General features: G+C 69.3%; 50 protein-coding genes and 2 tRNA genes (1 of these 52 only partly in view). 44 read left to right on the forward strand and 8 right to left on the reverse strand.

The window, feature by feature from the left end:
* Positions 1-130: 130 nt before the first annotated feature.
* The 9 genes from H0B54_RS05090 to H0B54_RS05130 all read left to right on the forward strand — a co-directional run bounded on the left by H0B54_RS05090 (position 131) and on the right by H0B54_RS05130 (position 9901).
* Positions 131-207 (forward strand) — tRNA-Met (locus tag H0B54_RS05090).
* A 447-nt stretch (positions 208-654) separates the two neighbouring features.
* The gene (locus H0B54_RS05095) at positions 655-2310 is read left to right on the forward strand and encodes an ABC transporter substrate-binding protein (RefSeq protein ID WP_246472344.1); all 1656 of its coding nucleotides are present in this window, start codon (positions 655-657) and stop codon (positions 2308-2310) included.
* Positions 2311-2316: 6 nt separating this feature from the next.
* Entirely contained in the window at positions 2317-3285 is a 969-nt protein-coding gene (locus H0B54_RS05100) for an ABC transporter permease (protein ID WP_094307401.1), read from the forward strand.
* A gap of 3 nt (positions 3286-3288) precedes the next feature.
* Entirely contained in the window at positions 3289-4170 is an 882-nt protein-coding gene (locus H0B54_RS05105; protein WP_188259493.1) for an ABC transporter permease, read from the forward strand.
* Positions 4167-5174, forward strand: a complete 1008-nt coding sequence (locus H0B54_RS05110) for an ABC transporter ATP-binding protein (RefSeq protein ID WP_188259494.1) — start codon at positions 4167-4169, stop codon at positions 5172-5174. Before H0B54_RS05105 ends, H0B54_RS05110 begins: the two co-directional genes overlap by 4 nt.
* The gene (locus tag H0B54_RS05115) at positions 5164-6189 is read left to right on the forward strand and encodes an ABC transporter ATP-binding protein (protein WP_188259495.1); all 1026 of its coding nucleotides are present in this window, start codon (positions 5164-5166) and stop codon (positions 6187-6189) included. The genes H0B54_RS05110 and H0B54_RS05115 overlap by 11 nt, the downstream gene beginning before the upstream one ends.
* A 165-nt stretch (positions 6190-6354) precedes the next feature.
* Positions 6355-7392, forward strand: coding sequence for an aliphatic amidase (locus H0B54_RS05120; protein ID WP_188259496.1), 1038 nt, complete (start codon positions 6355-6357; stop codon positions 7390-7392).
* Between the two features lie 37 nt (positions 7393-7429).
* Positions 7430-8227: a CbbQ/NirQ/NorQ/GpvN family protein gene (locus H0B54_RS05125; RefSeq protein WP_188259722.1), complete on the forward strand. Its 798-nt coding sequence runs from the start codon at positions 7430-7432 to the stop codon at positions 8225-8227.
* Between the two features lie 6 nt (positions 8228-8233).
* Positions 8234-9901 carry a nitric oxide reductase activation protein NorD gene (locus H0B54_RS05130; protein ID WP_188259497.1) on the forward strand — a complete coding sequence of 556 codons (1668 nt, stop codon included), beginning with the start codon at positions 8234-8236 and terminating at the stop codon, positions 9899-9901.
* Positions 9902-9914: 13 nt separating this feature from the next.
* Here the strand turns inward: H0B54_RS05130 and H0B54_RS05135 are convergent, their stop codons facing one another.
* A complete protein-coding gene (locus tag H0B54_RS05135; protein WP_188259498.1) occupies positions 9915-10853 on the reverse strand; it encodes a response regulator transcription factor in 939 nt (312 codons plus the stop codon).
* Positions 10822-14313: a hybrid sensor histidine kinase/response regulator gene (locus H0B54_RS05140; RefSeq protein ID WP_246472345.1), complete on the reverse strand. Its 3492-nt coding sequence runs from the start codon at positions 14311-14313 to the stop codon at positions 10822-10824. The genes H0B54_RS05135 and H0B54_RS05140 overlap by 32 nt, the downstream gene beginning before the upstream one ends.
* A 405-nt stretch (positions 14314-14718) precedes the next feature.
* Between H0B54_RS05140 and urtA (H0B54_RS05145) the strand changes: the two genes are divergently transcribed.
* From urtA (H0B54_RS05145) to leuD, 22 genes are all read left to right on the forward strand, one after another.
* Entirely contained in the window at positions 14719-15993 is a 1275-nt protein-coding gene (urtA, locus tag H0B54_RS05145; protein ID WP_188259499.1) for an urea ABC transporter substrate-binding protein, read from the forward strand.
* Between the two features lie 146 nt (positions 15994-16139).
* Positions 16140-17066 (forward strand): urea ABC transporter permease subunit UrtB, encoded by a 927-nt coding sequence (gene urtB, locus H0B54_RS05150; RefSeq protein WP_188259500.1) that lies wholly within the window; start codon positions 16140-16142, stop codon positions 17064-17066.
* Positions 17067-17079: 13 nt separating this feature from the next.
* The gene (urtC, locus tag H0B54_RS05155; RefSeq protein WP_188259501.1) at positions 17080-18234 is read left to right on the forward strand and encodes an urea ABC transporter permease subunit UrtC; all 1155 of its coding nucleotides are present in this window, start codon (positions 17080-17082) and stop codon (positions 18232-18234) included.
* 13 nt (positions 18235-18247) lie between these two features.
* Positions 18248-18994 carry an urea ABC transporter ATP-binding protein UrtD gene (urtD, locus tag H0B54_RS05160; RefSeq protein WP_137141180.1) on the forward strand — a complete coding sequence of 249 codons (747 nt, stop codon included), beginning with the start codon at positions 18248-18250 and terminating at the stop codon, positions 18992-18994.
* A 14-nt stretch (positions 18995-19008) separates the two neighbouring features.
* A complete protein-coding gene (gene urtE, locus H0B54_RS05165) occupies positions 19009-19698 on the forward strand; it encodes an urea ABC transporter ATP-binding subunit UrtE (protein WP_094307388.1) in 690 nt (229 codons plus the stop codon).
* A gap of 161 nt (positions 19699-19859) precedes the next feature.
* Positions 19860-22280 carry an urea ABC transporter substrate-binding protein gene (gene urtA / locus H0B54_RS30480; RefSeq protein ID WP_188259502.1) on the forward strand — a complete coding sequence of 807 codons (2421 nt, stop codon included), beginning with the start codon at positions 19860-19862 and terminating at the stop codon, positions 22278-22280.
* Positions 22281-22334: 54 nt separating this feature from the next.
* Positions 22335-23567: a formamidase gene (fmdA, locus tag H0B54_RS05175; protein WP_094302374.1), complete on the forward strand. Its 1233-nt coding sequence runs from the start codon at positions 22335-22337 to the stop codon at positions 23565-23567.
* 21 nt (positions 23568-23588) lie between these two features.
* Positions 23589-23939, forward strand: a complete 351-nt coding sequence (locus H0B54_RS05180) for an FmdB family zinc ribbon protein (RefSeq protein WP_094302375.1) — start codon at positions 23589-23591, stop codon at positions 23937-23939.
* 209 nt (positions 23940-24148) lie between these two features.
* Positions 24149-24943: a UTRA domain-containing protein gene (locus H0B54_RS05185; RefSeq protein WP_188259503.1), complete on the forward strand. Its 795-nt coding sequence runs from the start codon at positions 24149-24151 to the stop codon at positions 24941-24943.
* 92 nt (positions 24944-25035) lie between these two features.
* Complete coding sequence (locus tag H0B54_RS05190) at positions 25036-26280, forward strand: ABC transporter substrate-binding protein (protein ID WP_188259504.1); 1245 nt, start codon at positions 25036-25038, stop codon at positions 26278-26280.
* A 108-nt stretch (positions 26281-26388) separates the two neighbouring features.
* Positions 26389-27261: a branched-chain amino acid ABC transporter permease gene (locus H0B54_RS05195; protein ID WP_188259505.1), complete on the forward strand. Its 873-nt coding sequence runs from the start codon at positions 26389-26391 to the stop codon at positions 27259-27261.
* Positions 27258-28256 (forward strand): branched-chain amino acid ABC transporter permease, encoded by a 999-nt coding sequence (locus tag H0B54_RS05200; RefSeq protein WP_188259506.1) that lies wholly within the window; start codon positions 27258-27260, stop codon positions 28254-28256. Before H0B54_RS05195 ends, H0B54_RS05200 begins: the two co-directional genes overlap by 4 nt.
* A complete protein-coding gene (locus tag H0B54_RS05205) occupies positions 28243-28989 on the forward strand; it encodes an ABC transporter ATP-binding protein (RefSeq protein ID WP_188259507.1) in 747 nt (248 codons plus the stop codon). Before H0B54_RS05200 ends, H0B54_RS05205 begins: the two co-directional genes overlap by 14 nt.
* Positions 28982-29695 (forward strand): ABC transporter ATP-binding protein, encoded by a 714-nt coding sequence (locus H0B54_RS05210; protein WP_188259508.1) that lies wholly within the window; start codon positions 28982-28984, stop codon positions 29693-29695. Before H0B54_RS05205 ends, H0B54_RS05210 begins: the two co-directional genes overlap by 8 nt.
* Before the next feature lie 25 nt (positions 29696-29720).
* Positions 29721-31148: an MmgE/PrpD family protein gene (locus H0B54_RS05215; protein ID WP_188259509.1), complete on the forward strand. Its 1428-nt coding sequence runs from the start codon at positions 29721-29723 to the stop codon at positions 31146-31148.
* Position 31149: 1 nt separating this feature from the next.
* Positions 31150-32052: an isocitrate lyase/PEP mutase family protein gene (locus H0B54_RS05220; protein ID WP_188259510.1), complete on the forward strand. Its 903-nt coding sequence runs from the start codon at positions 31150-31152 to the stop codon at positions 32050-32052.
* On the forward strand, positions 32049-33794 hold the full coding sequence (locus H0B54_RS05225) for a hydantoinase B/oxoprolinase family protein (protein ID WP_188259511.1): 1746 nt from the start codon (positions 32049-32051) through the stop codon (positions 33792-33794). The genes H0B54_RS05220 and H0B54_RS05225 overlap by 4 nt, the downstream gene beginning before the upstream one ends.
* Positions 33795-33813: 19 nt before the next feature.
* The gene (locus H0B54_RS05230) at positions 33814-35898 is read left to right on the forward strand and encodes a hydantoinase/oxoprolinase family protein (RefSeq protein ID WP_188259512.1); all 2085 of its coding nucleotides are present in this window, start codon (positions 33814-33816) and stop codon (positions 35896-35898) included.
* Positions 35895-36509, forward strand: a complete 615-nt coding sequence (locus tag H0B54_RS05235) for a cysteine hydrolase family protein (protein WP_188259513.1) — start codon at positions 35895-35897, stop codon at positions 36507-36509. Before H0B54_RS05230 ends, H0B54_RS05235 begins: the two co-directional genes overlap by 4 nt.
* Positions 36506-37915 carry an FAD-dependent oxidoreductase gene (locus H0B54_RS05240; protein ID WP_188259514.1) on the forward strand — a complete coding sequence of 470 codons (1410 nt, stop codon included), beginning with the start codon at positions 36506-36508 and terminating at the stop codon, positions 37913-37915. Before H0B54_RS05235 ends, H0B54_RS05240 begins: the two co-directional genes overlap by 4 nt.
* The gene (leuC, locus tag H0B54_RS05245; protein WP_188259515.1) at positions 37912-39318 is read left to right on the forward strand and encodes a 3-isopropylmalate dehydratase large subunit; all 1407 of its coding nucleotides are present in this window, start codon (positions 37912-37914) and stop codon (positions 39316-39318) included. Before H0B54_RS05240 ends, leuC begins: the two co-directional genes overlap by 4 nt.
* Positions 39319-39320: 2 nt before the next feature.
* Positions 39321-39917 carry a 3-isopropylmalate dehydratase small subunit gene (leuD, locus tag H0B54_RS05250; RefSeq protein WP_188259516.1) on the forward strand — a complete coding sequence of 199 codons (597 nt, stop codon included), beginning with the start codon at positions 39321-39323 and terminating at the stop codon, positions 39915-39917.
* A gap of 26 nt (positions 39918-39943) precedes the next feature.
* Here leuD and H0B54_RS05255 read toward each other — a convergent pair whose 3' ends face one another.
* From H0B54_RS05255 to erpA, 5 genes are all read right to left on the reverse strand, one after another.
* On the reverse strand, positions 39944-40840 hold the full coding sequence (locus H0B54_RS05255) for a GGDEF domain-containing response regulator (RefSeq protein WP_188259517.1): 897 nt from the start codon (positions 40838-40840) through the stop codon (positions 39944-39946).
* A 201-nt stretch (positions 40841-41041) separates the two neighbouring features.
* Positions 41042-41131 (reverse strand) — tRNA-Ser (locus H0B54_RS05260).
* Between the two features lie 206 nt (positions 41132-41337).
* Positions 41338-41910 (reverse strand): hypothetical protein, encoded by a 573-nt coding sequence (locus H0B54_RS05265; RefSeq protein WP_188259518.1) that lies wholly within the window; start codon positions 41908-41910, stop codon positions 41338-41340.
* A gap of 73 nt (positions 41911-41983) precedes the next feature.
* The gene (locus H0B54_RS05270; protein ID WP_188259519.1) at positions 41984-42769 is read right to left on the reverse strand and encodes an exodeoxyribonuclease III; all 786 of its coding nucleotides are present in this window, start codon (positions 42767-42769) and stop codon (positions 41984-41986) included.
* A gap of 46 nt (positions 42770-42815) precedes the next feature.
* Positions 42816-43184: an iron-sulfur cluster insertion protein ErpA gene (erpA, locus tag H0B54_RS05275; protein ID WP_040134010.1), complete on the reverse strand. Its 369-nt coding sequence runs from the start codon at positions 43182-43184 to the stop codon at positions 42816-42818.
* A 192-nt stretch (positions 43185-43376) separates the two neighbouring features.
* Between erpA and H0B54_RS05280 the strand changes: the two genes are divergently transcribed.
* The 11 genes from H0B54_RS05280 to tatC all read left to right on the forward strand — a co-directional run bounded on the left by H0B54_RS05280 (position 43377) and on the right by tatC (position 53879).
* A complete protein-coding gene (locus H0B54_RS05280) occupies positions 43377-44588 on the forward strand; it encodes a deoxyguanosinetriphosphate triphosphohydrolase (RefSeq protein ID WP_188259520.1) in 1212 nt (403 codons plus the stop codon).
* Positions 44589-44636: 48 nt separating this feature from the next.
* Positions 44637-46397 carry an arginine--tRNA ligase gene (gene argS, locus H0B54_RS05285; protein WP_188259521.1) on the forward strand — a complete coding sequence of 587 codons (1761 nt, stop codon included), beginning with the start codon at positions 44637-44639 and terminating at the stop codon, positions 46395-46397.
* The gene (locus H0B54_RS05290; RefSeq protein ID WP_188259522.1) at positions 46394-47371 is read left to right on the forward strand and encodes an SPOR domain-containing protein; all 978 of its coding nucleotides are present in this window, start codon (positions 46394-46396) and stop codon (positions 47369-47371) included. The genes argS and H0B54_RS05290 overlap by 4 nt, the downstream gene beginning before the upstream one ends.
* 73 nt (positions 47372-47444) lie before the next feature.
* Positions 47445-48449: a beta-N-acetylhexosaminidase gene (gene nagZ, locus H0B54_RS05295; protein WP_343068902.1), complete on the forward strand. Its 1005-nt coding sequence runs from the start codon at positions 47445-47447 to the stop codon at positions 48447-48449.
* A 70-nt stretch (positions 48450-48519) separates the two neighbouring features.
* Positions 48520-49206, forward strand: coding sequence for a site-2 protease family protein (locus H0B54_RS05300; RefSeq protein ID WP_343068903.1), 687 nt, complete (start codon positions 48520-48522; stop codon positions 49204-49206).
* A gap of 4 nt (positions 49207-49210) precedes the next feature.
* On the forward strand, positions 49211-50017 hold the full coding sequence (locus H0B54_RS05305; protein WP_188259524.1) for a segregation and condensation protein A: 807 nt from the start codon (positions 49211-49213) through the stop codon (positions 50015-50017).
* The gene (scpB, locus tag H0B54_RS05310; protein ID WP_425490009.1) at positions 50014-50667 is read left to right on the forward strand and encodes an SMC-Scp complex subunit ScpB; all 654 of its coding nucleotides are present in this window, start codon (positions 50014-50016) and stop codon (positions 50665-50667) included. Before H0B54_RS05305 ends, scpB begins: the two co-directional genes overlap by 4 nt.
* 108 nt (positions 50668-50775) lie before the next feature.
* Positions 50776-52086, forward strand: a complete 1311-nt coding sequence (locus tag H0B54_RS05315; RefSeq protein WP_188259525.1) for an ABC transporter ATP-binding protein — start codon at positions 50776-50778, stop codon at positions 52084-52086.
* A 100-nt stretch (positions 52087-52186) separates the two neighbouring features.
* Entirely contained in the window at positions 52187-52465 is a 279-nt protein-coding gene (locus H0B54_RS05320) for a twin-arginine translocase TatA/TatE family subunit (RefSeq protein WP_094302403.1), read from the forward strand.
* 48 nt (positions 52466-52513) lie between these two features.
* A complete protein-coding gene (tatB, locus tag H0B54_RS05325) occupies positions 52514-53056 on the forward strand; it encodes a Sec-independent protein translocase protein TatB (protein WP_188259526.1) in 543 nt (180 codons plus the stop codon).
* A 22-nt stretch (positions 53057-53078) separates the two neighbouring features.
* Entirely contained in the window at positions 53079-53879 is an 801-nt protein-coding gene (gene tatC / locus H0B54_RS05330; RefSeq protein ID WP_094302405.1) for a twin-arginine translocase subunit TatC, read from the forward strand.
* 12 nt (positions 53880-53891) lie between these two features.
* Here the strand turns inward: tatC and H0B54_RS05335 are convergent, their stop codons facing one another.
* On the reverse strand, positions 53892-55055 hold the full coding sequence (locus H0B54_RS05335) for a GGDEF domain-containing protein (protein WP_188259527.1): 1164 nt from the start codon (positions 55053-55055) through the stop codon (positions 53892-53894).
* Between the two features lie 185 nt (positions 55056-55240).
* Between H0B54_RS05335 and serS the strand changes: the two genes are divergently transcribed.
* Entirely contained in the window at positions 55241-56506 is a 1266-nt protein-coding gene (gene serS, locus H0B54_RS05340; RefSeq protein ID WP_188259528.1) for a serine--tRNA ligase, read from the forward strand.
* Positions 56506-56934 carry the 5' portion of a 5'/3'-nucleotidase SurE gene (surE, locus tag H0B54_RS05345; protein WP_188259529.1) on the forward strand. It continues 354 nt past the right edge of the window, so 429 of the gene's 783 nt are visible here — the first part of the coding sequence; it begins with the start codon at positions 56506-56508; its stop codon lies beyond the right edge, outside the window. Before serS ends, surE begins: the two co-directional genes overlap by 1 nt.

The raw sequence follows: 56934 nt of genomic DNA on the forward strand, positions 1-56934 counted from the left end.
AAGACGTGGGAGAGTAGGTCGCCGCCAGGTCACCACGGCACACGCCACACCACACCGGAGTGGACGCAGCAGGCGTCAGTCACACTCGACAATCGTCGCCACACTGGCCGGTTCCCACCAGCAGGACATCCGCGGGGTGGAGCAGCCCGGTAGCTCGTCAGGCTCATAACCTGAAGGTCGCAGGTTCAAATCCTGCCCCCGCAACCAACTTCACCAAAAAGCCCGTCTCGCAAGAGGCGGGCTTTTTGCGTTTCGGACCAACACCGATTGGAGTGAGTTGACGTTGTCGGCAGCAACGCATCAGGCCTGGCCGAACGTCGTCTCACATTTCGGCCGCCTCGGCATTGATCCCCCCATCCAGCGCTCCTCGGTGGCCTTGCGCACGGCAGTGCGATCGCTGCGCGAGGGCCGCTGGCGGGAGCGCACATCGGACACCGCCCCTCACGCTTCGGTCATCGCCAAGGCTCCGACGATGTCGATGGACAATGCCGCCGCCGATTCACTGCCAAGACAGCAATTCCATATTTAGTATTTACTAATATAATAGTTGTTTTTTCCGGCATGCCAGCGATGCTTTTATGTGAAATCATATTGACCTCCAGATGGTCGCTGGGCTTAATCGGGCGCCTTACACAGTTCGCGCCGGAGAGCAGCATGATGGGACGGGATCGGCAGGTCGGAACGGGTATTCGCCGGAGATTGGTGGTGGCCGCGGCGGCGATGATGACGGCTGCGGTGGTGGTCGGCGTGTTCCCCGGCTCGCAGGGAAGCGCCGCAGCGCAGGAAGCGCGCCAGGGCGGCACCCTCAGCATCATCCTGCAGCCGGAACCGGTGACGCTCACACCGTCCACCAATATGGCGCAGCCGACCCAGGTGGTCGCTGGCAACATCTTTGACGGACTGGTCACCTACGACTTCGAACTGAAGCCGAAACCCGCCCTGGCCGAGCGCTGGGAGGTTGCCCCCGATGGGCTGACCATCACATTCCACCTGCGCAAAGGTGTGAAATGGCACGACGGCAAACCCTTTTCCGCCGCCGATGTGAAATGGTCGCTGGAGAACATTTGGAAGACCATCCACCCGCGCAACAAGTCGCTGTTCGAGAACGTCACCCAGGTCGACACCCCGGACGACGCGACGGTCATCCTGCGCCTGTCCAAGCCGTCGCTGCCGATCCTGTCGGTGCTGAACGGCGTCGGCGCCCCGATCCTGCCCAAGCACCTCTATGAGGGCACCGACGTCCTCAACAACCCCTACAACAACAAGCCGGTCGGCACCGGCCCCTTCGTCTTCAAGGAGTGGAAGCGCGGCGAGTATGTCGAACTGACGCGCAACCCCGATTATTGGGAGGCCGGCAAGCCGCATCTCGACCGGCTGCTGTTCCGCATCATTCCCGACGCCGCCGCCCGTGCCGCCGCCATCGAAAAGGGGGAGATCCAGTACGCCCCCTACAACCCGGTGCCGTTCCGCGACGCCGAACGGCTGGCCAAGCTGCCGCGCCTGAAGGTGGACACCCGCGGCTACGAATGGCTGTCGCCGCTGCTCTATCTCGATTTCAACGTCGAGAACGAACATCTGAAGGACGTCCGGGTGCGCCGGGCCATCGCACACGCCATCGACCGCGCCGCCCTGGCGAAGATCGTCTGGTTCGGCTACGCCAAGCCGGCGATCAGCCCGGTGCCGTCGTCGCTCGTCACCTTCCACAACGCCAAGCTGCCGCAATACCCCTTCGACGTGAAGAAGGCCGAGGCGCTGCTGGACGAGGCCGGATTCAAGCGCGACGCCAACGGCGTCCGCTTCACCCTGACCCATGACTTCCTGCCCTACGGCGATGATTACCGCCGCACCGGCGAGTTCCTCAAGCAGGCGCTGAAGCGCGTCGGCATCGAGGTGACCATCCGCTCGCAGGACAGCGCCGCCTTCATCAAGCGGGTCTATGTCGACCGCGATTTCGACTTCGCCATCTCCTACAACAACGCCTTCCCCGATCCGCAGATCGGCGTGGTGCGCGCCTTCTGGTCGGGCTGGCTCGGCACCGGCACGCCCTGGACCAACGGCTCGGGCTACCGCAACGCCAAGGCCGACGCGCTGATCCAGGCCGCCGGCGTCGAGGGCGATCCGGCCAAGCGCGTCGCGCAGTTCAACGAGTTCCAGGACATCGTTCTGGGCGACGTGCCGTCGCTGCCGCTGCTGGAGCTGAACTTCTTCTCGGTCTATTCGGCCGACCTCCAGGGCATCGTCGAGCAGGGCGATCAGGTCTACTCCTCGCTGAAGAACGCCCGCTTCGTCGACGCGCCGAAGGGGAACTGACGCGCCGTGCTGACCTATCTCAGGCGCAGCGCCGCCCAGGTGGTCTTCGTGCTCCTGGGCATCGCGCTGATCAATTTCTTCCTGCTGCATCTGGCGCCCGGCGACGCGGCCCAGGTGCTGGCGGGGGAGTCCGGGGCGGCGACGCCGGAGTACATGGAGGCGCTGCGGCGGCAGTTCGGGCTCGACCAGCCGCTCTACGTCCAGTTCCTCCGCTATCTCGGCAATCTGGTGACCTTCGACCTCGGCTATTCCTTCCGCCAGTCGCTGCCGGTCTCGGAGCTGATCCTGCAGCGCCTGCCGGCGACGCTGCTGCTGATGGGGACCGCCATCGGCTTCGCGCTGGTCGCTGGCTGCTCGCTCGGCTTCCTCGCCGCGCGGCGGGCGGGGAAGCTGACCGACACGGTGATCTCCATCGTGGCGCTGCTGTTCTACGCCACCCCGGTCTTCTGGGTCGGCATCATGCTGATCGTCGTCTTCTCCGTCATGCTGGACTGGTTGCCGGTCGGCGGCATGACCAGCGTCGAGGCCAACCTGAGCGGCCTCGCCCTGGTGGGCGACGTGGCGCTGCATCTGGTGCTGCCGGCGGTGACGCTGGGGCTGTTCTACCTCGCCATTTACGCCCGGTTGATGCGGGCGGCGATGCTGGAGGTCTACGGCCAGGACTTCGTCCGCACCGCGCGGGCCAAGGGGGTGCGGCCCCGCCGCATCGCTTGGCGCCATGTGCTGCGCAACGCCCTGCTGCCGATCGTCACCACGCTCGGCGTGCAGCTCGGCTCGATCCTCGGCGGGGCGGTGCTGGTCGAGACGGTGTTCTCCTGGCCGGGGCTGGGCCGGCTGGCCTTCGCGGCGCTCTTCCAGCGCGACCTCAACCTGCTGCTCGGCATCCTCTTCTGCTCGTCGGTGGTCGTGGTCCTCGTCAACATCGCGGTCGATCTCGTCTACACGCTGCTCGACCCGCGCATTGAACTCAACTGACCGATGGCGCTTCCAGAGACTATCTCCCTTTCGCAGGCGCGGACGGATTTCCGCGACACCACCGTCGGACGGCTGCTGCGTCGCCCCTCGGCGCTGCTCGGCCTGATCCTGCTGGCCGGCATCCTCGCCATGGCCGCCTTCGCCGACATCGCCTTCTCCGGTGACCCGCTGGACATGGCGGGGATGCCGCTGCTGCGTCCCGGCGAGGACGCCGCGTTCCCGCTCGGCACCGACATGATGGGCCGCGATCTGGCGTCGGGGATCTTCCACGGCGCCCGTGTCTCGCTGCTGATCGGCGGGGTGGCGGCGCTGGTCTCGCTGGTGATCGGCATCGGCATTGGCGCGCTGTCCGGCTATTACGGCGGCCGGATCGACCGGGCGCTGATGCGGGTGACCGAACTGTTCCAGACCATCCCGCCCTTCCTGTTCACGCTGGCGCTGGTCGCCATCCTGCAGCCGTCCATCGCCACCATCACCGCGGCCATCGGCATCACCTCCTGGTCGGGGCTGGCGCGGCTGGTGCGGGCGGAGGTGATGCGCCTGCGCAACAGCGAGCTGGCGCAAGCCTCGATCATCCTCGGCGCGTCCGACGCCCGGATCATCTTTCGGCACATCCTGCCGAACGCGCTGGCGCCGGTGATCGTCTCGGCCTCCATCCTGGTGGCGACCGCCATCCTCACCGAATCCTCGCTGTCCTTCCTCGGGCTCGGCGATCCCAACGTCGTCAGCTGGGGCGGCATGGTGGGGGCGGGCCGCGAGACGATCCGCACCGATCCGCACGTCGCCGCGATCCCCGGCGTCGCCATCGTCATCGCCGTGCTGGCCTTGAACCTGCTGGGCGACGGCCTGAACGACGTGCTGAACACAAAGGGCGAGCGGCGATGAGCGATCCCGTATCGAGGGAGCCGGTCCTGGCGGTCGACGGCCTGTCGATCGGCTTCCAGACCCGCCGCGGCCTGCTGCCGGCGGTGCGCGAGCTGTCCTTTTCGGTCCGGAGCGGCGAGATGCTCGCCATCGTTGGCGAGAGCGGCTGCGGCAAGTCGCTGACCGCGCTGGCGCTGCTCGGCCTCGTGCCGCCACCCGGCCGGGTGACTGGCGGCACGGTGCGGCTGGAGGGCCGCGACCTGCTGGCGCTCGACGAGGCGGCGCTGCGTCGTGTGCGCGGCGCCCGCATCTCAATGATCTTCCAGGAGCCGATGACCGCGCTCAACCCGGTGCTGACCGTGGGCGAGCAGATCATGGAGGCGATCCTCGAACATGAGCCGGTCAGCCGCAAGGCGGCGCGCGGGCGGGCGCTGGCCTTGCTGGAGCGGGTGCGCATCCCCGATCCGGAGCGCCGCTTTGCTGAGTATCCGCACCGCCTGTCTGGCGGCATGCGCCAGCGGGTGATGATCGCCATGGCGCTGGCCGGCGCCCCGGCCGTGCTGGTCGCCGACGAGCCGACCACCGCGCTGGACGTCACCATCCAGGCGCAGATCCTCGGCCTGATCGACGAGCTGCGGCGGGAGCAGGGCACCGCTGTGGTCTTCATCACCCATGACCTCGGCGTGGTGTCGCGCTACGTCGACCGCGTGCTGGTGATGTACGCCGGCCGCAAGGTGGAGGAGCGCGGCACCCGCGACCTGTTCGCCGATCCCCTCCACCCCTACACGCGCGGCCTGATCGCCGCGCAGCCGCGGGCGGGCGCCGGACCGGCCGGTGCCGAGCGGCAACGTCTGGCCGAGATTCCCGGAACCGTTCCAGCGCTGGCGGCGATGCCCGCCGGCTGCGCCTTCGCTCCGCGCTGCGCGCTGGCCGACGAGCGCTGCGTCCAAGCCGTTCCGCCGGCGCGCCGGGCCGGAAGCGGCCTCGTCGCCTGCCATCACGCGGGAGAGACCCATGCCGTCTGACGCCGCCCTCGCCACGCCCGCGGTTGCCACCACCGGAGCCTCCACCGCCGCCGCCCCGGTGCTGCGGGTGAGCGGGCTGTCCGTCGAGTACCGGACGGCGCGCGGCGTCGTCCATGCGCTCGACGACGTGTCCTTCGAACTGGCGCCCGGCGAGACGCTGGGGATCGTCGGTGAATCCGGCTGCGGGAAATCGACCCTGGCGCGGGCGGTGGTCCGGCTGCTCGACCCCAGCGCCGGCACCATCCGGCTGGGGGACACGGACATCACCCACGCCTCGCGGCGGCGGATGCGCGCGGCGCGGCGCGACCTCCAGATGGTGTTGCAGGACCCGGCGGCCTCGCTCGACCCGCGCTGGACGGTCGGCGACCTGCTGGCCGAGCCGCTGGAGATCCACGGCATCGGCAGCCGCGCCGAACGACGCGCGCGCGTCGCCGACCTGCTGGGCAAGGTCGGGCTGCCGCCCGAGGCGGCGCAGCGCCGGCCGCACGAGTTCTCCGGCGGGCAGCGCCAGCGCATCGGCATCGCCCGCGCGCTGGCGCTGGAACCGAAGGTCGTGGTCCTCGACGAACCCGTCTCAGCGCTCGACGTCTCGGTCCAGGCGCAGATCCTCAATCTGCTGACCGACCTCCAGCGGACGCTGGGAGTCAGCTTCCTGTTCATCGGCCATGACCTGTCGGTGGTGGAGCACATCTCCGACCGGGTGGCGGTGATGTATCTCGGCCGGATCGTCGAGCTGGGCGGCCGCGACAGCCTGTGGCGCCGGCCCGCGCATCCCTACACCCGCGCCCTGCTCGACGCGGCCCCACGGATCGACGACGGCGCCGCTCCTCCCGGACCGGGTTTGACCGGCGACACGCCCAGCCCCTACGAGCTGCCATCGGGCTGCCGCTTCCACACCCGCTGCCCGATCGCCGCCGATCTCTGCCGGCGCGAGGCGCCAGCGACGCGGGCGCTGTCGCCGGGCCACCTCGTCGCCTGCCATTTCGCGGAGGGTGGGACGCCGCCCTCGGGTTGACCCGGGGGCTGACCGGCCATACGGGGAATCGCGTATTCCCGTCCACCAGCCGCTCCCCGATGATCGGTCGGGACGAAGAAGCGTGCGAAAACAATGCGGAAGCCGGATGTCGAACCCGCTTCCCGCGCGCGCCGCCCCATGCCCCCGTCACGCAGGGAGATCGAGATGATCCACGGCGATATCACCAGCAGCAACGACACCGTCGGCGTCGCCGTCGTCAATTACAAGATGCCGCGCCTTCACACCAAGGCGGAGGTGCTGGAGAACGCGCAGAAGATCGCCGACATGCTGATCGGCATGAAGACGGGCCTGCCCGGCCTCGACCTCGTGATCTTCCCCGAATATTCCACCCATGGGATCATGTATGATTCCAAGGAGATGTACGAGACCGCCGCGACCATCCCCGGCGACGAGACGGCGATCTTCGCAGCGGCCTGCCGCAAGGCGAAGGTGTGGGGCGTCTTCTCCCTGACCGGCGAGCGGCACGAGGAACATCCCCACAAGGCGCCCTACAACACGCTGATCCTAATGAACGATCAGGGCGAGATCGTGCAGAAGTATCGCAAGATCATGCCCTGGGTGCCGATCGAGGGCTGGTATCCGGGCACCTGCACCTACGTGTCGGAGGGGCCGAAGGGACTGAAGGTCAGCCTGATCATCTGCGACGACGGCAATTATCCCGAGATCTGGCGCGACTGCGCCATGAAGGGGGCGGAGCTGATCGTCCGCTGCCAGGGCTACATGTACCCGGCCAAAGATCAGCAGGTGCTGATGGCCAAGGCGATGGCCTGGGCCAACAACACCTATGTCGCGGTGGCGAACGCCGCCGGTTTCGACGGCGTCTATTCCTACTTCGGCCATTCCGCCATCGTCGGCTTCGACGGCCGCACGCTGGGCGAATGCGGCGAGGAGGAGTACGGAATCCAGTACGCCCAGCTCTCCAAGTCGCTGATCCGCGATTTCCGCAAGAACGGGCAGTCGGAGAACCATCTCTTCAAGCTGGTCCACCGCGGCTACACCGGCATGATCAACAGCCATGACGGGGTGAAGGGGGAGGCGGCCTGTCCCTACGACTTCTACCGCCAGTGGGTGAGCGATCCCGAGGGCACGCGGGCCATGGTGGAATCCTTCACCCGCCCCACGGTCGGCACGCCCGAATGCCCGATCGACGGCATTCCTACGGAACAGCCGGCGCACCGCTGACCCTCCCCAGGGCAATCGCATGGCGAAAGGCGGCAGCATGGCGCTCCACACCTACCGGATCGCGCGGGAACCCTATTATTGCCCGGCCGGCGACGAGATCGCCCTCTTCGAGGCGGCCCACGCCGACCGGCTGCCGGTGATGCTGAAGGGACCGACCGGCTGCGGCAAGACCCGCTTCGTCGAGCATATGGCGTGGCGGCTCGGCCGGCCGCTCGTCACCGTGGCCTGTAACGAGGACCTGACCGCCTCCGACCTCGTCGGCCGTTACCTGCTGGAGGCGGAGGGGACGGTGTGGCAGGACGGGCCGCTGACCCTGGCGGTGCGCCATGGCGCCATCTGCTACCTCGATGAAATCGTGGAGGCGCGCGCCGACACCACGGTCGTCATCCATCCCCTGGCCGACGACCGGCGGGCGCTCCCGCTCGACAAGCGGAACGAACTGGTGACCGCCCACCCCGACTTCCAGCTCGTCATCGCCTACAACCCCGGCTACCAGAGCGTGGCGAAGGATTTGAAGGAATCGACCAAGCAGCGCTTCGCCGCGCTGGAGTTCGGCTATCCGGCGGCGGCCGTCGAGGCCGAGATCGTCGCGCACGAGGCCGGGATCGAACCGGAGGTGGCCCGGCGTGTCGTCGCGGTGGCGGAACGCAGCCGCAACCTGCGCGGCCGCGGGCTGGAGGAGGGCGCGTCGACCCGCATGCTGATCCACGCCGGCCGGCTGATCGCCCGCGGCGTCGCGCCCGAGGCCGCCTGCCGGATGGCCATCGTCCTGCCGCTGACCGACGATTCCGACCTGCGCGACGCGCTGGCGGCGGCGGTCGGCGCCTGCTTCTGACCAGCGATGGACGGTGTTGACGGCCTGATCGCCCTGGCCGATGTCGAACGCCGGCTGAGGGCCTATGGGACGGCGTTGTGGGGAGTCGATCCGCCCTTGCGGCCCCTGGTCGGGGAGGGCGACCCGGCGGCGCTGCGGCCCTGCTTCGACGCCGACCTCGTCCGGCTTCCCGCGGTTTGGCCCTCCCTGGCGCTTTACCGGGCGGCGCTGGCGCATGTCGGGGCGCACCGGATGTTCTCGCGCCCCTTGCCGGCCAAGGGGCTGAAGCCTCTGCTGACCATCGTCGTCTCGCTGGTCGAGGACGCCCGGGTCGAGCATCTGGCCATGCGGCGCCTTCCCGGTCTGCGGCGGCTGTGGGCGCCGTTCCATCGGGTCGAACCCTCGCCGTCCCTGATGGCGGCGGACCTGCTGGAGCGGCTGGCGCGCGCCCTGTTCGACGCCGGATACCGGGACGGCAACGCCTGGGTCGACAAGGGGCAGCGCCTGTTCTTCGAGCGGCCGGAGCGCTGGGAGAATCCCAATTTCAGCCTAGCGCTCGGCGGCGATCTTGCCGGCGACCTCGGTAAGACGCGGGTCCAGATCAACGCCCGAGGGCACCGTGTCGACCCCGCCTACCGCGACGACAATGGCGGGCTTTGGCTGTACGACACCCCGCCGGAGCCGCCGCGCGACGCCGACGATCCGCTTGAGGCGGTTCGGCCGGAGCCGATGGAGGGGGAGGGGAACCGTCGAAACGGACCGCCGCAGGCCCTACCGGCCCCGGCCCCGCTCGCCGCCGCCGCCGAGACGACCGCGCTGCGGCCGGTGGCGCGCTACCCGGAATGGGACCACCGCATCGGCCTGCACCGGCCCGGCTTCGTCCAGGTGGTCGAGTGCGAGCCCGAGCACCAGCCGCCGATGGATGTGCCCGCCGATCACAGGCTCGCCGGTCGGGTCCGCGCCCTGATCCGCCACGCGGTGGTGGCGCGGCCGGAGCGGCTGCGGCGGCAGCGGGAGGGCGACGCCCTCGACCTCGACGCCTGCATCGCGGCGACCGCGGCCCGGCGCCACGGTCATGCTCCGGACATGCGGGTCTATCGGCGGGTGCGGCGGCGCGGCCGCGACCTGTCGGTCCTGCTGTTGCTCGACGCGTCGCACTCGACCAAGGATCCGGTGGGGGACGGCACGGTGCTGGACCTCGAACGCCGGTCGGCCGACCTGCTGGCCGGCGCGCTGGCTGCGGCCGGCGACCGCTTCGCCCTGGCCGCCTTCCGTTCCGATGGGCGGGAGGCGGTGCATTGGCTGCCGGTCAAGCGTTTCGCCGAGCACTACGACGCGGCGGCGCGCGGGCGTCTGGCCGGGCTGGACGGGCGCTGGTCGACGCGGATGGGGGCGGCGATCCGCCACGCCGGCACGACGCTCGCCGCTCAGCCGACGCTGCGCCGCCTGCTGCTGCTGGTCACCGACGGCGAACCGTCCGACATCGACTGTCCCGATCCGCGCCATCTGGTGGAGGACGCCCGCAAGGCGGTGCGGGAACTGGCCGGGCGGGGCATCGACGTGGTCTGCGTGGCGCTGGGCGGCGATGCCAGGACGCATCACCGCATCTTCGGCCGGCGCAACGTGCTGCCGGTCGACCGGGTGGAGCGGCTGCCCGAAATCCTGCCGACCGTCTATGTCCGGCTGACCGGGTAAGAATCCTGGATTTCTACCGGCCGTTCAGCGCCCGCACCGCCATCGCGGCGGCGGCGGCACGGTTCTCGACGCCGAGCTTCGAATAGATCTGCTCCAGGTGCTTGTCGACCGTGCGCGGGCTGAGGCCGAGGATTTCGGCGATGTCGCGGTTGGGCTTGCCGTTGGCGACCCACATCAGCACCTCCGCCTCCCGCGGCGTCAGGGACAGCTTGTCCTTGAGCTGCGTGTCCTCGCCGGCGCCCGACTCCTCGGCCAGTTGAAGCAGGATCTCGTCGGGACCGGTCTGGCCGACCGGGCTCAGGCGCAGGCGACGGCCGTCCGCGCCGGTGGCGATCACCACGCTGTCGGGCTTGCGCCCGGGACCGCCGGCCTGACGGTCGGCCAGCCAGCGCCGCGCCTCCTCCGGCAAGGAGACGCCGCCCCCTCCGGCGGTGCCGAAGGCCGCCTCCAGCATGCGGGTGGTCTGCGGCGTGCACCACAGCACCTCGCCCCGGTGGTTGGCGGCCAGCAGGGTGCGGCCGGTGACGTCCAGCGCCGCCCGCGTGCTCTGGGCCACGCGGGCGTTGGCGAGATGGGCGTACATGCGGGCGATCAGGGTCTCGGCGACGATGGGCTTGGTGACGTAATCAACCCCGCCGGCGGCGAAGCCCTTCAGGATGTGCTCCGTCTCGGTCAGTCCGGTCATGAAGATGACCGGGACGTGGGCGACCTGGCTGCTGCGTTTCAACTGCCGGCAGGTTTCGAAACCGTCCAGCCCCGGCATGATGGCGTCCATCAGGATGACGTCGGGCGTCACCTGCTCCAGCAAGGCCAGCGCCTTGCGGCCGTCCAGCGCGACCAGCACGGTCACCCCGGCCTCCTCCAGCGCGTCGGTCAGGAAGCTGAGGGCTTCGGGCGAGTCGTCGACGACGAGGACGACGTCACGCGGTCTGGTTACGGATTTCATCGTCATGGCTGGACTCGTCATGGCGGGGTTTGTCATGGCCGGGCATGACCGGGCGGGGTTTGTCATGGCTGTCATCGCGGTACACCGCCTCCAGCGCGGCCATATACTGGTTGAGGTCGTAATTGCTGACGAGCGTGCGCATGCGGCCGACGAAGCGCTCCAGCTCGGGATGGGCGGCGGCGATCTCGGCGAGCTTGGCCTGCATGCCGCGCACGTAGCCGATGCGGCCGAGATGGATCAACTCGGCGATGTGGTGCTGCGGCGGCAGCTCCGCCGCGGCGAAGACCGGCGGTCCGGCGTCGGTGTCGGCCGGCACCTCGTACTCCCACTCGATGCCGCGCAGCCGGCCGATGCAGGCCAGCAGCTTCGGAATGGACACCGGCTTGGCGGCGAACCCGTCATGGGGTTGGTTGCCGTCGGCCTCCTGCCCGGCGAAGCGGTCCTCGCGCGTGTCGGCGGACACCAGGACGATGGTGGTGTCGCTGTGGCCGGCGGCGCGCAGGCGCCGCGCCACCTCCAGCCCGTTCATGCCGGGCATGGAGATGTCGAGCAGCAGGATGTCCGGCCGGTGCAACTCCGCCATGGCGAGGCAGTTCGGCCCGTCGGTCGCCTTGAACACGGTGAAGCCCAGCTCCGCCAGCAGGTCGGCCAACAGGTTGCGGTGGGCGAGGTCGTCGTCGGTGACCAGCACGGTCAGGCGCGGCCCGCGATAGCCCCGGATCGGGTGGTCGGGCTGGCTGGCGGCGTTGGACAGCATCGCCGCCGACATCATCAGCCGCACCCGGAACAGGCTGCCCTTGCCGGGCGTGCTGGTCACGGTGATCTCGCCGCCCATCACCTCGGTCAGCAGCTTGGTGATGGTCAGGCCGAGGCCCATGCCGGGCACCATCGGGTTGGCGGCCGACCCGCGCTCGAACGGTTCGAAGATGCGCTCGCGGTCGGCCTCGGCGATGCCGGGGCCGGTGTCCTCCACCTCGAACTCGGCGATCTGGCTGCGGTGGCGCACGCGCAGGCAGACCGAGCCGGAATCGGTGAACTTGATGGCGTTGGACAGCAGGTTGATGAGGATCTGGCGGATGCGCCCCTCGTCGGTGAAGACGACCGGCGGCAGGTCCTCCGGCGCGTCGAAGCGGAAGGCGATGCCCTTGGCCTCCGCCTGCAGGTGGAACATGCCGACGAGCTGGTCGAGCAGGTCGCCGAAGCGCACCTCCCCGCGGTTCAGCTGCAGCCGGCCGCTTTCGATCTTCGACACGTCGAGCAGACCATCGAGCAGGCCGGCCAGATGCTCGGCGCTGCGCCGGATGACGCGGACGGCGTCGACCCGGTGCGGCGGCATGGCGGGGTCGCGCTCCAGGATCTGCGCATAGCCGAAGATGGCGCTGAGCGGGGTGCGGAACTCATGGCCGATGCCGACCAGATAGCGGCTCTTGGCGAGGTTCGCCGCCTCCGCCGCCTCCTTGGCCTTTTGAAGCTGGGCGTCGGTGCGCTCGTGGGCCTCGATCTCCCGGATCAGCAGGGCGGTCTGCTTCTGCGTCTCCTCCTGCGCCACCTTGCGGCTCTCCCGGGCCAGAACGAACAGCCAGGTGGCGACGCCGGCGACGATCATCAGGATGAAGAAGACCTTCCACAGCGTGCTGCCGATCAGCGCCTGCGCCTCGGCGTTGACCGAGGCGACCTCGACATAGACCAGCGCCAGCACCGCGCCGACCGCCAGCGCCAGCATCAGCAGGACGCCCAGATAATGGCCGAGCCGCGCCTTCAGCGCCGTCGCCGCCCTCGGCGGCAGCACGGCGTCCAGCGCGTGGCGCAGCTGCACGCCCAGCCGGGCGTCGGTCTTGCAGCCGTCGCCGCAGCGGGCGTCCAGCGAGCAGCAGAGCGAGCAGATGGCCCCGGCATAGATCGGGCAGTGGGCCATGTCCTCCGTCTCGAAGGCGTGCTGGCAGATGCAGCAACGGATCGCCTCCTCGCCGTTCCAGTCGTCGAAGGGGCGGCGCGCGATGTAATAGCCGCCGCGCGTCGCCCAGGCGATGGCGGGGGCCGCGACGAAGGCGGTGGCGAAGGCGAGGAAGGGCGCGCAGACCTTCAGCGTCGGCCCCAGCGCGTCGAGGAAGGCCAGCATCGACAGCACCGTCGCCAGCAGCATGGCACCGACGCCCACCGGGTTGATGTCGTAGAGGTGCGCGCGCTTGAACTCGACGTGGCGCGGGCTGAGGCCCAGCGGCTTGTTCACCACCAGATCGGCGACCAGAGCGCCGATCCAGGAGGCGGCGACGCTGGAATAGAGCCCTAGCACCGGCTCCAGCGTCTTGTAGATGCCGAGTTCCATCAGCATCAGGCCGATGACGACGTTGAACACCACCCAGACCACCCGCCCAGGATGGCTGTGGGTCAGGCGCGAGAAGAAGTTCGACCAGGCGATGGAGCCGGCGTAGGTGTTGGTGACGTTGATCTTGAGCTGCGACAGCACGACGAACAGGCCGGTCAGGCCGAGGGCGAGCTGCGGCGACGGCGTCACGTACTGGAAAGCGACGAGGTACATCCGCGTCGGCTCCGCCGCCATCTCCAGCGGCACGGCGTTCTGCAACGCCAGCACCACCAGGAAGGAGCCGAGCAGCAGCTTGATCGTGCCGATGACGATCCAGCCCGGCCCGGCGGCCACCAGCGCCGCCCACCAGCGCAGCCGCTTGGCGCCCGTGGCGTCGGGGTCGTAGGGCAGGAAGCGGATGAAATCGACCTGCTCGCCGATCTGCGCCAGCAGCGAGAACACCACCGACGCCGCCGCGCCGAACAGCATCAGGTCGAAGGCGCCGCCGCCCGCGTCCGCCGCCTGGCCGGTGAAGCTGGTCCAGGCGGTGAAGGATTCGCTGTCTTGGACGGCGATGAACAGGAAGGGCAGGGCGTGCAGCGCCAGCCACAGCGGCTGGGTCCACAGCTGGATGCGGCTGATGACGGTGAAGCCGTAGGCGACCAGCGGGATGACCAGAAGCGAGCTGACGACGTAGCCGGCGGCGAGCGGCAGGTCGAAGACCATCTCCAGCGCCGTCGCCATGATCGCCGCCTCGATGGCGAAGAAGATGAAGGTGAAGGAGGCGTAGATCAGCGACGTGATGGTGGAGCCGATGTAGCCGAAGCCGGCGCCGCGCGTCAGCAGGTCCATGTCCACGCCGTAGCGGCTGGCGTAGTAGCTGATCGGCAGCGCGCTGGCGAAGATCAGAACCGCGGCGGCCAGGATGGCGAGGGCCGCGTTGGTGAAGCCGTAGTTCAGGGTGATCGCCCCGCCGATGGCCTCCAGCGCCAGGAAGGAGATCGAGCCGAGCGCCGTGTTGGCGACACGCAACGGCGACCACCGCCGCGCTTTTCGCGCCGTGAAGCGCAGCGCATAGTCCTCCAGCGTCTGGTTGGCAACCCAACGGTTGTAGGTCCGCCGGATCGCGACCACCCTCTGGCGCCCCGCCATCGGCCCCATTCACCCTCCTGAGGATATGTTCGTATAACTGATTGTTTATTGACCCTGTTTCCGGGCATTTTCGACAATAAAGCCTGCGTCCCCGCCAGTCTGTCAGGAACAGATCGACCAGACAACAGAGTTGAATCGCGTCGTTTCTTGCGAGTGGAGGCAACTGTTCCACTCGCTTCCGGGTGGTTGCGGGTGCTTGGGCGGTTCCAGTCTCCCGCGATTTTATAACGATTTGCCGACCGGCGCCCCTATACGCAAATCCACGTATTGCTGCGATGCACTGTTCGGCCAACCATCGGGCTGTCCTAACGCGGAACGTTCCGCCCACCCCCCAAAAAACACCGCCTGTCCGACGGCCGCGCCCGGTTGCGCGCCGTCGTTGCAAGGCGACAACGGCGAACATCAGGAGGTTTCATGTCTTCAGACAAGTTTGATGCGGGCAAGCCCGTTGGCGGGCTGCCGTCGCCGCTCCGCCGCAAGCTCCTCCTCGGCATGGCGGCGCTGCCGGCCGTCGGGCTGCTGCCGCGCGGCGCGCTGGCCCAGGCGCTGCCGACCGACGCCGTCAACACGACGAAGCTGGCGGTCACCGACAGCACGGTGAAGGTCGGCATCCTGCATTCCACCACCGGCACCATGGCGATCTCGGAGACCGGCTCGGTTCAGGCCGAGAAGCTGGCCATCGCCCAGATCAACGAAATGGGCGGCGTGCTCGGCCGCAAGATCGAGGTGATCCAGGAGGACGGCGCCAGCGACTGGCCGACCTTCGCCGAGAAGGCGCGCAAGCTGCTGGTCGAGGACAAGGTGGCGGCGGTGTTCGGCTGCTGGACCTCCGCCTCGCGCAAGGCGGTGCTGCCGGTGTTCGAGCAGTACAACGGCATGCTCTACTACCCGACCTTCTACGAAGGGCTGGAGCAGTCGAAGAACGTCATCTACACCGGGCAGGAGGCGACCCAGCAGATCCTCGCCGGGCTGGACTGGGTGACGAAGGAGAAGGGCGCCAAGAGCTTCTTCCTGATCGGCTCCGACTACATCTGGCCGCGCACGTCCAACAAGATCGCCCGCAAGCACATCGAGATGAAGGGCCAGAAGGTGGTGGGCGAGGAATACTTCCCGCTCGGCCACACCCAGTTCAACTCGGTCATCAACAAGATCAAGCTGACCAAGCCGGACGTCATCTACGCCTCGGTGGTCGGCGGCTCGAACGTCGCCTTCTACAAGCAGATGAAGGCGGCGGGCATCGACCTGAACAAGCAGGTGCTGATGACCATCTCGGTGACCGAGGACGAGATGCTCGGCATCGGCGGCGAGAACATCGCCGGCGCCTATGCCTGCATGAAGTACTTCCAGTCCCTGCAGAATCCCAACAACGAGAAGTTCGTCGCCGCCTTCAAGAAGATGTGGGGCGCCAACAGCGTCATCGGCGACGTGACCCAGGCCGGCTATCTCGGCCCCTGGCTGTGGAAGCTGACGGTGGAGAAGGCCCAGAGCTTCGACATCGACAAGATCGCCGCGGCGTCGAACGGCATCGAGTTCACCGGCGCGCCGGAAGGCTATGTCCGCGTCCACGAGAACCATCACCTGTGGAGCAAGACCCGCGTCGGCCGCGCCCGTCCCGATGGCCAGTTCGACGTCGTCTATGAGACGGCGGACCTCATCGAGCCGAACCCGTTCCCGAAGGGCTACCAGTAAGGGACGGGGGCGTCAGACCCCCACCCTGACCCTTCCCCGCCGGGCGGGGGAGGGGACGACGGCCGAACGCCGACAAGGCTCCCGCCTCCCTCCCCTGCGCAGCGGGGGAGGGCCGGGGTGGGGCAAGTGTGACGGGAGTTCCCATCATGTTCGAGGGCTACAGCCTGGCCGAGCTCGGGTCGATCTTTGCCATGCAGGGATTCGCGGGGCTCATTCTCTTTTCCGTTTTCGTGCTGATGGCGCTGGGCCTCGCCATCATCTTCGGGCAGATGGGCGTCATCAACATGGCGCACGGGGAGTTCATGATCCTCGGCGCCTACGTGACCTACCTCTGCTCGAACGTCATCTCCAGCACCGTGCCGGCGCTGTTCCCGGCCTATTTCTTCATCGCCATGATCCTGGCCTTCTTCGCCAGCGGGGCGCTGGGGATGCTGGTGGAATGGGGGATGATCCGCTTCCTCTACCGCCGCCCGCTCGACACGCTGCTGGCGACCTGGGGGCTGAGCCTGATCCTTCAGCAGGTCTTCCGCTCGGTCTTCGGCGCGCGCGAGGTCGGCGTGGTCCTGCCGGACTGGCTGATGGGCTCGGTCGCCGTCACCGACACCATCGAGGTGCCGATCAACGGCCTGTTCGTCATGGCCCTGACCATCGCCATCACCGTCGTCATCTACACCGTGATGTTCCGATCGCGCTGGGGCCAGGGCGTGCGCGCGGTGATGCAGAACCGGGTGATGGCCGGCGCCGTCGGCATCAACACCGAGAAGGTCGACCGCTACACCTTCGGGCTCGGCTGCGGCATCGCCGGGGTGGCGGGCAGCGCCTTCACCATGGTTGGCTCGACCGGTCCGACCTCGGGCCAGCTCTACATCGTCGACACCTTCCTGGTGGTGGTGTTTGGCGGCGCCCAGAGCCTGATCGGCACCATCGCGTCGGCCTTCACCATCAGCCAGGCCCAGTCGACGATGGAGTTCTTCCTCAGCGGCTCGACCGCCAAGGTGCTGACGCTGCTGACCGTCGTCGTGATCCTGATGCTGCGCCCGCAGGGCCTGTTCGTCCTCAAAGTCCGCCGCTGAGGAGTCCATCACCATGACGCGCAACGCTCAAAACGGCCTTCTCGGGCGCATCGACGGTGACGTCGCCGGCATCCTGCTGCTGGCCGCCCTCCTGGTGATCGTCCTGCCGCTGGGGCTCGACATCTTCCGGCTGAACATGGTCGGCAAGTACCTGACCTATGCCTTCGTGGCGCTCGGCCTCGTGCTGTGCTGGGGCAGCGCCGGCATCCTGTCGCTGGGGCAGGGCATCTTCTTCGGCATCGGCGGCTACTGCATGGCGATGTTCCTGAAGCTGGAGGCCTCCAGCCCCGAGGCGACCAAGATCCAGTCCACCCCCGGCATCCCCGACTTCATGGACTGGAACCAGCTCACGGCGCTGCCCTGGTTCTGGGAGCCGTTCCACAGCCTGACCTTCTCCATCGTCGCGGTGGTGGCGGTTCCGGCGCTGCTCGCCCTCATCGTCGGGCTGGCGATGTTCAAGCGGCGGGTCGGCGGCGTCTATTTCGCCATCATCACGCAGGCCTTCGCCGCCATCCTGACCATCCTGATCGTCGGCCAGCAGGGCTACACCGGCGGCATCAACGGCATCACCGACCTGCGCACGCTGAAGGGCTGGGACATCCGCACCGACGAGGCGAAGCTGGTGCTCTACTTCGTCAACGCCGCCCTGCTGATCGGCTGCATCCTGCTCTGCCTTTACGTCCGCCGCTCCAAGCTCGGGCGCATCCTGGTGGCGCTGCGCGACAAGGAGGACCGGGTCCGCTTCTCCGGCTACGACGTCGCCAACTTCAAGATCTTCGTCTTCTGCTTCGCCGCGGCGCTGTCGGCGGTGGGCGGTGCGATGTTCACGCTGCAGGTCGGCTTCATGTCGCCGTCCTTCGTCGGCATCGTGCCCTCGATCGAGATGGTCATCTACTGCGCGGTCGGCGGCCGGCTGTCGCTGCTGGGCGCGGTCTACGGCACGCTGCTGGTCAACTGGGCCAAGACGATGCTGTCGGAGAGCTTCCCGGAGCTGTGGCTGTTCGCCATGGGCGCCCTGTTCATCGGCGTGGTGATGGTGTTCCCCAACGGGCTGGCCGGGCTCTACCAGCAGTACATCGCCCCGCGGCTGCGCCGCCCGACCGTCGGACGGACGACGATGCCCGCCGCCGCGGCGCCGATCATCCCGCCCCACACCGCCGCCGACTGAGGAGGGACGGAGCATGGCCAACAACACCGATTACCTGCTGGCGGTCGAAGGGCTGACCGTGTCCTTCGACGGGTTCAAGGCGGTCAACGACCTGTCCTTCTACGTCGACAGCAACGAGATCCACGTCATCATCGGCCCCAACGGTGCCGGCAAGACCACGGTGCTCGACCTCATCTGCGGGCGAACCAAGGCGTCCGGCGGCTCCATCAAGTTCCGCAACAAGGAACTGACGGCGATGAAGGAGCACCAGATCGTCACGGCCGGCGTCGGGCGCAAGTTCCAGAACCCGTCGATCTACGACGATCTGACGGTGTTCGAGAATCTGGAGATCTCCTACCCCCGCGGCCGCAGCGTGTTCGGCGCGCTCGCCTTCAAGCGCGACGCCGCGGTGCGCGAGCGGGTGGCCGAGATCGCCGAGATGATCTTCCTCTCTGACCATCTCGACCAGCGCGCCGAGTATCTCAGCCACGGGCAGAAGCAGTGGCTGGAGATCGGCATGCTGCTGATCCAGGACCCCGAGCTGCTGATGCTCGACGAGCCGGTCGCCGGCATGAGCGTGAACGAGCGCAAGAAGACCGCCGAGCTGCTGAACCGCATCATCCAGAACCGCTCGGTGCTGGTGATCGAGCACGACATGAAGTTCGTCGAGGACATCGCCCACCGCGTCACCGTCCTGCATCAGGGCAAGATCCTGTCGGAAGGCAGCATGGAGCGGGTGAAGAACGATCCCAAGGTCGTCGAAGTCTATCTGGGCCACTGAGCGGGGATCAAGAGATGCTGTCCGTCAATCAACTCCGCGTGTCCTACGGCGAGAGCGAGGTCCTGCACGGGCTGGACTTCACCGTGGCGCCCAACGAGATCGTCGCCATCATGGGCCGCAACGGCATGGGCAAGACGACGCTGATGAAGTCGCTGATGGGGATCGTGCCGGCGCGTTCCGGCGCCATCCGCATCGGCGGCGACGAGATTACCGGGCTGAAGAGCTACGAGCGGGTGGCGAAGGGCGTCGCCTATGTCCCGCAGGGCCGCATGATCTTCCCGACCATGACGGTTCAGGAGAATATCGAGACGGGGCTCAGCGTCCATGGCGGGCGCAGCGTTCCCGGCGATCTCTACGAGCTGTTCCCGGTGCTGCTGGAGATGAAGGGCCGGCGCGGCGGCAACCTGTCGGGCGGGCAGCAGCAGCAGCTCGCCATCGCGCGGGCGCTGGCGACGCGGCCGAAGGTGCTGCTGCTGGACGAGCCGACGGAGGGCATCCAGCCCTCGATCATCCGAGAGATGGCCCGCACCCTGCGCCGCATCCGCGACGAGAAAGGCCTCAGCATCATCGTGTCGGAGCAGGTGCTGAGCTTCGCATTGGACATCGCCGACCGCGTGCTGGTGATCGAGAACGGCGAGATCGTCCACGAGGACAGCCGCGATCAGGTCGACGAGGCGAAGGTGGCGCGGCTGCTGTCGGTTTAGGGCGCGGCGGGGATTGCCCCCTCCCTAACCCTCCCCCGCTTTCGCAGGGGAGGGGACGGATGCCGCTTCGCGCTTATCTCCCTCCCCTGCGCGAGCGGGGGAGGGTCGGGGTGGGGGCACCCGCCGCCCGCACCCCATCTCCCACCACAGAAGGATGCGCCATGACATCCGCCAAGTCCGCGTCCACCGCCTGTGCCGTGGTCGCCCTGCTGACCGCCGTGGCGACGCCGCTGACCGGGGCATCGGCGGTGCCGACCACCGGCCTTGTCCTCTCGGCCGCGCTGGCCGCCGCCGCCGCCGCGCTGGCCCACCGCCAGGGGGCCGGGCTTCGCCGGCTCGGCGACCGGGCCGCCGCGCTGGCCGGTGATGCGGTGGGCGCGGGCAACGATCCGCAACGCGACCTCGCCGCCGCCCTCGACCGCATCGCCGCCGCCGCCGAGGCCCGCGCCGCCCATGAGGCGCAGCGCGAGGCCGAGCGCAAGGCGACGGAGGAGCGCGCCGCCCGGCTGGAGGCGCTGACCCGCGACTTCGAAGGCAAAGTCGGCCGGCTGGTGCAGACCGTCTCCTCGGCGGCCGGCGAGATGACCGACACCGCCACCGCGATGAGCGGCACCGCCGAGCGCAGCAACCGGCTGTCGGCGGCGATGTCGCAATCCTCGGCCCAGGCATCGATGAACGTGCAGACCGTGGCGACGGCGACCGAGGAGCTGTCGGCCTCGATCCAGGAGATCGGCCGGCAGGTCGCCTCGTCGGCAGCCATCGCCGGCAGGGCGGTCGCCGACACCCGCCGCACCGACGCCGTGGTGCAGAGCCTCGCCGACAGCGCCGCACGGATCGGGCAGGTGATCGGGCTGATCCACGGCATCGCCGGGCAGACCAACCTGCTGGCGCTGAACGCGACCATCGAGGCGGCGCGGGCGGGGGAGGCCGGCAAGGGCTTCGCCGTGGTCGCCAGCGAGGTCAAGACGCTGGCCAACCAGACCGCCAAGGCGACCGAGGACATCGCCACCCAGGTCGGCGCCATCCAGTCGGCGACGGGCGAGGCGGTGGAGGCCATCCGCGCCATCGCCGGCACCATCGCCGAGATCAACGAGATCGCCTCGGCCATCGCCGCCGCCGTCGAACAGCAGGGAGCGGCCACCCGCGAGATCGCCCGCAACGTGCAGGAGGCGGCGCGCGGCACCGAGAGCGTGGCCTCCAACATCGTCGGCGTGTCGGATGCCGCGTCCGACACCGGCATGGCGGCCGCGCAGGTGCTCGGCGCCGCCTCCCAGGTCGCCGGCCATGCCGACGAGCTGAGCCGCGAGGTCAACAACTTTCTGGCGGAGGTCAGCCTGCAATCGGCGCTGCGTCGCCGCGCGTCCGTGGCGGGGCGCATGATGGCGACGGGCACGGCGCAGCGCGTCCAGGGCTTGGCGCCGGGCGCGCCGGCGACCGCGGCGGTGAACAGGAGCGGCATCGCCGTCGCCGACGAGGCGGTGAAGGTCGGCATCCTCCATTCCGCCACCGGCACCATGGCGCTGAGCGAGGGCGGGTCGATCCAGGCGGAGATGCTGGCGATCCAGCAGATCAACGAGTCCGGCGGCGTGCTGGGCCGGCGGATCGAGATCGTGCAGGAGGACGGCGCCAGCGACTGGCCGACCTTCGCGGCCCGCGCCGACAAGCTGCTGGCGCAGGACAAGGTGGCGGCGATCTTCGGCTGCTGGACCTCGGCCTCGCGCAAGGAGGTGCTGCCGGTCCTGGAGAAGCGCGACGGTCTGCTCTACTACCCGACCTTCTACGAGGGGCTGGAGCAGTCCCGCCACGTTATATACACCGGGCAGGAGGCGACTCAGCAGATCCTGGCCGGGCTGGACTGGGTGATGCGCGAGAAGGGGGCGAAGAGCTTCTTCCTCGTCGGGTCGGACTACATCTGGCCGCGCGCGTCGAACGCCATCGCGCGGCGCCACATCGAGGCCAAGGGCTGCCGCGTCGTCGGCGAGGACTACGCCGAACTCGGCGACACCCGCTTCGAGAGCATCGTCGCGCGGATCAAGGCGGCCAAGCCCGATGTCGTCTACGCCATCGTCGTCGGCGGCTCGAACGTCGCCTTCTACAAGCAGCTCAAGGCGGCCGGGATCGAGCTGGACCGCCAGATCCTGATGACCAACAGCGTCACCGAGGACGAGATGATGGGCATCGGCGGCGACTACATCGCCGGGGCCTTCACCTGCGCCAAGTATTTCCAGAGCCTGGAACTGCCGGCCAACCGCGCCTTCGTCGCCGCCTTCAAGGCGATGTGGGGGGCGGACAGCGTCATCGGCGACGTCACCCACAACGCCTATCTCGGCCCCTGGCTGTGGAAGCTGGCGGTCGAGAAGGCCGGCAGCTTCGACGTGGCGCGCGTCGTCGCCGCCTCGCCCGGCATCGAGTTCGCCGGGGCGCCGGCCGGCGCCTTGCGCATCCACGAGAACCATCACCTGTGGAGCCGGACCCGCATCGGCCGCGCCCGGCGCGACGGCCAGTTCGATGTGGTCTTCGAGACCCGGGACCTGATCGAGCCCAACCCCTTCCCAGACGGCTTCCGGGAACTGGCGGCCTGAGGCCCCCTCCACCCCTTCGTCACCAATCAGTCCACCAATAAGGAAGAGCAAACCATGGCTGACACCCTGATCAAGGCCGACCTGTCGCAGTCTCCCTACGAGAACGACATGATCCACAACCGCTGGCATCCGGACATCCCGATGGCGGTGACGGTGAAGCCGGGCGACGACTTCATCCTGGAATGCTACGACTGGACCGGCGGCCAGATCAAAAACGACGACGATGCCGCCGACGTGCGCGACGTCGATCTCAGCCAAGTGCATTTCCTGTCCGGCCCGGTTGGGGTCGAGGGGGCGGAGCCGGGCGACCTGCTGGTCGTCGACCTGCTGGACATCGGCGCCTTCCCGCAGCAGCAGTGGGGCTTCAACGGCTTCTTCTCCAAGCAGAACGGCGGTGGCTTCCTGACCGAGCATTTCCCGCTGGCCCAGAAGTCGATCTGGGACTTCGAGGGCATGTTCACCAAGTCGCGCCACATCCCCGGTGTGCGCTTCGCCGGGCTGATCCACCCCGGCCTGATCGGCTGCCTGCCGTCGCACGACCTGCTGGCCAAGTGGAACAAGCGCGAGCAGGCGCTGATCGACACCAACCCGACCCGCGTCCCCGGCCTCGCCAACCCGCCCTACGCGCCGACCGCGCACATGGGTCGGCTGAAGGGCGAGGCCCGCGACAAGGCGGCGGCGGAGGGTGCGCGCACCGTGCCGCCGCGCGAGCATGGCGGCAATTGCGACATCAAGGACCTGTCGCGCGGCTCGCGCATTTACTTCCCGGTCTATGTGAAGGGCGCCGGCCTGTCGATGGGCGACCTGCATTTCAGCCAGGGCGACGGTGAGATCACCTTCTGCGGCGCCATCGAGATGGCCGGCTGGGCGCATCTCAAGGTCAACCTGATCAAGGACGGCATGGCGAAGTACGGCATCAAGAACCCGATCTTCAAGCCGAGCCCGATCGTCCCGACCTACAACGACTATCTGATCTTCGAGGGCATCTCGGTCGACGAGGCGGGCGAGCAGCATTACCTGGACGTCCATGTCGCCTACCGGCAGGCCTGCCTGAACGCCATCGAGTATCTGAAGAAGTTCGGCTACTCCGGCGCCCAGGCATACTCGATCCTCGGCACCGCGCCGGTGCAGGGCCACATCAGCGGCGTGGTCGACGTGCCGAACGCCTGCGCCACCCTGTTCCTGCCGACGCAGATCTTCGACTTCGACATCACCCCGAACGCCGACGGTCCGACGAAGTTCATCAAAGGCGACGTCGACATGCCGATCGCTCAAGACCGCGTGTAACGAGAGAGGGGAGGCCGCGCCATGCCGATGTACGATTACGAGTGCCCGACCTGCGGTGATTTCACGGGAATGCGGCCGATGGCGGAAAGCGGTCTGCCGCAGCCGTGCCCCGATTGCGGGGCGCCGTCGCCGCGGGTGATCCGCATGGCGCCGGCCTTCTCCGCGCTTTCGGCCGCGACCCGGACGGCGCACGCCACCAACGAGCGCAGCGCCGACCGGCCGAAACTGCTGTCGGAGGTCGGGCCGAAGCACAAGCACGGGCCGGGCTGCGGCTGCTGCGGTGGCGGCGGCAAGAAGGGACGCTCGGTGCTCCGCACCCCCGACGGGGCGAAGGGCTTCCCGACGGCTAGGCCGTGGATGATCAGCCACTGACGCCCTGAACCCCACCGACACCGAACGGGCCGCCTCCTCCGAGGCGGGCCGGTTGCGGTTCCGGTCCCTTCCCGTTTCGACAAGGGGCCCCGCGCCAACCCGCCGTTTCCCCCACATCGCTGTTGACCAAAGCTGTATTATCGATCATACAGGTTCCTGTCTTATGGAGAGACAAGTACCGGTTTCCAGCGAGAAGGAGGCGGGGCACTGTGAAGTCGTCGGTCGAACCGCTGAAGGCGCGCCGGATCTACCTGCTGCTGCGCGACCGCATCGTCGCCGGCGACCTGCCGCCCGGCGGGCGCCTGCCGGGCGAACCGGCGCTGGCCGCCGAGCACGCGGTGTCTCGCGTCACCGTGCGCCGGGCGCTCGACCTGCTGGAGAAGGAAGGGCTGGTCCAGCGCAAGGCCGGCTCCGGCACCTTCGTCCATGACAGCCGCGCGGTCCGTCCGATCGTCGCCGACCTCTCCAACGTGCTGTCGCACCTGATCGACATGGGGCGCAGCACCGATGTGAAGCTGCTCTCCTTCGGCTATGTCGCGCCGCCGGAAGCCATTGCCGAAAGCCTGGGCCTGAAGCCGGGCGAGCGGGTCCAGCGGTCGGTGCGCGTCCGGCTGATCGACGGGGAGCCTTTCTCCTATCTGACCACCCATGTGCCGGAATGGCTCGGCCTGACCTATTCGGAGGCGGAGCTGGCGGCGCGCCCGCTGCTGGAGCTGATCGAGCGGTCGGGCGTGAAGACCGAGCGGGCGACCCAGGCGATCAACGCCACGCTGGCCGGGCCGGAGGCGGCGGCGGCGCTCGATCTGGAGATCGGCTCGCCGCTGCTGACACTGACCCGCATCGTGCACGACCCGTCCGGCCGCGGGGTGGAGCATCTGCACGCGCTGTACCGGCCCGACCGCTACAGCTTCCACATGGATCTGGTGCGCATCGGCGACGACGGGGAGCGGCGCTGGAGCCCGGCCCTGGGCCGGCCGCGCGCGCCCAGTAAAAAAGGCCGATAAGGCCAGGCCGACAAAGCCAAGACCGACAAGAACAATGCGGGCGAAAAGCCCACCCGCGGCTCGCGGGCCATCAAGCAGAGGAGTTGAGCGTTATGGGACGTTCGGTTCAGGACTCCGCACTCTCCGGCATCTCCCGCCGCACGGTGCTCAAGGCGGGTGCCGCGGCGGCCGCCTTCGCGACGGTGCCGGTGGCCGCCCCGTCGATTCTGCGCGCGCAGACGCCGGCTGTAAAGATCGGCATCCTCCAGCCGGTGACCGGCGCGCTCGCCCATGACGGCGACCTCGGCCGGCTCGGCGCCGAGATGGCGATCAACGAGATCAACGCCGCGGGCGGCCTCAAGGCGCTGGGCGGGGCCAAGATCGAGATGGTGTTCGGCGACGCCCGCTCCACGCCGGAGGCCGGCACGCAGGAGGTCGAGCGCATGCAGGCCGAAGGCGTGTGCGCCATCGTCGGCGGCTTCGCCAGCCCGATCTGCCTCGCCGCCTCGCAGGCGGCGGCGCGCTACGATCTGCCCTATCTGGTCGATGTCGGCGTGTCGGACCAGATCATGGCGCGCGGCCTCACCAACACCTTCCGCTTCAGCCCCGGCTTCGGCAAGGTCACCCAGGTCGCGCTCGACAACCTGACCAAGATCAACGAGCTGGCCGGCAAGCCGGCGAAGACCGTCGTGCTGGTGCACGAGGACGGCCTGTTCGGCTCCGGCCTCGCCAAGCTGCTGCAGACCGAGCTGCCCAAGCGCGGCTTCGAGATCCTGGAGACCATCGCCCACCCGACCCCGGCGCGCGACATGTCCAACGTGGCGCTGCGCATCCGCTCGCTGAACCCGGACCTCGTCATCCCGTCCAACTACTATGGCGAATTCGTCCTGCTCGCCCGCACCATGCAGCAGCAGCGCATCAAGCCGAAGGGCGTCTACGCGGTGCTGGGCGGAGCGGCGTCGAACGGGCGCTTCGTCAAGGAATTCCCGCAGGCGGCTCAGAACGTCATCGACTGCAACCACTGGCACGATCCGAAGAATCCGCAGGCCCTGGCGCTGCGCAAGGCGGTGGAGGCGCAGGGCAAGTCCTTCGCCTACAATGTCCCGCTGAACTATTCGAACGTTCTGCTGCTGGCCGATGCCATCGAGAGCGCGGCCTCCGCCGATCGCAAGAAGATCATCGAGGCGCTGAACAGCTCCACCTTCGCCGGCCACATCATGCCCTACGGACCGACGAAGTTCGTGAACGGCCAGAACGAGGGCGCCACCCCAATCAACACGCAGATCCAGGGCGAGGACATCAAGGTGATCTTCCCCGAGTTCTTCGCGGAGGCGAAGGCCAACTTCCCGGCGGCGTAACCCGTCCCGTCGCCTTCGCACCTCCCGCATTTCCCCCATCCGTCCCGTGGCGCCGCGCACCGGCCGCCCGGACGGGTGGGGGACCGTCTCTCTCATGCGCGGGCTGCCATGTATTCACCTCAGATCATCCTGGAAGCGGCGCTGAACGGGCTGATGACCGGCGCGGTCTACGCGCTGATCGCGCTCGGCCTGACGCTGATCTACGGCGTGCTCCACATCATCAACTTCGCCCACGGCGCGCTGCTGACCTGCGCGATGTTCGCGGTGTGGATCGCCTGGGCCTGGCTGGGCCTCGACCCCTATCTGGTGATCGTGCCGCTGGTGCCGCTGATGTTCGTGCTGGGCTACGGGCTGCAGCGCTTCATCATCGGGCCGGCCAGCCACGGCGACGACGGCAACATCCTGCTGGTCACGCTCGGCCTGTCGATCGTGCTGGAGAATGTGCTGCTGGCTCTGTTCCAGTCGGACACCCGCACGCTCGACACCGATTATTCGTTCCAGGTGGTCGCGCTGGGGCCGCTGCTGCTGTCCTACCCGCGGGTCATCGGGCTTGGGGTGGCGGTGGTGGTGACCGGGCTGCTCTGGCTGGTGCTGAACCGCACCGACACCGGCAAGGCGATCCGCGCCGTCGCCAAGGAGAAGCTGGGCGCCAATCTGGTCGGCATCGACGTGCGGCACGTCTACGCCATCACCTTCGGGCTGGGCTGCGCCTGCCTCGCCGTGGCGGCCGGGCTGCTGATGCCGACCTTCTACGTCAACCCGCGCATCGGCAGCGCCTTCGTGCTGGTCGCCTTCACCGTCGTGGTGCTGGGCGGCATGGGCTCGCTCCCCGGCGCGCTGCTGGGCGGCCTGTTCATCGGCGTGGTGGAGAGCCTGTGCGGCCTGTTCCTGGGCGACAGCCTGGGGCAGATCGGCATCTTCCTGATCTTCATCGCCGTGCTGCTGGTGCGGCCGACCGGCCTGTTCGGAGCCAAGGCATGACCGCGCGCGACCTGATCCCGATCGCCGTCCTGGCCGTCCTCGCCGCGCTGCTGCCGCTGGTGGTGACGTCCAGCCCGGTGATGAACTTCCTCGTCTTCACGCTGATCGTGGCGCTGGGCGCGCAGGGCTGGAACATCCTGGGCGGCTTCGGTGGCCAGTTCAGCTTCGGCCACGCCGCCTTCTTCGGCACCGGCGCCTATGTGACGGCGATCCTGCAACTGCGCTACGGCGTCAACGCCTGGGCCGGGCTGCTGCTGGCGACGGCGGCGGGAGCGGCGGTCGCCTGGGCCATCGGCTTCCTCAGCTTCCGCTCCGGTCTGCGCGGCTCCTACTTCGCGCTGGTGACTCTGGCCTTCGCCGAGGTGTTCCGCATCCTCGCCAACGCGGCCTCCTTCACCGGCGGCGCCGCCGGCCTGCTGATCAAGCTGGACGTCCACCCCGCCAATCTGCAATTCGCCGACCGCGCCGTCTTCTATTGGCTGGTCCTGGCCTTCGTCACCGGCGTGCTGCTGCTGACGCGGTGGATCCAGCGCTCCCGCTTCGGGGCGCAGCTCGTCGCGGTGCGCGAGAACGAGGACGCGGCCAAGGCGCTGGGCGTCGATTCCCTGAAGGTGAAGCTGCGCGCCATCGCCCTGTCGGGCGCGGTGACGGCGATGTCCGGCTGCCTCTACGCCCAGTATTTCCTCTACATCGACGCCCACATCGCCTACGGCAGCTGGATCTCGGTGGAACTCCTGCTCGCCCCGATCATCGGCGGCGTCGGTACCGTCTTCGGGCCGGTGGTGGGCGCACTGACCCTGCACGGGCTGGGCGAACTCGCCAAGCAGTTCGCCGGCCGCATCCCCGGCATCGATCTGATCGTCTTCGGCAGCGTGCTGGTGCTGGCCGTCGCCTTCGCCCGCGGCGGCATCCTGGGCCTGCTCGAGCGGCTGCGCGACCGTGGTCGCGGGATGGTGGCGCGCGGCGCCAAGGAGGTTTCCCATGCTGGCCGTTGAGTCCGTCTCCAAGCGCTTCGGCGGTCTGATGGCGGTGGACAACGCGTCGCTCGCGCTGGAGCCCGGCGGCATCGTCGGCCTGATCGGGCCGAACGGCGCCGGCAAGACCACGCTGTTCTCGATGATCTCCGGCTTCGTCGCACCGAGCGACGGGCGGATCCTGTTCGAGGGCACCGACATCACCGGCGAGGAACCGCACCGCCGCGCCGAGCGCGGCATCGGCCGCACCTTTCAGATCGTCCAACCCTTCGCCGGGCTGACGGTGTGCGAGAACATCGCGGTCGGCGCCTATCTGCGCCACGCCAAGCGCGCCGACGCCATCGGCAAGGCGCGCGAGGTGGCCCGCCGGGTCGGCTTGGCGGCCGAGCTGGACCGGCCGGCCGGCGGCCTGACGGTGGCCGGGCGCAAGCGGCTGGAACTGGCCCGCGCGCTCGCCACCGAGCCGAAGCTGCTGCTGCTGGACGAGGTGCTGGCCGGCCTGAACCCGTCGGAGATCCGCGACATCATCCCGGTGATCCGGGGCATCCGCGACGAAGGGGTGACGATCCTGATGATCGAACACGTCATGCAGGCGGTGATGAACCTGTGCGAGCGCGTCTATGTGCTGGCGCAGGGCCGCATGATCGCCGAGGGCAAGCCCGCCGCCGTCTGCGCCGACCCCCGCGTGATCGAGGCCTATCTCGGCCACGGCGCCGCCGCCCGTCTAGCGGCGGAGGGGGCGGCCCATGGCTGAGGCGCTTCTGAACATCCAGGGGCTGAAGACCGGCTACGGCGCCACCGAGGTGCTGCGCGGCATCGACATGGCCGTGCTGGACGGCGAGATCGTCACGGTCCTCGGCTCCAACGGCGTCGGCAAGACGACGCTGAACAAGGTGCTGTCGGGCGTGCTGCCGCCCTGGGCGGGCGAGATCCGCTTCGCCGGCAGCCGCATCGACGGCCGCTCCGCCGCGCGCATCGTCGAGGAGGGGCTGATCCAAGTGCCGGAAGGCCGCAAGATCTTCCCCAACCTGTCGATCCGCGAGAATCTGGAGCTGGGCAGCTACCGGCGCGGCAAGCCGAACCGGGCGCGGAACCTGGAGCGCATCTTCGCCACCTTCCCCCGCCTGAAAGAGCGCGAGGGCCAGCTCGCCGGCACGCTGTCGGGCGGCGAGCAGCAGATGCTCGCCATCGGGCGCGGCATGATGGCCGAACCGCTCCTGCTGATCCTCGACGAGCCGTCTCTCGGCCTGTCGCCCCTGGTGGTGGAGGAGATGTTCGGGCTGATCCGCAAGCTGAACGCGGCCGGGCTGGCGATCCTGCTGGTCGAGCAGAACGTCGTCCAGTCGCTGGAGGTCGCCCGCCGGGCCTACATTCTCGAAAACGGCGTCTTCGCGCTGTCGGGACCGTCCGACGAGATCGCGCGCGACCCCGAATTGAAACGCACCTATCTCGGCCTCTAGGGGCCGTCCGCTCGGGAGCGGTGACATGACAAGCCTGTCCTTTGACGTGAAGCCGGCGAGCGCATTGCTCGCCGCGGCCCGGCCGTCCTGGCTCGACCGTTGGGGCACCTTCGCCGCCGGCCTGACCTTCGCCGACCTGCCGGCCCCGGTGGTGGAGCGGGCGAAGCTGGTGCTTCTCGACTGCGTCGGCGTGATCGCCGCCGGCATGCAGGAGCCGGAATGCCGAGCGCTGGCGGGCCGCATGGCTGAGACCGGCGGCTCCGGCGATTGCCCGGCCATCGGCAGTGGCCGGGGGCTCGCCGCCGGGTCCGCCGCCTTCCTCAATGGCGTGGCCGGAACCATGCTGGAGCTGGACGAGGGCAACCAGTACGCCCGCGGCCATCCGGCGATCCACGTCGTGCCGGCCCTTCTCGCCGCCGGGCCACGCCTGAAATCCTCCGGCGCCGACCTGCTGACCGCGCTGGCGCTCGGCTACGAGATCGGGTCGCGCATCGGCATCGCCGCCAAGCTGCTGGTCACCACCCATCCGCACGGCACCTGGGGCACGGCGGGGGCGGCGCTGGCCGTGGCCCATCTGAACCGCGCCGACGCGGCGATGATGATCGAGACGCTCAACATCGCCTCCACCCTCGGCCTCGCCACCAGCCGGCGAACGATGCTGGAAGGCGGCACGGTGCGCAACGCCTACGCCGGGGTGTCGAACCAGCTTGGCATGACCGCCTGGGATCTGGCGGCGAGCGGCATCATCGGCGAGACCGACGGGATCGGCAGCGTTTTCGGCGGCGTCATCGCCACCGACTTCCGGCCGGAACTGATGGTCGAGGAACTGGGCGAACGCTGGGAGATCGCCCGCAACTACTTCAAGCGCCACGCCGCCTGCCGCTACACCCACGGCGCGCTCGACGCGCTGGGCGACATCGTGGCGCGGGCCGGCGGGCGGATCGCCCCGGCGGAGGTCGCGGCCATCGAGGTCGACACCTACGTCTGGGCCGCCCAGCTCGACGGGGCCGAGCCGAGGAACATGCTGGCCGCGAAATTCTCGCTGCCCTTCGCGCTGGCGACCTTCCTCGCCAACGGCGCCGCCACGCCGGACGCCTTCCGCGACGGCGCCCGCCAGGACGCGGCGACCCGCGACCTCGCCCGTCGGGTGACCGTGCGCGAGGACCGCGGCCTGACCGCCCGCCTTCCCGGCCTGCGCCCGGCCCGCGTCCGCCTGACGCTGGCCGACGGCCGGCGCTTCGAGGCGGAGGCGCTGACCAACAAGGGCGACACCGAGGACCCCTACAGCCCGGACGAGGTGCGCGCGAAGTTCGCCGACCTCGCCGGTCCGGTCTGGGGCGCCTCCCACGCCGCCGCCATTGCCGACTGCGTCGCGTCGATCGACCGCGCGGCCGACCTTTCAACCCTGACCCGGCTTCTGTCGGCGCCCGCCGCCGCCGGGGGGAGCGTCTGAAATGACCCGACCCGATCTCACCTTCAAACAGCGGCTCGCCGAGGACCGCGTCGTCCTGGCCCCCGGCGTCTACGACGCCTTCACCGCCTCGCTGGCGGCGGCGGCGGGGTTCGAGGCGCTCTACCTGTCGGGCGCCGCCATCGCCTACACCCGGCTCGGCCGGCCCGACATCGGGCTGGTCTCGGTCAGCGAGGTGGCGGACACCATCGCGCTGGTGCGCGACCGCGTGCCGACGCCGCTGGTGGTGGACGCCGACACCGGCTACGGCAACGCGCTCAACGTGCAGCGCACCGTGCGCATGTTCGAGCGGGCCGGTGCCACCGCCCTGCAGCTTGAGGACCAGAGCTTTCCCAAGCGCTGCGGCCACCTGACCGACAAGGCGGTGATCCCGGCCGGCGAGATGGCCGGCAAGATCAAGGCGGCGGTCGACGCCCGGACCAGCGAAGGCACGCTGATCATCGCCCGCACCGACGCGGTGGCGGTGGAGGGCGTCCCGGCGGCGCTCGACCGCGCCCGGCTCTACGTCGAGGCCGGCGCCGACGTGCTGTTCGTCGAGGCGCCGAAGAGCCGCGAGCAGCTCTCCGCCATCGCCACCGACCTCGGCGGCATCCGCCCGCTGCTCGCCAACATGGTGGAGGGCGGGCAGACGCCGATCAGCTCCGCCGCCGATCTCGGCGAGCTGGGCTACCGGCTGGTGATCTTCCCCGGCGGCATCGTGCGGGCGCTGGCCCGGCAGGCGCAGGACTATTACGCCTCGCTGGCTGCCCATGGCACCACCCAACCCTTCCGCGACCGCATGTTCGACTTCAACGCGCTGAACGATCTCATCGGCACGCCGGAGATGCTGGCGCTCGGCGAAACCTACAAGGACTTCACCTCCGCCAAGCGGGAGGACGCGGCATGACCACCAAGACCACCACAATCGACCCCGTCACGCTGGCCGTCCTGAAGGGCCGGCTGGAGCAGATCGCCGACGAGATGGACGCGACGCTCTACCGCTCCGCCTTCAATCCGATCATCGCCGAGGCGCGCGACGCCTGCCATGGCCTCTACCACGCCGAGACCGGGGCCACGCTGGTGCAGGGCACCAACGGCCTGCCGATCTTCGTCGGCGCGATGGCCTTCGCGGTCAAGGCGGTGATCGACAAGGTGGCGAAGGAAGGCGACCTGCATCCCGACGACATCTTCCTGTTCAACGACCCCTACGACGGCGGCACCCACCTGAACGACTTCCGTCTGGTGCGGCCGATCTTCCGCCAGGGCCGGCTGTTCTGCTGGATGGCGTCGGTCGGCCACTGGCTCGACATCGGCGGCAACGTGCCCGGCAACTTCAACGCGCGGGCCACCGACAGCTTCCAGGAGGGCGTGCGCATCCCGCCGGTGAAGCTGGTCAAGGCCGGGGTGATGAACCACGACCTGCTGGCGATCCTCGCCGCCAACTCCCGCGTGCCGGTGTCCAACTACGGCGACCTGAACGGGCAGCTCAACGCGCTCGACCTCGGCGTGCGCCGCCTGACCGAGCTGTTGGACGAGCATGGCGAGGATACCGTCGCCGCGGCCTTCGACGCCTTCACCGCGCGGGCCGAGGCGCTGATGCGCAGCGCGCTGTCCAAGCTGCCCGACGGCACCTACAGCTTCGAGGACTATCTCGACAACGACGGCATCACGTCGGAGAAGCTGCGCATCGCGCTCGACCTGACCATCGCGGGCGACCGCATGGTGCTGGACTTCTCCCGCTCCTCGGCACCCTGCGCCGGGCCGCTCAACATCGCCTATTCCACGGCGGTGGCCTGCTGCTACGTCGCGCTCAAGCACGTCTTCACCGACGTGCCGGCCAACGCCGGCTGCCTCAACCCGATCACCTTCGTCATCCCCGAGACGACGCTGCTGGCGGTGAAGCCGCCCAAGCCGGTCGGCGGCTACACCGAGACCATCCTGCGCGTCATCGGCGTGGTCTTCGGAGCGCTGGCCCTGGCCGACCCGGCCCGCGCCACCGCAGCGCCCTTCGGCACCATCAACGCGCTGTCGCTGGCCGGCCACCGCCAGGACGGCTCGCGCTGGGTCATGTTCTCCTTCTTCGGCGGCGGTCTGGGCGGCAACCCGGAGAGCGACGGGCTGAACCACGCCAACAACCCGATCTCCACCGCCACCATCCCGCCGGTGGAAATCCTCGAGGCGGCCTATCCGGTAATGTTCACCCAATGGGCGTTGCGCCCGGACTCCGCCGGGGCCGGCCTGCACCGCGGCGGGCTGGGCGCGGTTTACGAGATCGAGGCGCTGACCGCCGCCGACGTCTTCCTGCTGGGCGAGCGCGGCGTCTTCGCTCCCTTCGGGGTGGCCGGCGGCACGCCCGCCGCGCTGAACCGCTTCGTCTGGCAGAGCGACGAGGGCGAGAAATCGCCGCCGCTCGCCTCCAAGGTCACCGACGTGAAGATCCGCGATGGCCAGCGCGTGCGGTTGGAGACGCCGGGCGGCGGCGGCTGGGGCGACCCGCGCCGTCGCGACGCCGAGGCCGTGGCCCGCGACGTGCGGCTCGGCTACCTCGGTGCCGAGGCCGCGCGCAGCGCCTACGGCGTGGCGCTGACCGACGACGGCGCGCTCGACGTCGCCGCCACCGCGGCGCTCCGCGAAACCCCCGCCGCCTGACGAATCCGGAAGCAAGACCATGAGCAACGGTATCACCAAGGGTGCCGCGAAGGGCGCGATTGTCGGCGTCGATGTCGGCGGTACCTTCACCGACCTGTTCCACTATGACGAGGCGCGCGGCAGCTTCCGCACCGCCAAGGTCCCTTCCAACCGCGGCGACGAAGCGGTCGGCTTCCTCGCCGGCCTGCAGAGCTTCGGCCCGGTCGCCGAACTGGGCTCCATCGTTCACGGCACCACGGTCGGCACCAACGCGCTGCTGGAGCGCAAAGGCGCCAAGGTCGGGCTGATCACCACCGCCGGCTTCCGCGACGTGCTGGAGATGCGCCGCCGCGACCGCCGCCAGACCTGGGGCCTGTGGGGCGACTTCGTCCCCGTGGTCGACCGCGATCTGCGGCTGGAGGTGGCGGAGCGCACGCTGGCCGACGGCGCCGTCCGCGCCGCCGTCGATCCGGAGGAGGTGCGCGCCTGCGCCCGCCGGCTGGCCGAGATGGGGGCGGAGGCGCTGGCCATCGTCTTCATCAACGCCTACGCCAACCCGGCCAATGAGCTGGCGGCGCTGGAGGCGGCGCGCGAGGTCTGGCCCAACGCCAATCTCGAATGCTCCTCGCGCATCCTGCCGGAAATCCGTGAGTTCGAGCGCACCTCGACCACCGCGCTGAACGCCTATCTCCAGCCGGTGGTCGGCAGCTACCTCGCCAAGCTCGACAACGCGCTGGCGGGGGAGGGGTTCGGCGGACGCTTCCACATCGTGCAGTCGAACGGCGGCGTCATGTCCACCGACACCGCGCGGCGCCTGCCGGTGCGCACTGCCCTGTCCGGCCCGGCGGCCGGCGTCATCGCCGCCGCGGCGATCTCCAAGGCGGCGGGCTTCCCCAACGTCATCACCGGTGACCTCGGCGGCACCAGCTTCGACGTGTCGCTGGTGGTGGAGGGGCAGACCATGCTGGCCGCCCAGACCACCATCGACTTCGGTCTGGTCGTCCGCACGCCGATGATCGAGATCACCACCATCGGCGCCGGCGGCGGCTCCATCGCCGGGGTCGATCCCGGCGGCATGCTCCAGGTCGGGCCGGAGAGCGCCGGCTCGCGGCCGGGGCCGGTCTGCTACGGCCAGGGCAACACCCGCCCGACGCTGACCGACGCCAACGTGCTGCTCGGCCGCATCAACGCGGAGCGGCCGATCGGCGGCAAGCTCGCCCGGCTGGACGTGGACGCCGCCCGCACCGCCATCGCCACCCACGTCGCCGAGCCGCTGGGCCTCGACGTCATGGCGGCGGCGGAGGCGGTGGTGCGCATCGCCAACAGCAAGATGGCCGGCGCCATCCGCCTCGTCTCCATCGAGCGCGGGCACGACCCGGCCAAGTTCGCCGCGGTGCCATTCGGCGGTGGCGGCGCGCTGCATGTCGGCGCGCTGATCAAGGAGGTCGGGCTGAAGGCGGCGCTGGTGCCGCGCTTCCCGGGCGTGACCTCGGCGCTCGGCTGCGTCATCGCCGACATCCGCCACGATCAGGTGCAGACGGTCAACCTGCCGCTGGCCGGCATCGACGCCGTCTCGCTCGACCGCCGCATGGTGGAGGAGGCCGCGGCCGCCCGTGCCGTGGTGGAGTCCGCCGGCCTCAGCGTCGAGCGCATCGACCTCGTTTTCGAACTCGACATGCACTACATCGGCCAAACCCACACGGTCGCCGTGCCGTTGCCGGTGTCGGTGGCGAACGGGACCACGGGAGTCGACGAGGCGACCATCCGCGCCGCCTTCGAGCGTGCCTATCAGGCGTCCTTCAGCCGGCTTCTGCCGGGGGTGGGCGCCAAGATCGTCAATCTGCGCACCGCCGCCATCGGCCGCCGTCCGCATTTCGACCTCGCGGCGCTGGCCCCGGCGGCCGGCACGACGGTGGAGAGCGCCTACGTCGGTTCGCGCCCGGTGTGGTTCGAAGGGGCGTGGCACGAGACGGCGGTCTACAACCGCCTCGACCTGCCGGTCGGCGCGCACATCCAGGGTCCGGCGATCCTGGAGCAGCCCGACGCCACCACCGTCATCGACCCCGACCTGAGCGCCCGCGTCGACGGGTACGGCAACGTCATCGTGGAAAGGAGCGCCCGATGAGCGCCGCGCTAATTCCCATCGATCGCACCGCGCTTCTGGTCTGCGACCTGCAGAACGATTTCCTGCACCCTAAGGGGGCCTATGGCCGCGCCGGCCAGACGGCGCCGGAAATCCTGGTCTTGCCGGAGCGGGTGAAGCCGTTGGCCGACCTTCTGCGGTCGCGCGGCGGCTGGGTAATCTCCACCAACTTCACCCTGGTTCCCGGCCGCGGCGGCGAGCCGATGATCTCCCCCCATCTGAAGGCGTTGCGCCCCTTCCTGGCGAAGGGCGATTTCCAGCCGGGCGGGTGGGGGCATCGCACGGTGGACACGCTCCAGCCCGTCGATGTCGAAGTCGAAAAGATCGCCTATTCCGCCTTCTACATGTCGCGGCTGGAGTGGGTGCTGCGCAAATGCGGGGTGGAGCGGCTGTTGGTCTGCGGCATCGTCACCAACGGCGGTGTCGCCTCGACCGTTCGCGACGCCCATGTTCGCGACTTCGACACCATTTTGCTGGAGGACGGCTGCGCCGCCTTCACGCCGCAGGTCCATGACGTCTCGGTCGCCGCCTTGCGCCCGGTCTGCCGCGTGGCGACGGTCGCGACGATGCTGGAGGAGCTGTCCGCGCCATGAGCCGCATCCTGCCCGCCGATGGGGTGACGTTCGAATTCACGGTGCCCGTCGTCGTGATCGGCGGCGGTGCGGCCGGGATGATCGCCGCGCTTGCCGCTCATGAACGCGGGGCCGAGGTGCTGGTGCTGGAGCGCGACGCGCTGCCCCAGGGCTCCACCGCCCTGTCGGCCGGCCTGATCCCGGCGCCGGGCACCCGCTGGCAGCGCGCCGCCGGGATCGAGGACAGCCCGGAGCGCTTCGCCGCCGACATCATCGCCAAGGCGAAGGGCGAACCCGACCCGGCGGACGTCTCCCGCGTCGCCCGTGCGGTCGGCCCGGCGCTGGAATGGCTGGCCGACCGTTACGGCCTGCCGTTCTCGGTGGTCGACAATTTCACCTATCCCGGCCACAGCGCCCGGCGCATGCATGGACTGCCCAGCCGGTCGGGGGCGGAGCTGATCGACCGGCTGCGCGGCGCCGTCGAGGCCGCCGGCATCGACGTGCTGTGCGAGGCGCATGTGACCGCGCTCTACGCCGACGGCCCGCGCGTCCGCGGCGTGGAGGTCACCCGGCCCGACGGCAGCGTCGAGCGGGTCGGCTGCGCCTCCCTGATCCTCGCCTGCAATGGCTATGGCGGCAACAGGGCGCTGGTCGAGCGCCATGTGCCGGAGCTGGCCGACGCGCTCTACTTCGGCCATCCCGGCAACCAGGGCGACGCTCTGCTCTGGGGCGAGGCGCTGGGGGCGGCGACGCGGCACCTGTCGGGGCACCAGGGCCACGGCTCGGTCGCCCATCCCGCCGGCATCCTCGTCACCTGGGCGACGGTCACCGAAGGCGGCGTGCAGGTGAACATCGAGGGCAAGCGCTTCTCCAACGAGGCGCAGGGCTACTCGGAACAGGCCGCCGTCGTGCTGCGCCAGCCCGACGGCATCGCCTGGACCGTCTTCGACGAGCGCATCGCCGCCGTCGCCCGCCAGTTCGAGGATTTCCGGCAGGCCGAGGCGATGGGCGCGGTGCTCGGCGCCGACAGCCCGGCGGACCTCGCCCGCCAGATGAAGATCGACGCGGAGGCGCTGACCGCCACGTTGGCCGAGGTCGACCGGTTGAAGGCAGCGGGGGGAATCGACGGCTTCGGCCGGAGCTTCGCCGGCTCGGCGCCGCTGGTGGCCCCCTACCGCGCCGTCCGCGTCACCGGCGCCCTGTTCCACACCCAGGGCGGGCTGGTCGTCGATGACGACGCTCGCGTTTTGGACGGGCAGGGTGGTCCGCTGCCCAACCTCTACGCCGCCGGCGGGGCCGCCTGCGGCGTGTCGGGAGCGAAGGCGTCCGGCTACCTGTCCGGCAACGGGCTGCTGACCGCGGTGGCGCTGGGGCGCATCGCCGGGGCAGAGGCCGCAGACTCCGTGAAGGAGGGAAGCAACCAATGACGCAGCACCCCCGCAGCCTGTTCGACAAGGTCTGGGACGCCCATCTGGTGGCGACCCGGCCGGACGGGCAGGCGCTGCTCGCCATCGACCGCCATTTCCTGCACGAGGGCTCGTTCCACGCCTTCGGCATGATCGACCACGCCAAACGCCCGGTGCGCCGGCCGGAGCTGACCTTCGCCGTCGCCGACCATTACGTGCCCTCGCACAGCCGCGCCAAACCGATCGCCGATCCCGAGATCGCCAATATGGTGACCATGTTGGAGGCCAACGCCGGGCGCCACGGCCTGCGCCACTTCGGCCTGCACGACCCGGCGCAGGGCATCGTCCATGTGCTGGCTCCGGAACAGGGGCTGACCCTGCCGGGCCTGACCATCGTCTGCGGCGACAGCCACACCTCGACCCACGGCGCCTTCGGCGCGCTCGCCTTCGGCATCGGCGCAACCGAGGTCTCGCATGTGCTGGCGACCCAGACCCTGTGGCAGCGCCGGCCCAAGACCATGCGCATCACCATCGACGGAGAGTTGGGCGCGCATGTGACGGCCAAGGACCTGATCCTGGCGGTGATCGGCTTCATCGGAGCCGACGGGGCCGCTGGCCACGTCATCGAGTACGCCGGCAGCGCCATCCGCGCCCTGTCGATGGAAGGCCGACTGACCGTCTGCAACATGTCGATCGAGGCGGGGGCGCGGGCCGGCATGATCGCCCCCGACGACACCACCTTCTCCTGGATCGAGGGGCGGACTTATGCCCCCAAGGGCGCCCTGTTCGACCGTGCCGTCGCGCACTGGCGGACCCTGCCCAGCGACCCGGACGCCGCATTCGACCGCGAGGTGTCGCTCGACGCCGCCGCCATCGCCCCCTCCGTCACCTGGGGCACCAGCCCGGAGACCGCGGTTCCGGTCACCGCCGCGGTTCCCGACCCCGGCGCCGAGAGCGACCCGGTGCGCGCCGGCCAGATGCGCAAGATGCTCGACTACATGGGGCTGGCCCCCGGCACGCGGCTGGAGGAGGTGGCCATCGACCGCGTCTTCATCGGGTCCTGCACCAACGCCCGTCTGGAGGATCTGCGCGCCGCCGCGGCCGTGCTGCGCGGCCGCCGCGCCATGGTGCCGGGGCTGGTGGTTCCGGGATCGGTCCCGGTGCGCCGTCAGGCCGAGGCGGAAGGGCTGGACCGCGTCTTCACCGCCGCCGGTCTGGAATGGGGCGAACCCGGCTGTTCAATGTGCGTCGGCATCAACGGCGACCTCGTCCCGGCCGGGGAGCGCTGCGCCTCGACCACCAACCGCAACTTCCCCGGCCGCCAGGGGCCGAACGCCCGCACGCACCTGATGAGCCCGGCGATGGCCGCTGCGGCCGCCGTGACGGGGCACCTCACCGATGTCCGCAAGTTGGGAGCAAGGTAAGGATGGACCCCTTCGTCACGCTGACCGCGCCGGCGGTGCCGCTCGACATCGCCAACATCGACACCGACCAGCTGCTCCCGGCGCGCTTCCTGAAGAAGCCGCGCAGCGCCGGCTACGGCAACTTTCTGTTCCATGACGAGCGCAAACCGGGCTTTCCGCTGGACGACCCCGCCTACGCCGGCGCCCGCGTGCTGGTGAGCGACCGCAATTTCGGTTGCGGGTCGTCGCGGGAGGGGGCGGTCTACGCGCTGGTGGACGGCGGGTTCCGCTGCGTCGTCGCCCCCAGCTTCGGCGACATCTTCGCCGCCAACGCTGCCAAGAACGGCCTGCTGACCATCGCCCTGCCGGAGGCGACGGTGGCGGATCTGCGCCGCCAGTTGCAGGAAACGCCGGGCGCCGCCGTCACCGTGGACCTGCCGGCCCAGACGCTGACCGGTCCGGACGGCCAGCCGCTGCCCTTCGCCATCGACCCGTTCAAGAAGGAATGTCTGATCGAGGGCCTCGACGACGTGGCCCTGACGCTGCGCCACCAGGACGCCATCGACGCCTTTGACCGCGCCGACGCCGAGGCGCGGCCTTGGCTGGTGCCGGGAGCCTGACGGGTCGTTGACGGCTCCGCACCGGATCACGGCGCGGCGTCGCACACCACGCGGTTGCGGCCGCCGTTCTTTGCGCGGTACAGCGCCTCGTCCGCCCGTGCGAGCACCGCGGCGACGCTGGTCTCGCCCGGTCGCAGCGCGCTGACCCCAATGCTGACGGTGAAGGTGAGGACGGACCCGGCGCCGTTGGCGATGCGCACGTCGGTTTCCGCCAGCGCCCGGCGCAGCCGTTCCGCGAGCAGCGCCGCCCCCTGCGGCGGCGTCTCGGGCAGCAGGATGGCGAACTCCTCGCCGCCCAGCCGGCCCAGGACGTCGGCGCCGCGCACCATGGACCGGCAGGCCCGGACCACGCTGCGGATGGCCTCGTCCCCGGTGGCGTGGCCGTAGGTGTCGTTGACCTTCTTGAAGTGGTCGATGTCCAGCATGATCGCCGACAGTGGCTGGCCGTTGCGCTGCGCCCGCGCCACCTCGTCGGCGGCGCGCGCCATGAAGCGTCCGCGGTTCAGCGCCCCGGTCAGCGAATCGGTGGTGGCGAGTCGTTCAAGCTGGCGCTGCATGTCGACCACGCGGGAGGCGGCCAGCAGCCGTGCGCGAAGCCAAGTGAGATCCAGCGGCTTGCGCAGGAATTCGTCGGCTCCGTTCTCCACGACCTCGAAGAATTGGTTGGTGATGCTGCCAGGGATCATCAGCATGAGATAGAGGTGCCGTTCCCGCTGCGCCGCGCGCAGGTGCCAGCAAACCTCAACCCCCTCCATCTCGCCGACGCGGAAATCGACAAGCGCGATGTCGATGGGCTCGTCGCGGCAGCGGGCCAAGGCCACTTGGCCGCTTTCGGCGAAGGTCGCCTGATGGCCGAAGCCTTCAAGCTGCTGGCACAGCACCGTGCGCGCCATGCGCGAATCGTCCACCACCAAAATCCGCATGCGGCCTCCACGACCATTGCTCCAGAGAAGCACAAAGCCTTGAAGGAAACATTACAACCGTATGGAATTCCGAATGAGCCCGCCTCAACGGGTCGCAAGCACGCATTCGACCGGAAATCGTGCCGACACAAGCGCGTTTCATCGAAAGCCGCAGGATTCTCAGCGGCAGGGTGGTGACGTGTCTTGGATGCAAAAAGCATGTGGCGGATGGGGTGGGATTCGAACCCACGGTGGAGTTGCCCCCACGCCAGTTTTCAAGACTGGAGCCTTAAACCGCTCGGCCACCCATCCAATCAACGCTTTCAAGGGCTTACCCTTGCGCGCTCTGGGGACCAACTCAATCTGGTCCCCGCCCCGATCCCCAAAATTGGTACCTGATTTCGGCTCTCCCCTTGCTGGGGATCGGAAGCGCGGCGAACATGCCGTGTCCCAGTTCTCTGGTCAACTCGCTTTTGATCACCGGCGTGCAGGGATCGCTTCGGTTCAACGCGGGCGCGTCACATCCGGATCGGGCGGCCCAAGTTCGACAGCCGCTTCGTAGGCTTCGGAGGCGTTGGGGAGCCGGAGAAATCGGGCAGGCTGGGGGCGCGGCTGATGACCTTGCGGATCATGACGCCGGTCGCCTCCAGGTCCTCGACCACCGTGGCCGACACGCGACCCGCATAGTGTGGGCGGTCGAGCTTGGAGCGCATCTCCTCGATGATCTTCAACTCCGGTTCGAACAGCTCACGGGCGCCGATGGGAAGCGCCTGATCGTCGCGCACGCGTTCGAAATAATTCCGCGTGGCGCGGGCCAGCAGACCGGTCAGCAACAGGTCGATCCGTTCGAACTCCGTGCGCAGGTCGGACAGCTTCGCCGTGTTGACGGTCGTCAGGCGCTCTTCCGTCAGCGCGACGAGGGCGCGTACCTCCTCCACCTTCCGGCGGAAGCCGAGGAAGGAGGAGAAACGGTCTTCCTGGATGTCGCGCTGAGCGCGCGCGCCCAAAGCGACGGCCTCGCCGGCCTGCTGCTCGATGGCCGTCAGCAGATCTTCGATCGCTCTGCGGCCGGTGTCCTGTGCCCAGACCATCGCCTTGCCGCCTCTCCCCGCGGATGGACGCTCGCTCGGTTTCCGAGTCGGTCTTGAGGATGCGCGAAAAAATTTAAGAAATGTCTGACCCGTCGCGCAGATCGAGCAGCACGGGCGTGTGGTCGGACGCTTTTTCCGCACCGCGCGGGCGGCGGTCGATGCGGCACCCCACGAGACGGTCGGCGGCCTGCGGGGACAGCAGGAAGTGATCGATGCGCAACCCCAGATCCCGCGGCCAGCAGCCCGCCTGATAATCCCAGAACGTGTAGGCGTGGTCGTCGTCGTGCAGGGCGCGGTAGGCTTCGGTCAGGCCCAGATTCAGCAGGGCGCGGAACTTCGCCCGCGATTCCGGCTGGAACAGGGCGTCGCCGGCGAAGGCCACCGGGTCGAAGACGTCCCTCGGCTCCGGAATGATGTTGTAGTCGCCGCCCAGCACGAAAGGGACCTCCTGCGCCAGCAGGCCGCGGGCGTGGGCGTGCAGCCGGTCCATCCAGCGGAGCTTGTAGGCGAACTTCTCCGTCCCGAGCGGATTGCCGTTGGGCAGATAGAGCGAGGCGATGCGCACGCCGCCCACCGTGGCCTCGACATAGCGGGCCTGCTCGTCCTCCGGCTCGCCGGGCAGGCGGGTCAGCACGTCCTCGTGCGGCGCCTTGGAGAGGAACGCCACGCCGTTGTAGGACTTCTGCCCCACCGGCGTGACGTGATAGCCCAACTCCTCGAAGGCGGCGCGGGGAAAGGCCGCGGTCTCGCACTTGATTTCCTGCAGAAGCGCGACGTCCGGGGACTCCGCGCGCAGCCAGTCGGTGATCAGCGGAAGGCGGGCCTTCGCCGAATTGACGTTCCAGGTGGCGATCTTCACGTCGTGTTCTTCTTGTTCGGCAAAGGCCAGGGGAAAAAAGGAACCGTCAGGCGGCGAAGGAATTGCCGCAGCCGCAGGAGGCCGTGGCGTTCGGGTTCTTGATCTGGAAGGCGGCGCCCATCAGGTCCTCGACATAGTCGAGGGTGGAGCCGGCGAGCAGGTCCAGCGAGACGTCGTCGGTGACGACCTTCACGCCGTTCTTCTCGAACACATGGTCGTCCTCGTTCGCCGTGGCGTCGAAGGCGAAGCCGTACTGGAAGCCGGAGCAGCCGCCGCCCGACACGGTCAGGCGCAGCATCAGGGCCGGGTCGCCCTCGTGCTCGATCAGGAAGGCGACGCGCTTGGCGGCGCTGTCAGACACGGTGAGAACGCGCGCACCCTCTTGCGCGGTGGCGGGAAGGGCGGTGTCGGGCATGGGACGGACCTCAGGGTTTCGCGGGACAGACGACACGATGACGAATGTAAGGGTGTGTCCGCCTTTCGTCAAAGGCATGTCCGGCCTTCTCATGCCTGACCTGCGGTTCGCCTGGGTGCGGCTGCCGGATGTCTCGGCGGCTCTCCGCCTTCGCCGTTGCACAGTGCGGTTTGCGTCGGTAGTGTCCGCGCCATGACGGCGGACTTCTTCCAGGATCGCCCGGCGCCCTATGGCTGCGACCCCGCACAGACGCGCGGCCGGCTGTTCCCGGAGCCGGAAAGCCCGACGCGCTCGTGCTACCAGCGCGACCGCGACCGCATCGTGCATTCCGGCGCCTTCCGAAAGCTGAAATACAAGACGCAGGTCTTCGTTTATCACGAAGGCGACTATTTCCGCACGCGCCTGACCCACAGCCTGGAGGTGGCGCAGATCGCCCGCTCGATCAGCCGCGCGCTGGGGCTGAACGAGGACCTGGCGGAGGCCGTCGCGCTCGCCCACGATCTCGGCCACACCCCCTTCGGCCATGCCGGAGAGGACGCGCTCGACGCCTGCATGGCGCCCTACGGCGGCTTCGCCCACAACGACCAGACGCTGCGCATCCTGACGATGCTGGAGCGGCGCTACGCCGACTTCGACGGGCTGAACCTGACCTGGGAGACGCTGGAGGGCGTGGTCAAGCACAACGGTCCGCTGCTGCCGCCTGCCGGCGGTACTGGCGACGGTGAACGGCTGCCGACGACGCTGGCCGCCTTCCAGGAGCGCTGGGACCTGGAGCTTCACACCAACCCGGGCGCCGAGGCGCAGGTGGCGGCCCTGGCCGACGACATCGCCTACAACAACCACGACATCGACGACGGGCTGCGCGCCGGCCTGTTCACGGTGGATGAGGTGGCGGAACTGCCGCTGGTCGGCCCGGTGGTGCGGCAGGTCTGCGACCGCTATCCGGGGCTGGAGCGGTCTCGCCTGATCCACGAGACGATCCGGCGGATGATAAACAACATGATCGTTGACCTGCTGGCCGAGACGCGGGAACGGCTGGACCGCCACCGCCCCGGCAGCGCGGCCGAACTGCGCGCCCTGCCGGAAGCGGTCGTCAGCTTCTCCAGCGCGATGTTCGAGGCGCAGCGGCCCTTGCGCGCCTTCCTGAAACAGCGCATGTACCGCCATTACCGGGTCAACCGGGAAATGAGCAAGTGCAAGCGGGTGGTCACCGCCCTGTTCGACCTGTTCATGGCCGAGCCGAACACCCTGCCGACGCAATGGCAGGAGGAGATCGCCAGACAGGGAGGGCACGGGGACCGGACGGTGCTGGCGCGGCTGGTGGCCGACTACATCGCCGGGATGACCGACCGCTACGCGCTCGCCGAGTACGCCCGCCTGTTCGACATGGACGCCAAGACCTGAACCGCCCTGCGCCTCAATGGCCAAGACCTAAACGCAAGAATTGATACGATGAACATCTTCAAGGTCTTCGAGAACGACATCCGCAAGCTGCTGGACGAGCTGGCCGCCGAGGGCCAGATCCCGGCGGGGCTCGACACCGCGCGCCTGACGGTGGAGCCGCCGCGCGAGGCGGCGCACGGCGACCTGTCGACCAACGCGGCGATGATCCTGGCCAAGCCGGCGGGCAAGCCGCCCCGCGCGCTGGCCGAGCTGCTGGTGGCGAAGCTGAAGACCCGCCCCGACGTGGCGAGCGCCGAGATCGCCGGTCCGGGTTTCGTGAACCTGCGCCTGTCCGCCGACGTCTGGCGCGACCGCATCCGCGACGTGCTGACCGCCGGCACCGCCTATGGCGAGAGCACGCTGGGCGGCAAGCGCCCGGTGAACGTCGAGTATGTGTCGGCCAACCCCACCGGCCCGCTGCACGCCGCCCATGGCCGCGGCGCCGTCTTCGGCGACGCGCTGGCCGCCCTGCTGGAGAAGGCCGGCTACGCCGTAGCCCGTGAATATTACATCAACGACGCCGGCGCCCAGGTCGACGTGCTGGGCCGCTCCACCTTCCTGCGCTACCGCGAGGCGCTGGGCGAGGACATCGGCGAGATCCCGGCGGGCCTCTATCCCGGCGAGTATCTGAAGGAGGTCGGGCAGGCCCTGGCCGAGCGCGACGGCAACAAATGGGTCGGCGCGGACGAGGCCGACTGGCTGCCGGCCTGCCGCGACTTCGCCATCGCCACCATCATGGAATGGATCAAGGAGGACCTCGGCGTCCTCGGCGTCCGCATGGACGTCTACAGCTCCGAACGCGCGCTGGTGAAGGCCGGGGCGGTGGACACGGCGCTGAAGGCGCTGGAGGACCGTGGCCTGATCTATGTCGGCGTGCTGGAGCCGCCGAAGGGCAAGAAGCCCGACGATTGGGAGCCGCGCCCGCAGACCCTGTTCAAGTCCACCGAATTCGGCGACGACGTCGACCGCCCCCTGAAGAAGTCGGATGGGTCCTTCACCTACTTCTCCAACGACATCGCCTATCACTACGACAAGCACCGCCGCGGCTTCGACCTGCAGATCGATGTGTGGGGCGCCGACCATGGCGGCTACGTCAAGCGCATGCAGGCGGCGACCACGGCCATCACCGAGGGCAAGGCGTCGCTGGACGTGAAGCTGTGCCAGCTCGTCCATCTGATGAAGAACGGCGAGCCGGTGAAGATGTCCAAGCGCGCCGGCACCTTCGTGACGCTGCGCGACGTGATCGAGGAGGTCGGCCGCGACGTCGTCCGCTTCATCATGCTGACCCGCCGCAACGACCAGACGCTGGACTTCGACTTCGCCAAGGTCGTCGAGCAGTCGAAGGACAACCCGGTCTTCTACGTGCAGTACGCCCACGCCCGCTGCCGCTCGGTCCTGCGCCACGCCGCGACGGCGCTGCCGGGCGCCGACCTGTCGCTGGCGGCGCTGGCCGCCAAGGCCAACCTCGCCCGTCTCGACAGCGAGGAGGAGATGGCGCTGGCCAGGCGCATGGCGACCTGGCCGCGTCTGGTCGAGTCCGCCGCCGAGGCGCACGAGCCGCACCGCGTGGCCTTCTACCTCTACGACCTCGCCAGCGACTTCCACGCGCTGTGGAACAAGGGCCGCGACGACACCAGTCTGCGCTTCCTGATCGACGGTGACGAGGAGGTGACCGTGGCCCGTCTGGCGCTGGTCAGCGCGGTCGCCACGGTGATCGCCTCCGGCCTTGCCGTCATGGGTGTGGAACCGGTGGAGGAAATGCGGTCATGAGGTATGAGGGCGATGCCAACTACGCCAGCGATCCCTACGGCACGCCGCCGCAGCGGGGAGGTCGGCGCGGTCTGCTCGGCCTCGGTCTGGCGGTGGTCGGCATCGTGGCTTTCGCCGGCGCGATCGTCGTCGTCTACAGCGGCAAGGGGCAGAGCACGCCGGACGGCGGCCCACCCCTGCTGATGGCCGACAGCGCGCCGACCAAGGCCCGCCCGGAGCAGCCCGGCGGCATGGAAGTGCCGCACCAGGACAAGCTCGTCTACGAGCGGCTGAACGACCGCGGGTCGAAGTCGCAGATCGAGCGGCTGCTGCCACCGCCGGAGGAGCCGCTGCCGCGGCCGGTCGTCGCGCCGCAGATCCCGCCGTCGCCGACCCTGCCGGAGGCGCCCGCGGTGGCCCAGCTTCCGCCGCCCCCGCCGGGCTCCACCACCACGGTGCCGCGCCAGGACGGGGAGGGGGCCGCGGTCCCGCCGCCCGCAGCGTCTCCGGCCCCGCCGCCCGCCGTGGCCGCGCTTCCGGCACCGGCACCAGTACCGGCGGTCAAGGCGGCTCCGCCGCCCGCGGCCAAGCCGGCGCCGGCTCCGCCGCAGGCCCAGACGCCTCCCCAGACGCCTCCCCAGACGCCTCCCGCCGCGGCGCCCGCGAAGCCCCAGCCCGCTCCGCCGGTGGCCGCCGCCCCGGCTCCGCAGCCGGCGCCCACCCCGGCACCCGCCAAGGCGTCGGGTGGGGGGAGCTGGCGCGTCCAACTCGCCGCGGTGCGCAGCGAGGCGGAAGCCTCGACGGAATGGAAGCGCCTGACCAGCCGCTACGGCGCGGCGCTCGGCGGGCTGTCCATGCAGGTCGCCAAGGCCGATCTGGGCGAGAAGGGCATCTTCTACCGCATCCAGGGCGTCGGCCTCGACGAGGAGCGCGCCAAGTCGGTCTGCGCCCAGCTCAAGTCCCAGAATGTGGGGTGTGTGGTTGTCCGTCCCTGATCCGGCTCTGCCGAACGCCCGAAACGCGTCCGGACCCCATCGCGCGGCCCATCGTGCGCCCCATCGCGCGGTGGTGTTCGGTGCCGCCGGCACCGCTCTGACCGCGGACGAGCGTGCCTTCTTCCGCGATGCCGATCCGCTGGGCTTCATCCTGTTCCGGCGCAACTGCGACACGCCGGAGCAGGTGCGCGCGCTGGTGGCGGAGATGCGCGCGGCGGTGGGCCGCGCCGACGCTCCGGTGCTGATCGACCAGGAGGGCGGGCGGGTGGCCCGCATGCGCCCGCCGCACTGGCCGGCCTTTCCGCCGATGCGCGCGTTCGGCGACCTCGCGGCCCGCGACGCCGCCGCCGGGCGGGAGGCCGCCTGGATCAACGCCCGGCTGCTGGCGCTGATGCTGGCGGATTGCGGCGTGACGGTGGATTGCGCCCCGGTCTGCGACGTGCCGGTGGAGGGCGCCCACGACATCATCGGCGACCGCGCCTTCTGCGGCGATCCGGCCCGCGTGGCCGATCTGGCGCGGGCGACCTGCGAGGGGCTGATGGCCGGCGCCGTGCTGCCGGTCGTCAAGCACCTGCCCGGCCATGGCCGGGCCTTCACCGACAGCCACGCCGAATTGCCGGTGGTGGACGCCCCGCGCGAGGCGTTGGAGGCCACCGATTTCGCGCCCTTTCGCGCCCTGGCCGACATGCCGCTGGGCATGGTCGCCCATGTGGTGCTGAAGGCCATCGACCCGGACGCGCCCGCCAGCACCTCGGCGGTGGTGATGCGCGATGTGGTGCGCGGCGCCCCCATCGGTTTCGACGGGCTGCTGTTCAGCGACGATCTGTCGATGGGCGCTCTGGCCGGCGGCATGCGTGGCCGGGCGGAGGCGGTTCTGGCGGCGGGGTTGGACGTCGTGCTCCATTGCAACGGCGTGATGGAGGAGATGATGGCGGTGGCCGAGGGCGTTCCGGCGATGAGCGGCGAGGCCGTCCGCCGCTGGGCAAGGGCCGAGGCGCTGCGCGGCCCGGCGCAGCCCGTGGACGCCGACGCCCTGCGGGCGCGTCTGGCGGAACTGCTGGGAACCCCCCAGGTTTAAGGCCGGCCGGAGTCGAGGCCATGCTCAGGCTTCCCGGACGGGTCCGGGAGGCGCAAAGGGAGAGACGGGCGTGCTGGAAGGTCTGATCGACCGCATACCGATGATCTTCGCGGTCGCCATCCCCGCGATCCTCGCCATCACGATGCATGAAGCGGCGCACGGGTTCGTGGCGATGTGGCGGGGCGACGATACGGCGTGGCGGCTGGGCCGGGTGACGCTGAACCCGATCCGCCACATCGACCCTCTCGGCACGGTGGTGCTGCCGGCGGTGATGTATTTCACCACCGGCTTCGTCTTCGGCTGGGCCAAGCCGGTCCCGGTGAATTTCGGGCGTCTGCACCACCCGCGCCGCGACATGGTGTGGGTGGCGCTGGCCGGGCCGGGGGTGAACTTCGTGCTGGCGCTGGTCTCCGCCATCATCTGGGGCTTCACCAGCCCGCAGGGCGGGGCGACGGAGATGTGGTTCCGCGCGGCGCTGGAGGTGTCGGTCCTCGTGAACGTCGTGCTGATGGTCTTCAACATGATCCCGCTGCCGCCGCTCGACGGCGGGCGCGTGGCGGTCGGCATCCTGCCCGACGCGCTGGCCTTCCCGCTGGCCCGGCTGGAGAAGTACGGCATGCTGATCCTGATCGGCGCCTTCTTCCTGCTGCCCTTCATCGGGCGGGAGCTTGGCATGGATCTCAGCGTCTTCTCCTGGGTGCTCGGCCCGCCAGTGGATTACATGATCGAGCTGATCCGCATCCTCAGCGGCAACTGACGGCATGGTCACCAAAAAAATCCCGGATCATGAGGACGAGGGCGCCGAGGTGGCCAGCCCGGCGGAACAGCTCGTCCTCGTCCTGGACGGGTTCGAGGGGCCGCTCGACATGCTGCTGGCGCTGGGGCGCGAGCAGAAGGTGGACCTGACGAAGATCTCCATCCTCCAGCTCGCCGACCAGTATCTCGCCTTCATCGCCGAGGCGCGGAAGGTGCGGCTGGAGCTGGCGGCGGATTATCTCGTCATGGCGGCGTGGCTGGCCTACCTGAAGTCCCGCCTGCTGATCCCGGAGGTCGAGGACGAGGAGCCCTCGGGCGAGGACATGGCGGCGGCGCTGGCCTTCCAACTCCAGCGGCTGGAAGCGATGAAGGGGGCGGCGGCCAAGCTGTTCGCTCGCCCGCAGCTCGGGGTTGACCGCTTCGCCCGCGGCGCCCCGGAGGACCTCGACATCCTGCGCAAGTCGGTCTTCCAGGTCACGCTCTACGACCTGCTGAAGGCCTACGGCGAGCACAAGAAGCGCCAGGAGGGCGGCGTCCTGCACATTGAGCCGGTGCGCCTCTATTCGCTGGAGGATGCGGTGCGCCGCCTGTCCGAACTGCTCGGCCGCATGCCGGACTGGGCCACCCTGTCGAGTTTTCTGCCGGACGGCGTGCGCGGCGGGCTGCTGACCCGCTCGGCGCTGGCCGCCCATTTTGCGGCGACGCTGGAGCTGGCCAAGGCTGGCCGTGTGGAGCTTCGCCAGGACGGCGCCTTTTCCCCCATCTACGTCCGCCGGGCAGAGCGCCGGCACGAGCAAGGCGACGAAGAATGAGCGGACCCGACGGCATGATCCAGGAGATCGAGAATCCGGAGGAGGTCGAGCAGCGGCTGCGCGACCTGCGCCTGCTGGAGGCGCTGCTGTTCGCCTCCGCCGACCCGCTGGACGAGGAGACCCTGGGCAGGCGGTTGACCCGCGACGCCGACGTGCGGGCGCTGCTGGAGGAACTGCGCGTCCATTACGCGGCGCGCGGGGTGAACCTGATCCGCACCGGCGCCGGCTGGTCCTTCCGCACGGCGGTGGACCTCGCCCCGCTGCTGCGGCAGGAGGAGGAGGTCTCCAAGAAGCTGTCCCGCGCCGCCATCGAGACGCTGGCGATCATCGCCTATCACCAGCCGGTGACCCGCGCCGAGATCGAGGCGATCCGTGGTGTGGCGACCAGCAAGGGCACGCTGGACATCTTGATGGAGAACGGCTGGATCCGGCCGGGCCGCCGCCGCGAGACGCCGGGGCGTCCGCTGACCTGGATCACCACCGACCATTTCCTGGACCATTTCGGCTTGGAGACCCTGCGCGACCTGCCGGGGGTGGAGGACCTGCGCGCCGCCGGTCTGCTCGATTCGCGGCCGGTGCTGCTGGGCATCGGCGGGGCCGGCCTGGAGGACGCGGAATCATCGGAAAACGCTGACGATTCCGATACCTGAGCGAAACGCTCGAAAATAAGAACCATTTGCATCAGGGGTGGCGCACCGGTACTAAGGTCAATCGACCGCCATCAAACGACCCCCGGGCCGCTTCAGACTGGGACCGCCATGGATCGTCCGTCCGTCACCGACGCCCGTTCTTTCTCCGCGACCGGAGACGCCGTTTCCGAACCCCGGCCGGCCGGCCTGCGCACCGCGCTGCGCGACAAGGCGTCGGCCCTGTTCGGCCGTGGGACCGACCCGCGGCAGGGCGCCCCCTGCGAGGCCGCGCCCGTGACGCTCCCGACCAACGGGCGGCATCTCGACGCCTTCGGTCCGCAGGGCGGCGGCGGCGCCATCGCGGTGGAGGCCCTGGCGCTGAATGGCGTCACCCACCGCTACGGGCGCGTCGTCGCCGTCGACGACGTCAGCGTGACCATCGGGGCGGGGGAGATCGTCTGCCTGTGCGGTCCGTCCGGCTGCGGCAAGTCCTCGCTGTTGCGCATCGCCGCGGGGCTGGAGGCGGTGCAGACCGGCTCCGTCCGGATCGGCGGCACGGTGGTGGCGGACGAGCGCGGGGCGGTGCCGCCGGAACGCCGCGGCGTCGGCCTCGTCTTCCAGGATTACGCGCTGTTCCCGCATCTGTCCGTGCTCGACAACGTGCGCTTCGGCCTGACCGCGCTGTCCGGCGAGGCGCAGCGCAAGCGCGCGCTGGAGACGCTGGGGCAGGTCGGCATGGCCGGATACGCCGACTCCTTCCCGCACCATCTCTCCGGCGGGCAGCAGCAGCGCGTGGCGCTCGCCCGCGCGCTCGCCCCGAATCCGGCGGTGCTGCTTCTCGACGAACCGTTCTCGGGACTGGACGCCCGGCTGCGTGAGCAGGTGCGCGACGAGACGCTGCACGTGCTGAAGCAGAACGGTGCGGCCACCATGCTGGTCACCCACGATCCGGAGGAGGCCATGTTCCTGGCCGACCGCATCGCGCTGATGCGCGCCGGCAAGGTCGTGCAGGTCGGCAAACCGGTGGACCTCTACACCCGTCCGGTCAACGCCTTCGCCGCCGAGTTCTTCGGCGAGGTCAACCGGCTGTCCGGCGTCGTGCAGGGCGGGGCGGTCGAGACGCCGGTCGGCGCGATCCCCACGGAGATTGCCGACGGTACCGCCGTGGAGGTGCTGATCCGTCCGGAAGCGCTGAAGCTGTCCGCCCAGCCCGCCGCCACGGTCCCCTCCGGAGACCTGCCGGTTCTGGCGCGGGTGATGGCGGCGCGCCTGCTGGGTCGCACGAGCCTGGTCCATCTCGATGTGCCGGACGGAAAGGGCGGGTCGATGCATCTGCACTCCCGCATGCCCGGCCAGTTCCTGCCCCCCGAACAAAGTCATGTTTCGGTGTGCATGGACCTGTGCCAGGCCTTCGTTTTTCCAGCCGGTGCACCCACTTAAGTCGTTTGAGCGGTTTCGCCCGACCGATCGTTGCGGGAGGGGAACCTTTCTGCCATAGTGCCGCCCCGCCATTGGGCTGCCTGTTCAGGAAACGTGTGTCATGGGATTCTCCAGCGTCTGGCATTGGGTCATCGTCCTTCTGATCGTCCTGCTCCTGTTCGGCGCCGGCAAGCTGCCGAAGGTCATGGGCGACCTCGCCAAGGGCATCAAGAACTTCAAGGCCGGCCTGAAGGACGAGGAAGAGGGCACCGCGCCCGGAGCCGACTCCAAGGTCCTGCCGAACCAGCCGGTCCCGCCGGCCCAGCCGGTGTCCTCGGTCCATCCGGTTCCGCCCGCTGCCGACCCTGGCGTGAAGAAGGACGAGACGGCCCGCACCTGACCGTCCGGCGCCGTTCATCCCCGCGCCGCTTCGAAAGGCTGAGGAGCCATGTTCGACATCGCATGGTCGGAACTGATGGTCATCGCGGTCATCGCCCTCGTGGTGATCGGCCCGAAGGACCTGCCCAAGGCCATCTACACCCTGGGAAAATGGGTGAAGAAGGCGCGTCTCGTCGCGCGCGATTTTCAGGGCCACATCGACGACATGATGCGCGAGGCGGAGCTTGACGAGCTCCGCAAGGAGGCCCTGAAGGTGCGCGACACGAACCTCCAGAAGATGGTCGAGAACACGATCGATCCGAAGGGGGAACTGAAGGGCGCCTTCGACGTGGGGGCCAACCTCGGGGCCGACGGCTATCACGGCAGCCCGCCGGAGGATGGCCCGGCTTCGGCGGTCGCCTCCCCGGCGCCTCCCGTCGGGTCTCCGCAGGTGACGGCGGCCCAGCCGCAGTCGGCGACCGAACCGCCGGTCACGGCCCCGCTTCCTTCGCCTCCGCCCGCGGAATTCGTTCCGGCTCCGGCTCCGGCCCAGGCGCCGGTTCCGGCCTCCGCTGATTCCGCTGCGGCGGCAACCACGAACAAGCAGGCGTGACCCAGTGTCCGGCGAAACGCGCATGACCGGCGAAACCGACGACGAGCTTGAAGAAAGCAAGATGCCGCTGATCGACCATCTGGTCGAGCTGCGCAACCGTCTGATGTACGCGACGCTGGCGATCATCGTCGCCTTCTTCGTGTGCTATGCTTTCTCGGACCGGATCTACAACTTCCTGGTCCAGCCTTTGGCCGACATCCTGGCCGGGCAGGGGCGTCGGATGATCTACACCGGCCTGACCGAAGCCTTCTTCACCTATGTGAAGGTGGCCTTCTGGGCTGGCTGCTTCCTGTCCTTCCCCATCGTCGCCAGCCAGATCTGGATGTTCGTCGCGCCCGGCCTGTACAAGCACGAGCGCAAGGCCTTCCTGCCCTTCCTGGTGGCCACCCCGATCCTGTTCTTCCTGGGCGGGGCGATGGTCTACTACTTCATCTTCCCGCTGGCCTGGCGCTTCTTCCTGGGTTTCGAATTCCACCCGGGGATGGACGCCGGCGCCCTGCCGATCGAGTTCGAGGCCCGCGTCAGCGAGTATCTCGGCCTGGTGATGCACCTGATCTTCGCCTTCGGTCTGGCCTTCCAGCTTCCGGTCCTGCTGACCCTGCTGATCCGTGCCGGGTTGCTGACGACGGAGACGCTGACCTCCAAGCGGCGCTACGCCATCGTGTTCGTGTTCGTCGTCGCGGCCATCCTGACCCCGCCGGACGTGATCAGCCAAGTCGGCCTCGCCATCCCGCTGCTGGCGCTCTACGAGGTGTCGATCCTGATCGGTCGCCGCATCGAGAAGACGCGCGACGCGGACGAGAAGACGGCGGAGCAGGCCTAAGCCGCTCCGCTTCTACCCCGCCGCATCGGCGACCATCACTTGGTTGCGGCCGTTCCGCTTGGCCCGGTACAGAGCCAAGTCGGCGGCCGCCAGCGCCGCGTCCAGATCCTCGCCGTTGCGGCAGGGGGCGATGCCGATGCTGACGCTGGCGGCGATCTCATGGCCCTGGAAGGGCAGTGGCCGTGCCGCCACGTCACGGCGCAGCGCCTCCGCCAACGTCGCCGCCCCGTTGCGGTCGGTGTCGGGAAGCAGCAGGCAGAATTCCTCCCCGCCATAGCGCCCGAACAGGTCGGTGCGGCGCAGCCGCGCCGTGACGGTCTCGGAAAAAAGACGGAGCAGCGCGTCGCCGGCCAGATGGCCGAAGGTGTCGTTGACGCGCTTGAAGCGGTCGAGGTCGAGAAGCAGCAGGGTGAGCGGTGCCCCGCTGCGCTGCGCCCTCAGCAACTCCCGCTCGGCGTGCTTCAGGAAGGCCCGGCGGTTGTAGGCGCCGGTCAGCGGATCGATGGTGCCGATGCGGTCCAGATCGGCCTGAAGCTTCTCGCTGGTCATGGCGAGGAAGCCGAAACCCCAGCCGGTGACGGCCAGGATGGCCTCCAGGAATCCGGCGCTCTGCACCAAGTTGGGTGTCAGGATGCTGTCCACCGGGCCGCCCCAAGCGGTCAGCACGGCGCGCCCGGCCACGAACAGGGCATGGGCAAAGAAAACCAGGGCGGTGACCCGTTGCGCCCGCCTCGGCCGGTCCGCCGGCCCCATCCACCACAGTTCCAGGGCCGCCAGAAGCGACAGGCCGGTGATTCCGGCGGACATGATCAGGATGCGCGCCGTCACGTCGTTGGTTGCCACCACGAACCACGCGATGCCCGCGGTCAGCACGGCAAGCAGCGCCACCCCGAAGCGCCAGGGGATGGACCGTCCGGCGAAGCTGCGCACGCCGAACCAATTCAGGATGTAGGTGGCGGCCACCAGGGCGTTGCTCAGCGGTACGACGGCGGCGGGCGGCCAGACCCCGTAAGCGGTGACCAAGGCCATCCCGACGGTGCCGACCAGCGCTCCCCCGGCCCAATAGGCCAGCGCGGTGATGTGGCGGTGCGCCCTCCAGGTCAGGAAGGCGGCGATGGACAGCAGAACGCCGATGCCCACCAGGACGATGACGAGGGTGCGGGTGTCGAGGATCATGTCCGGAGTGGGGAGGGCAGCGGTCGATTTCGGGGTTCTGCACGCATTCGCGTTCCCAGCGCCACCGATAACTATAGGACACCAATCATTTCAGGGTCTTTCCCATCGGCGCGGCTCCGCCTCTGGACCTTCATCCGGCGGCGGACTATAACCAGCCTCCCACCCATTCCGTATCGCCGTGAGCCATGCACGACCTTCGCGCCATCCGTGAGAACCCCGAATCCTTCGACCGCGGCCTCGCCCGCCGGGGCCTGGGACCGATGTCGCCGACGGTGCTGGACCTCGATTCGCGCCGCCGCGCCGCGCAGACCCAGTTGCAGGAAATGCAGGCGCGCCGCAACGAGGCGGCCAAGGAGATCGGTCTTGCCAAGCGGGAGGGCCGCGACGCCCAGCCGCTGATGGACGAGATGGCGCAGCTCAAGGAGCGGCTGCCCCAGGTCGAGGAGGAGGAGAAGGCGCTGGGCGCCGAGCTGGACAGCCTGCTCGCCTCCATTCCGAACCTGCCTGCCGACGACGTGCCGGAAGGCCCGGACGAGAGCGCCAACGTCGAGATCCGTCGTTGGGGCGAGCCGAAGGCCATTGCCGACGCCAAGCAGCATTTCGAGCTGGGCGAAGCGCTGGGCCTGATGGATTTCGAGGCGGCGTCGCGCATGTCCGGTGCCCGCTTCACCGTTCTGAAGGGCGAGCTGGCCCGGCTGGAGCGCGCGCTCGCCGACTTCATGCTGGACATCCACACCGGCGAGCACGGCTACACCGAGATCGCGCCGCCGCTGATGGTGCGCGACAACGCCCTGTTCGGCACCGGCCAGCTTCCGAAGTTCGAGGAGGACCTGTTCCGCACGGGCGATCACTACCTGATCCCGACCTCGGAAGTGCCGCTGACCAACCTCGTCAACGACCAGATCGTGGCGACGGAGGAACTGCCCTACCGCTACACCGCGCTGACCCCCTGCTTCCGCGCCGAGGCCGGCTCGGCGGGGCGCGACACCCGCGGCATGATCCGCCAGCATCAGTTCTGGAAGGTGGAGATGGTCAGCGTCACCGCCCCGGACCAGTCGGAGGCGGAGCATCTGCGCATGACCGAGTGCGCCGAGACCATCCTGCAGCGGCTGGAGCTGCCCTACCGCGTGGTGACTCTGTGCACCGGCGACATGGGCTTCTCCGCCCGCAAGACCTTCGACATCGAGGTCTGGCTGCCCGGCCAGAACATGTACCGCGAGATTTCGAGCTGCTCGAACTGCGGCGACTTCCAGGCCCGCCGCATGAAGGCCCGCTGCCGTCCGAAGGGCGAGAAGCAGACGCAGTTCGTCCACACGCTGAACGGCTCGGGCGTTGCGGTCGGGCGCTGCCTGATCGCGGTGCTGGAGAACTACCAGCAGCCCGACGGCTCCATCCTGGTCCCCGAGGCGCTCCGGCCCTACATGCGTGGGCTGGAAAGGATCACCGCCTGATGTTCGATCACCCGCTCGACCTGTCGAACGCGCGCATCCTCGTCACTAACGACGACGGCATCCACGCGCCGGGCCTGAAGGTGCTGGAGGCCATCGCCCGCTCCCTCACCGACGACGTGTGGGTGGTGGCGCCGGAGATGGAGCAGTCGGCGGCCAGCCACTCGCTGACCATCAACCGCCCGCTGCGCCTGCGCCAGTTGGACGAGCGGCGCTTCACGGTGGACGGCACGCCGACCGACTGCGTGCTGCTGGCCGTCAACAAGGTGATGCGGGACGCCCGCCCGACGCTGGTCCTCTCCGGCGTCAACCAGGGCTCCAACATCGGCGAGGACGTGACCTACTCGGGCACCATTGCGGCGGCCATGGAGGCGACGCTGCTGGGCGTGCCGGCCATCGCGCTCAGCCAGCATTACGAGAACCGCGCCCAG

Source organism: Azospirillum tabaci, assembly GCF_014596085.1.
GTDB classification, from domain to species: Bacteria; Pseudomonadota; Alphaproteobacteria; order Azospirillales; family Azospirillaceae; genus Azospirillum; species Azospirillum tabaci.

What these genes read in the sequence shown, in the direction of transcription:
- H0B54_RS05095 (WP_246472344.1), top strand. Translation starts at nt 655, where the DNA reads ATGATGGGACGGGATCGGCAGGTCGGAACGGGTATTCGCCGGAGATTG.
- H0B54_RS05105 (WP_188259493.1), top strand. Translation starts at nt 3,289, where the DNA reads ATGGCGCTTCCAGAGACTATCTCCCTTTCGCAGGCGCGGACGGATTTC.
- H0B54_RS05110 (WP_188259494.1), top strand. Translation starts at nt 4,167, where the DNA reads ATGAGCGATCCCGTATCGAGGGAGCCGGTCCTGGCGGTCGACGGCCTG.
- H0B54_RS05115 (WP_188259495.1), top strand. Translation starts at nt 5,164, where the DNA reads ATGCCGTCTGACGCCGCCCTCGCCACGCCCGCGGTTGCCACCACCGGA.
- H0B54_RS05120 (WP_188259496.1), top strand. Translation starts at nt 6,355, where the DNA reads ATGATCCACGGCGATATCACCAGCAGCAACGACACCGTCGGCGTCGCC.
- H0B54_RS05125 (WP_188259722.1), top strand. Translation starts at nt 7,430, where the DNA reads ATGGCGCTCCACACCTACCGGATCGCGCGGGAACCCTATTATTGCCCG.
- H0B54_RS05130 (WP_188259497.1), top strand. Translation starts at nt 8,234, where the DNA reads ATGGACGGTGTTGACGGCCTGATCGCCCTGGCCGATGTCGAACGCCGG.
- H0B54_RS05135 (WP_188259498.1), bottom strand. Translation starts at nt 10,853, where the DNA reads ATGACGATGAAATCCGTAACCAGACCGCGTGACGTCGTCCTCGTCGTC.
- H0B54_RS05140 (WP_246472345.1), bottom strand. Translation starts at nt 14,313, where the DNA reads ATGGGGCCGATGGCGGGGCGCCAGAGGGTGGTCGCGATCCGGCGGACC.
- urtA (WP_188259499.1), top strand. Translation starts at nt 14,719, where the DNA reads ATGTCTTCAGACAAGTTTGATGCGGGCAAGCCCGTTGGCGGGCTGCCG.
- urtB (WP_188259500.1), top strand. Translation starts at nt 16,140, where the DNA reads ATGTTCGAGGGCTACAGCCTGGCCGAGCTCGGGTCGATCTTTGCCATG.
- urtC (WP_188259501.1), top strand. Translation starts at nt 17,080, where the DNA reads ATGACGCGCAACGCTCAAAACGGCCTTCTCGGGCGCATCGACGGTGAC.
- urtD (WP_137141180.1), top strand. Translation starts at nt 18,248, where the DNA reads ATGGCCAACAACACCGATTACCTGCTGGCGGTCGAAGGGCTGACCGTG.
- urtE (WP_094307388.1), top strand. Translation starts at nt 19,009, where the DNA reads ATGCTGTCCGTCAATCAACTCCGCGTGTCCTACGGCGAGAGCGAGGTC.
- urtA (WP_188259502.1), top strand. Translation starts at nt 19,860, where the DNA reads ATGACATCCGCCAAGTCCGCGTCCACCGCCTGTGCCGTGGTCGCCCTG.
- fmdA (WP_094302374.1), top strand. Translation starts at nt 22,335, where the DNA reads ATGGCTGACACCCTGATCAAGGCCGACCTGTCGCAGTCTCCCTACGAG.
- H0B54_RS05180 (WP_094302375.1), top strand. Translation starts at nt 23,589, where the DNA reads ATGCCGATGTACGATTACGAGTGCCCGACCTGCGGTGATTTCACGGGA.
- H0B54_RS05190 (WP_188259504.1), top strand. Translation starts at nt 25,036, where the DNA reads ATGGGACGTTCGGTTCAGGACTCCGCACTCTCCGGCATCTCCCGCCGC.
- H0B54_RS05195 (WP_188259505.1), top strand. Translation starts at nt 26,389, where the DNA reads ATGTATTCACCTCAGATCATCCTGGAAGCGGCGCTGAACGGGCTGATG.
- H0B54_RS05200 (WP_188259506.1), top strand. Translation starts at nt 27,258, where the DNA reads ATGACCGCGCGCGACCTGATCCCGATCGCCGTCCTGGCCGTCCTCGCC.
- H0B54_RS05205 (WP_188259507.1), top strand. Translation starts at nt 28,243, where the DNA reads ATGCTGGCCGTTGAGTCCGTCTCCAAGCGCTTCGGCGGTCTGATGGCG.
- H0B54_RS05210 (WP_188259508.1), top strand. Translation starts at nt 28,982, where the DNA reads ATGGCTGAGGCGCTTCTGAACATCCAGGGGCTGAAGACCGGCTACGGC.
- H0B54_RS05215 (WP_188259509.1), top strand. Translation starts at nt 29,721, where the DNA reads ATGACAAGCCTGTCCTTTGACGTGAAGCCGGCGAGCGCATTGCTCGCC.
- H0B54_RS05220 (WP_188259510.1), top strand. Translation starts at nt 31,150, where the DNA reads ATGACCCGACCCGATCTCACCTTCAAACAGCGGCTCGCCGAGGACCGC.
- H0B54_RS05225 (WP_188259511.1), top strand. Translation starts at nt 32,049, where the DNA reads ATGACCACCAAGACCACCACAATCGACCCCGTCACGCTGGCCGTCCTG.
- H0B54_RS05230 (WP_188259512.1), top strand. Translation starts at nt 33,814, where the DNA reads ATGAGCAACGGTATCACCAAGGGTGCCGCGAAGGGCGCGATTGTCGGC.
- H0B54_RS05235 (WP_188259513.1), top strand. Translation starts at nt 35,895, where the DNA reads ATGAGCGCCGCGCTAATTCCCATCGATCGCACCGCGCTTCTGGTCTGC.
- H0B54_RS05240 (WP_188259514.1), top strand. Translation starts at nt 36,506, where the DNA reads ATGAGCCGCATCCTGCCCGCCGATGGGGTGACGTTCGAATTCACGGTG.
- leuC (WP_188259515.1), top strand. Translation starts at nt 37,912, where the DNA reads ATGACGCAGCACCCCCGCAGCCTGTTCGACAAGGTCTGGGACGCCCAT.
- leuD (WP_188259516.1), top strand. Translation starts at nt 39,321, where the DNA reads ATGGACCCCTTCGTCACGCTGACCGCGCCGGCGGTGCCGCTCGACATC.
- H0B54_RS05255 (WP_188259517.1), bottom strand. Translation starts at nt 40,840, where the DNA reads ATGCGGATTTTGGTGGTGGACGATTCGCGCATGGCGCGCACGGTGCTG.
- H0B54_RS05265 (WP_188259518.1), bottom strand. Translation starts at nt 41,910, where the DNA reads ATGGTCTGGGCACAGGACACCGGCCGCAGAGCGATCGAAGATCTGCTG.
- erpA (WP_040134010.1), bottom strand. Translation starts at nt 43,184, where the DNA reads ATGCCCGACACCGCCCTTCCCGCCACCGCGCAAGAGGGTGCGCGCGTT.
- H0B54_RS05280 (WP_188259520.1), top strand. Translation starts at nt 43,377, where the DNA reads ATGACGGCGGACTTCTTCCAGGATCGCCCGGCGCCCTATGGCTGCGAC.
- argS (WP_188259521.1), top strand. Translation starts at nt 44,637, where the DNA reads ATGAACATCTTCAAGGTCTTCGAGAACGACATCCGCAAGCTGCTGGAC.
- H0B54_RS05290 (WP_188259522.1), top strand. Translation starts at nt 46,394, where the DNA reads ATGAGGTATGAGGGCGATGCCAACTACGCCAGCGATCCCTACGGCACG.
- H0B54_RS05305 (WP_188259524.1), top strand. Translation starts at nt 49,211, where the DNA reads ATGGTCACCAAAAAAATCCCGGATCATGAGGACGAGGGCGCCGAGGTG.
- scpB (WP_425490009.1), top strand. Translation starts at nt 50,014, where the DNA reads ATGAGCGGACCCGACGGCATGATCCAGGAGATCGAGAATCCGGAGGAG.
- H0B54_RS05315 (WP_188259525.1), top strand. Translation starts at nt 50,776, where the DNA reads ATGGATCGTCCGTCCGTCACCGACGCCCGTTCTTTCTCCGCGACCGGA.
- H0B54_RS05320 (WP_094302403.1), top strand. Translation starts at nt 52,187, where the DNA reads ATGGGATTCTCCAGCGTCTGGCATTGGGTCATCGTCCTTCTGATCGTC.
- tatB (WP_188259526.1), top strand. Translation starts at nt 52,514, where the DNA reads ATGTTCGACATCGCATGGTCGGAACTGATGGTCATCGCGGTCATCGCC.
- tatC (WP_094302405.1), top strand. Translation starts at nt 53,079, where the DNA reads ATGACCGGCGAAACCGACGACGAGCTTGAAGAAAGCAAGATGCCGCTG.
- H0B54_RS05335 (WP_188259527.1), bottom strand. Translation starts at nt 55,055, where the DNA reads ATGATCCTCGACACCCGCACCCTCGTCATCGTCCTGGTGGGCATCGGC.
- serS (WP_188259528.1), top strand. Translation starts at nt 55,241, where the DNA reads ATGCACGACCTTCGCGCCATCCGTGAGAACCCCGAATCCTTCGACCGC.